Source organism: Campylobacter sp. BCW_6466 (genome assembly GCF_001762835.1).
Classification (GTDB): domain Bacteria; phylum Campylobacterota; class Campylobacteria; order Campylobacterales; family Campylobacteraceae; genus Campylobacter_D; species Campylobacter_D jejuni.
In genome coordinates this window covers 1-56,014 of record NZ_MJXO01000040.1, presented here as the reverse complement: position 1 = coordinate 56,014, position 56,014 = coordinate 1, and the positions used below count along the sequence as shown (strand labels likewise).

The following is a 56,014-nucleotide window of genomic DNA, read 5'->3' as shown; positions in this document are numbered from 1 at the left end:
GGACGCAATATAGATATGCGTGGACAAGGAGATAAATCCAATATAGCTGTAAAAGTTATGATCGATGGGCGTTCTATTAATGTTCTTGATAATTCCCACGGTGTAACCCCGCTAGATAGTATCAATTTAGATAATGTAGAACGCATAGAAATCATACCTGGGGGTGGGTCTGTGCTTTATGGAAGTGGTACTAGAGGGGGCGTGATTAATATCATTACAAAAAAACAAAAATCAGATGCTTTTGCTATAAATTTAAAAAGCAATGCTTATAATCATGGTGGACTAGGCGGAAATTTAGGTATCAATGGCGCCAAACAAATAAATGAAAATTTAGCTTTTAGCTTTGATATACAAAGTTTTAACCTTGATGGATATCAAGAAGGTTATAATGAAAAAGGTTATTTTATCAACACAAAAACCTATATTGATATCAATGATAATAGCGATTTAACTTTGGGTTATAATTATTTTAAAAGCAAAAACACCAGCAGTGGTTATCTAACAAAAGCACAAGCCCAAAGCGATCCAACTCAAAAAGGCAATAGTGACAATATCACACAAATCAATCGCCCTGAAATTTCTTTGGATTATCATTACTATTTTGATGATATGTGGGAATTTAACCTAGAAGCTTTTTGGCAAAATCAAAAAATCAATTATCTAAAAGATGTTTCTGAAATGAGCTCTATGGGGCTAAGCGTCCCTGTATATCAAAATGGAAGTGGTTTTGAAGACACGCTTACAGGGATAAGTTTAAAAAACAAACTAAATTATGCAAATAATTCTTATTTTATTTTTGGTTATGAATTTGCAAACCATGATGCAAAAAGAACAAGCATTATTCATTATGATGTAAATGCCGGCAAATTTCAAATGAGTCACACCATGACAACGCTTATGGATATGACTAAACAAAGCCATTCTATTTTCGCTCTTGATTCTCATGAATTTAATGATATTTTTAGTATTTCAGGTGGAGCAAGATATGAATATAGTCTTTATGACACAAATAGAAATTACACTAGCAATATGGTTATATCAAACATTCCTAAACCAAGCACTCCAGAACTTTTTTCAACCGATGATACAAGTCATAACTTCGCCTTTGAAATCACTCCAAATTTTAAATACTCAGACACAGGAAAGCTTTATATCAAATACGAAAGAGGTTTTGTCTCTCCAAGTCCAGCACAATTTGTCAACAAGGATAAAAATTCACAAAAGTATTATTCTGCAAATTTAAATCCTGAGATCTTTGATACCTTTGAACTAGGTATTGATGATTTTTGGTGGGATTTTTACGGCTTTAATCTAACTTTATTTTACACCCTAAGCAAAGATGAAATTTCTTATCTTGGAAACCCTCATTCTACTAGTGGATCTTGGTGGAAATATTATAATATAGATCAAACTCGCCGTTTAGGAGTAGAATTAAGCCTGAGTCAAAATTTTTTAGATGATGATTTAATCTTTAGAGAAAGTCTAACTTATCTTGATGCTAAAATTTCTAAAGGTGTTAATGACGGCATGAGAATTCCTTATGTTTCAAAAATCAAAGCCACAGCTGGGCTTGAATACGCTTGGAATAAAAATTTCTCAAATTTTATTGATTTAACCTATTTTTCTAGAGCAAAAGATGGTGGAACTATAGATGAAAATACAGGAAAAATGTCTAAAAATTCTTGGATAAGGGATTATTTTTTAACAGATATTGGCATGAAATATAATTATAAAAAATTACAAATTTTAGCAGGAATTCGCAATCTTTTCGATAAAAGATACTACACCTATCAAGACAGTATAAATGATCAATACCTAGTTGGAAATGGCAGAAACTACTATGTTGAATTTAAATACGCATTCTAAAATTTTAGTGATTATAGGGCTTTTGGTAGCTTATATAATCGCTTCTTTTACAGCACTTTGCTTAGGAGATGAGAATTTAAATCCAAAAGAGCTTTTTTCATATATCTTTAGCCAAGATGAAATTTTAAGACAAATCATCATAGATGGACGCTTACCACGCATTATAATGGCGATTTTAATCGGTATGCTTTTAGCTAGTAGTGGGGCTATCACTCAAAATGTATTTTCAAATCCTATAGCCGATCCTTATATCATAGGTATAGCTTCTGCGGCAACCTTTGGAGCGGTTTTGGCGTATTTGTTAAAATTGAATGATTATTATTATGGAATTTTAGGTTTTGTTTGCTCTGCCTTTTTTGCCCTAGGAGTTTTTAAAATTTCTTCTAGAACTTCTATAGCAACTTTACTCATTATCGGCATAGCAGCTTCATCTTTTTTAGGGGCTTTTACTTCTTTTTTCACTTATCTTATAGGCGAGGATTCTTTTAAAATAGTCGCTTGGCTTATGGGAAATATAGGCAATGCTTCTTGGTTTCGTGTGGGAATTTTAATCTTGCCTTTAATTTTTTGTTTGTTTTATTTTTACGCTCATAAAAACGAATTAAACATACTTTTAAGCGGAGATGATGAAGCTAGAAATCTAGGGGTAAATGCTCAAAAATTAAAGATAAATTTACTCATTGTCTCATCTTTGGCTGTATCTTTTGCGGTTGCTTTTAGCGGACTTATAGGCTTTGTTGGACTAATCATTCCTCATACCATAAGACTTTTGCTTAAAAATTATGATAATGCCTTAGTTATCCCTTTATGTACAGCATTTGGAGGATTATTTTTACTTATTTGTGATACTTTAGCAAGAACTCTTTTAGCTCCTGTGCAAATTCCGATTGGAATTTTAACTGCATTTTTTGGAGCTCCTATTTTTTTATACTTAGCTTTAAGCGCTAGGAGATTTTTATAATGCTAAAAATACATGATTTAAGCTTTGCTTATCACCAAAAAGATTTACTAAAAAACATTCATTTAGAACTTAAAAATCAGGCTTTTATAGGAATTTTAGGGCCAAATGGCTCAGGTAAAAGCACTCTTTTAAAACTTATACTTAAAAATTTAAGTCCAAATAAAGGAGAAATAAGTCTTTTTAATACAAATATCAAAGATTTCTCTCTTAAAGAATTTGCCAAAATTTGCGGCTTTGTGCCTCAAAAATCAGAATTAAACACCCCTTTAAAAGTCATCGATGTGCTTTTAATGAGCAAATATGCGAATTTAAAACACGCTTTTAGTTCTTATTCTAAAGAAGATATTTTAGAAATTAAAGAATTTGCTAAGGATTTAAGACTTGAAAAATTTCTAGAAAGAAGCATACTTTCTTTAAGTGGTGGTGAATTTCAAAGAATGCTTTTAGCAAGAGCTTTGCTTAAAAAGCCAAAAATTCTTTTTTTAGATGAACCTACTTCAGCCCTTGATTTAAACTATGCTATAGAGCTTTTAAGCCTTTGCGAAAAACTAGTTAAAGAAAAAAATATAGCCGTTGTTGCTATCTTGCATGATTTAAATTTAGCTTCTATGTTCTGCGATAAAATCCTTTTTTTAAAAGAAGGGGAAATAAAGTATTTTGGAACGAGTAAAGAGCTTTTTACTCAAGAAATTTTAAAAGAAATTTATGATTTAAACTGCGAGATTATTTATAAAAATTCTAAACCTTATATTTTAGCTTTAAAGGAGAAAAAATGAAAAAAATTTTAATTATTATGAGTTTGTTTTTAATCACACTAAATGCAAAAGAACGCCTTGTAGTGCTTGATCCTGCAAGCATAGAAACCCTTTTTATGCTTAAGGCTGAAGATCAAATCGTAGGCATTGCCACTTTACAACACTCAAATATCTATCCTAAAGATCAAACCTCAAAACTTACAAGTGTAGGCACTTTTTCAAATCCTTCACTTGAAAAAATAGTAGCACTAAAACCAAGTTTGGTGATTTTAAGCTCTTATTCTTTAAATTTAGAAGAAGGACTTAAAAATTTTGGTATCAAAAGTATCAATTTAAAAGCCGAGCGTTTAGAAGATATAACAAAAAATATCACAACCTTGGGCCAAATCACCAAAAAAGAAAAAGAAGCGGAGCTTTTAGAACAAGAATTTGCTCAAAATTTAAAAAAATTAAGCGATAAACCCTTAAATAAAAGTGCGATTTATCTTTATTCTAGCAACCCTTTAATGGCCTTTAATGATAATTCTTTAATAGCTGATATTTTAAGACTCATAGGGATTAAAAATTTAAGTCCGCAAAGTCAAATTTCAAGACCTGTTATATCAGCAGAATATATACTGAAACAAAATCCAGACATACTCATTCTTGGAATGAATGCCAAAAACAATCTTTTAGATACAAATGCTTTATTGAAAAATACCAAAGCAGTTAAAACAGGAAGTATTTATTTTAACAAAGATACACATATATTATTACGCCTTAGTCCTAAGATAATAGATAGAATTCAAGAATTTAAAACAAAACTTCAAAATAATAATTTTTAATCACCCAATCTTGCTTTAAAAAATTCGCAAGTTTGACAAAGTTTTTCTATGCGTTTATCTTCTTCAAAAGCTTTTTTCATCATCTTTATACGCGGTGATTTAAAAAGCTTATCAAAGTTATTTTCAAAAACATTTCCCAAGTTAATATCTGCTTTAGCATCCAAACAGCAAGGCACTAAACTTCCATCACTTAAAATCCCAATTTGCTCTTTTAAAGCATGACATTTTCCTTTTTTATAAAGGGGTTTATCTTTTAAATTTGGCCATTTAAAAAGTTTATTTTGATGAAGCAAAATATGTCTTTGCAAGCGATTTTTACTTAAGCTTGCATCGATCTTAACTTCAAATTCTTTGGCTAAAAACTCATAAATTTCTAAATTTGACTTAGGTGCTTTAAAATTAGCATCTAAATTCCAAAGTCTTAGATTGATAAAAGAAAGGCTTTTTTGCTCTAAATGCTTTTTGCAAAGTTCTAAAATAGGCTTAAAATACTGTTCTAAAGAAATTTTGCTTTGACTCAAAAAAGACATTAAAGAAATATTGATTTGATGGATATTCTCATACCCTAACAATAAAGCTTGATTTTTAGAATTTAGATAAAAGCCACTTGTAGTGACTTCAAGTTTCATAGCTTCACCTTTTGCAATTTTTATATAATTTTCCAAATTAGGTAAAAGCAAAGGATCACCCAAAAGATGAAAAGTAAAAAACTCAGCTTTGTTAGAAATTTCATAAGCTAAGTTTTGAAATTTTTCTTCACTCATTACCCCGCGAATTCCTTTTTGAGAAGGACAAAAATCACATTTTAAACCACAAATATCGCTTAATTCTATATATATTTTTTTAAATTTCATTATATTTCCTAGAGTAAACATTTTACCAAAATTTATGAAATTTATTAAAATATGTAACATTTTTATCGATATTTTTATCTTTTTTATTTCTCTTCTTTATTTTTAAATATATTAAACAAAAATCACACTATACTTAAATAAAAATCTAAAATTAAGGAAGGGTTTATGCAAGAGCTTACTCGCACGAAAAAAATTCGCTCTATTATTGCTGCAAGTAGCGGAAATTTAGTAGAGTGGTTTGATTTTTATATCTATGCTTTTACAGCAACTTATTTTGCTCATACTTTTTCAACTTCAGATAATCCTGTTATCCAGCAAATCAACGCCTTTGGGGTTTTTGCAGCAGGATTTTTTATGCGTCCTATAGGCTCTTGGCTTTTTGGCTCTTTAGCTGATAAAGTAGGTCGTAAGAAATCTATGGTTATATCAGTGGTTTTAATGGCTTTGGGCTCTTTTATGATAGCAGCCTTACCAAGCAAAGATACAGTGGGCGATCTTGCTATTATCTTACTTTTAGTAGCAAGACTCATTCAAGGCCTTAGTGTAGGTGGGGAATATGGCATAGCAGCTACTTATCTTTCAGAACTTGCTACAGAAGGAAAACGCGGTTTTTACTCATCTTTTCAGTATGTAACCCTAATAGGTGGTCAACTTTTGGCCGTTGCAAGCATTAGCATAATGTTTTTATTTTTTAGCATTGATGATATGAAAGATTATGCTTGGAGAATACTTTTTGTAATAGGCGGAATTTTAGCACTAGGCTCGCTTTTTGTAAGAAAAATGATGAATGAAAGTGCTACAAAACTTCACCAGCATGAAGATCGTGGTACTTTAAAAGCATTATGCAAATCTTGGAAACCTTTTTTAATGGTGCTTGGGGTTACTTCTGGAGGTTCTTTAGCTTTTTATACTATTACAACTTATACTAAAACTTTTATGGAAAATACGGGTATGGATAAAATGCTTGTTAATAATCTTTTCTTAGGTGCTTTATTTATACTAATGATCATTCAACCTCTTTTTGGATATATAGGAGATAAAATAGGTCACAAACGATCTTTAATTGTATTTTGTATTTTGGCATTGGTAGGAATTTATCCTATTTTTTCACTTATAGCCAATAACACACAAAATAATCCTTCTTTGACATTTATGTTGGTGGTATTATTGTTTGTTGTTTTAAGTTTTTATACTTCAGTTGCAGGGATTTTTAAAGCAAAACTTTTTCCTGAGCATGTAAGAGCTTTAGGGACAGGTTTAGGTTATGCTATTTCAAATGCTGTTTTTGGAGGATCTGCTCCTTGGGTTGCTTTACAATTTAAAAATGCAGGTATAGAAAATGGCTTTTTTATCTATATAGCTATTTTTACAATCATCATGCTTATAGCTACTTTATGTTTGCCTAAAAAATCAGAGCTTAATTAATTTTAATGCTTTTAAAGAAAGTGCCGAAAGTGCGGTACTTTCTAACTCTTTTAAGGTTTTAAATTCATAATTTTTATTTTCATTGTTTAAAATTTGATGATAAACCTTGATATTAAGTTTATACTTAGTATAGCCGTGCTTAAACTCCCCTATAAAACTCATATCTTTAGAAAGTTTATATTCTCCTTCTTTAAAAAAAGGAAAATTATACATACCCTTATAAAGCTTATCTTGGCTTTTCTGTATCGCAAATTTTTTATTAAATTCAAACAAAAAAAGATTTAAATTTACACTCTCATAAAGTATTTTTTTAACTCTTGGATAAAGCTCTGTATTAAATTTACCTTGACAAAAATCATACAAAGGACAAATTCCACACTTTGCATTTTTACCCACACAAACTAAAGCCCCTATATCAAGCAAAGCTTGGTTATGATCAAAGGCATGATTTAAATTTAAAAGCTCTTTAGCTCTTTTTTCAAGTTCTTTCATACTAGGATTTTCCAAAGTAAAAAGACGAGAAAGCACACGGCGTATATTACCATCAACAAAAGAAACCTTTTGATCATAACCAAAACAAGCTATAGCGCCTGCTGTATAAGCTCCTATACCGCTTAATTTTTTTAGATCCTCAACTTCTTTGGGTAATTTAGCCCCAAACTTATCCACACATTCTAAAGCTGCCTTTTTTAAATTTCTAGCACGAGTATAGTAACCAAGCCCTTGCCAAGCCTTTAAAAGCTCATCTTCATTAGCATTAGCCAAACTTTCTAAAGTAGGAAATTTTTGCAAAAAGGGGAAATAAAACCTTTCTAAAACTGATTTAACTTGAGTTTGCTGAAGCATAATTTCGCTGATATAAACCCCATAGGCTCTATCAATATGCTTTAAACTTTCATCACAATTTTGACTTTGTAAATTACGCCAAGGTAGAGTTTTGCGTCCATTTTTTTCATACCAAAGAAGTAAATTTTCTTGTAGTTTTTCAAGCTCTTTTTTTTGCATAAATGAGAGTATAACAAAAAATTTTAAAATTTTTTGCTAAAATTAGCTCAAATTAAATTATTAAGGATATCCATGTTAGCTTTTTTTAAAGGTTTAGGTATAGGTTTTTTATGTTTATTACTTTTTGTTGCAGGAGTAGTTTTTAATGTAGAATTTTTAGGCAAAAAAGACTCTAATCATGATTTATATTTTTCAAGAAATATAGAAGTAAGCAATACACTAAAACCCGATATTTTATATACAAATATTAATTTTTGGGCAAATGAAAATTTAAGTTCAAAAATTACATTAGACAATAGTGAAAAAGCTGAAATCACAAATACTTTCAATCAAATTTTAGAACGCTCAAAAAAAGAAAATTTTTGTAGCGGAGGAAGTTTTTCTTTAGAACCTAATTTTTCCTATAAAGATGGTATACAAACTCCAAAAGGTCAAAGATTTGATGCGAATTTAGAATGTGAATTTAAAGAAAACCAACTTGCAGATTTTAACAATCTTTTAAATGACATCAATTCTGTCATAGCTAAAAATAATTTCATCAGCGTTTCAACACCAGCCATACAAACAAAATTTTCAAAAGATACACTAAACAACAACAAAGAAAATCTCTACAAAGAGCTTTTAAAAACATCATACGAATATGAAAAAACTTACTCTTTAAATCTTAATAAAACTTGTGTATTGAAAAATTTACAAGTAAATGCCAATACCAATATCGCACCTAGAATGCTAAATGTAAAATCTGATAATATAGAACTTTCATCTCCAATTATCGGCGAAAAAGAACAAATTTTAAGTGCAAAAGCTTTATTTATTTGCAAATAACTTAAGGCAAAATAAACTCCTTTTAAGTTTATTTTGCTATACTTTTATCTTCAATTCTTTCAGAAATTTATGCGGGAATAGCTCAGGGGTAGAGCACAACCTTGCCAAGGTTGGGGTCGCGAGTTCGAATCTCGTTTCCCGCTCCATAATCACCCGCCCGGGTGGTGGAATTGGTAGACACAAGGGACTTAAAATCCCTCGGAATTTTTCTTCCGTGCCGGTTCAAGTCCGGCCTCGGGCACCACTTTTTCAACATTATCAGGGCGACATAGCCAAGCGGTAAGGCATGGGCCTGCAAAGCCTTGATCTCCGGTTCGAATCCGGATGTCGCCTCCAAAAAGGCAAAACTTTACTTTATCGGGAGATGGCTGAGTGGTCGAAAGCGGCGGTCTTGAAAACCGTTGAGGGTCACACCTCCAGGGGTTCGAATCCCTTTCTCCCGGCCACCAAAACTTTCTAGTTTATCAAGCTTATGTCATTCCTAAAATTATAAAGGATGCTACAGATGAAAAATAATTTCGGTCTTACTATTTTTATTATATCCTAAAAAACTTAGAAAAACTATGGTTAATATAACTAAAAATAAGAAATACAAATGGAAAATTTAGATTTTATTATCTTAAAACAAAAATATAAAATTTTAAAAATATGTCAAATTTTAAAATACAAGGTAGCCAAATGAAAGAATTTTATATGAATTTAGCTTTAAATGAGGCTTGGAAATATCAGTTTTTAACCTATCCAAATCCAGCCGTAGGCTGTGTAATCTTAGATAAAAATGAAAAAATTTTAGCCATAAAAGCTCATGAAAAAGCTGGATTGGCTCATGCAGAACTTAATGCCATAGCTCATGCTTTTAAAAGTTTAAGACCTGAAATTTCATTGCCTAAAGAAGCAAACGCTTTACATGAGTTTATTTGCAAAAACCATCAAGGTGTATTTAAAGATAGTATAGCTTTTGTAACACTTGAACCTTGCTTTCATCAAGGAAAAACGCCTCCTTGCGCAAAACTCTTTAGCGAGCTAGGTTTTAAAAAAATTTTCATCAGCGTTAAAGATGAAAATAAAATCGCAAGTGGTGGGGCTGAGTTTTTAAAAAAACAAGGTGTAGAGGTTGAATTTGACATACTTAAAGAAGAAGGAAAAAAACTTTTAAAACCTTTTTTAAAATGGCAAAAAGGGCAATTTAAACTTTTTAAATTAGCCCTTTCTATGAACGGCTCACCTTTTGGTAAAATCGTAAGCAATGAGCTAAGTCGTACTTATGCACATAAAATTAGAGCGGTGATTGATTTACTTGTAGTCGGTGGAGAAACCATAAGAAAAGATCACCCTATACTAGATGCTAGGCTTTGCAAAGCAAAAGCGCCCAATCTTTGTATCTTAAGCCGTCAAAATATAGATAATTTTGATAAAAATATCCCTTTATTTAAAGTTCCAAATCGCCAAATTTATACCCAAATTCCAAGTGAAACTAAATTTTTAATGTATGAGGGTGGAGAAAATTTTCTCAAAACCTTTAAAGATGAAATAGATATGTTTTTGATTTTTCAAAGTTCAAGTTTAAATGATGAAAAAAATGTTACAATACCTTTAAATTTCAAGCCACTTTATAGGAATTTTTTAGGGAGTGATACTTATGGCATTTATGAACTTTAGTGGATTTTTTTATGCAAGAAATGATTTAAGATTATTTAAAATAGAAAAGAAAAATGAATTAAAATCCTTTTTTTACAAAGACTACACCTTATCAAGCTATAAAGATGCTTTAAATTTAAACAATGAAATCTTTTTTTATCAAAGTTTAAAAGAAGGCTTATTTAAAGAAAATGATGAAATTTTAGTTTCAAATTTGGGTAAAAAGATCATACTTTTTAGAAATTTCACTCAAAATTGCGATAATTTTAATGAAGCAAAATTAAAACAAATATTGCTTTTATTTTTTTTATTATTAGCGAGTGTATTTTTTGCAAGTTTGGCTATGATTAATGAATTTGGAGCCATAGATCTTGTTTTTTTAATGATTTGCTTATTGCTTTTAGTGATGGGAGTAATTAATCTTGGCTTGCTTTTTAAGCAAATTCGTATTCTTAAAAGTTTTTCCAAAGAAGAAATGAAAGAATTTTTAAGTCAAAGAATGAAAAAATATGCTAAAGTGTAAAAAACACTTTAGCATACTGTTTTTAAATTTGTAGCAAGACCACCTAAAGAAGTTTCTTTGTATTTATAATTCATATCTTTTCCTGTTTCATACATGGTTTCTATAACCTCATCAAGGCTTACCATAGGAGTAGATTTACGTGTCATTGCCATTCTAGCAGCACTTATAGCCTTAATAGCTCCAAAGGCATTTCTTTCTATGCAAGGAATTTGCACAAGTCCTGCAACTGGATCGCAAGTTAAACCTAGATGATGTTCCATTGCCATTTCAGCAGCGTTGCATGCTTTAAAAGCATTAGCTCCCAAAACTGTTGCCATAGCCGCAGCTGCCATCGAACTAGCACTACCAATTTCTGCTTGACAACCTGCTTCTGCTCCGCTAATACTTGCATTTTTCTTATAAAAAGAACCTATAAGCATTGCTGTTAATAAAAACTCTATAGCCTTTTCATCGCTAAAACCTATAGTATGATTTTTAAGATAAAGCATAACAGCAGGGATAACAGCACATGCTCCATTTGTTGGCGCGGTTACAACTTTTGCTCCGCTAGCATTTTCTTCAGCAATCGCAATAGCATATAAAGAAATAAAATCGATAATGCCCATAGGATCAGCTGTCATCGCCACTCTTTCTTTAAGTCCTTTAGCTCTACGCTTTAAATGAAGTTTTCCAGGCAAATAATCTTCATTTGGATGTGTACCATTATAATACACTTCTTGCATTACTTCCCAAATTTCAAGACAATAAGCACGAATTTCCTCTTTAGTGTGAAATTGCAATTCATAACAATAAGAAAGCTCTGCTAAATCCCAATCTCTTTTATCGCAAAGCTCTAAAGCTTCTTTTGCATTGTTAAGCTCTATATCTAGTTTTTTCTTTTTATTTTGGTTGGAATTTTTACCTTTTTTTTCTAATTGTGCAGCTGTTAAAACAAAGCCTCCACCTACAGAATAATAAGTTTCTTCATCAACTAACCCGCCTTTACAATCATAAGCTTTAATCTTCATACCATTCTCATGTAAAGGTAAAAAATCTTTGGAAAATATCAAATCTTTTTCATAATTAAAACAAAGTTTTTTCTCACCACAAAAATCAATTTGAGCATTTTCAATAGCATTTTTATTTACTTCATCTTGTATTGCCGCACTTAAATTTTTAGCTTCTAGGCCATTTAACCCCCAAATTACAGCCTTATCACTCAAATGTCCTTTACCTGTTAATGACAAAGAACCATAAAGAATGACTTCAACTCTATCAATTTCATCAAGCTTTTTAGCAACTTTTTTACAAAATAAATTTCCAGCAAGCATAGGCCCTAAAGTATGAGAAGAAGAAGGACCGACACCTATTTTAAAAATGCTTAAATTACTCATTTTTTATCCTTAATTTATAAAAGATTGTGAATTGCAGCAGAAATCGCAACTATTCCCATTACCAAAATAAAAAGATCTAAAAATTTATTACGAAATCTTGCCAAAATATCAAAACGATAAATACAATAAAGCGGCATCAAGAAAAGCAAAATAGCCAAAACAGGACCACCAATAGCCTCAATAATTCCTATAACACTTGGATTTTTATACGCAACAAGCCAAGCGATAGCAAAGGTAATGATCGCTGTTAAAGTTTGAGCGAATTTACCTTGAATTTTACCATTACTTGCTTTATATAAAATACCGTTTAAGCCTTCTTGAGAACCAAGATAATGTCCTAAGAAACTTTTACTAATGGCCACAAGCGCAACAATAGGCCCAACATAAGTCAGCAAAGAAACTTCAGGAAATTTATTTGCTATAAAGGTAAGAATATTGATATTTTGTTCTTTTGCTGATGCAAAATCTTCTGGTGTAAAAGTTAAAGCACAAGAAAAAACAAAAAACATTACAACAAAAACCATAAGAATAATTGCCAAAGAAATAATTTTTCTAGCACGAGGTTCAGCATAATCACCATATTCTTTTTTACAATAACAAGCAAGCGAAGAAATAATAGGAGAGTGATTAAAACTAAACACCATCACAGGAATAACAAGCCATAAAGTAACCCAAAAATTACTTGTTGAGATTACAGAAAAATCAACATTTGTAAATAATGATGAATTCCATTGTGGAATTAAAAGCAATGAAAAAATAAATAAAAATATAATAAAAGGAAAAACAAGAAAACTCATTGCTTTTGTTACAACATTTTCACCAAGAATAGAAATCAAAACCAAAACCCCAACAATCAAAAAACTTACCCACCAACGAGCAGCATGAGTAAGATCTGCATTGAAATTAAACTGATTGATTAAGAACTCAAGCAAAGTTGTTGTAAGATTAGCACTATAAACCAGTAAAATGGGCAAAATAGCAAAAAAATACAAAAGCGTAATTAAAAATCCACCACCCTTGCCAAAATAACTTTCTGCAACAAAAGTAATATCATCTTTTGGGTTAGAACTTGAAAGCACAAAGCGACATAAATTTCTATGAGCTAAGTAAGTCATAGGAAAAGCTAAAACAAGTATAACTAACAAAGGTATCAATCCACCAAGCCCAGCACTAATAGGTAACAAAAGTACGCCGGCTCCAATAGCTGTTCCAAAAAGAGATAAAACCCACCTTGTATCGTGACTAGTCCATTTAGGAGTATTCATTATTCTTCCTTAAATTATAAGATTGTATCTCTTTTATTTTAGCAAAATATTTATAAATAATTATTTTTTTTAAAAAATATTTTAAATCTTATGTAACATTTTGTAAATTTAATTTTATAAAAAAACAATCACTTGTATCAATAAAGTATTATTTTAAAACTAAATATATTTTGGGTTTTGCAATCAAAAAATAAAAATTTGGAAGACTATGCTTCCAAATTTTTGCATCAAATTTTCTAAGGGAGTTAAATTTTCAAAAATTAATCTAATTTTTGACCTAGGATATTTCCTTGCATATCCGTATAAACTTTCATGTTATTATTAAACTTAAATTTATAACCATTAATTTCTTTATCTATTTCAAGAATTTGAGCATTTGGTTGAGTTGCACTCACTTTTTTCATAACACTAGGTAAAATAGTATGTGGTAAAGCCTTATATTTTCCATCAACTTCTTTCCAATCTCCATTGATCATAAAATCAATTTCAGTTCCATCATTTAAAATTACATCATAAGAATCTATATCTTTTTTCACCAAACCAATTTGAGCGGTTTTAAAATTTTTAGAAATAAATTCTTTGGCATTATTTGGAAGTTCGCTAGCAGGAACAACCATATCTTTAGCTAAAAGCACCGTAGCACCCAACAAAGCAAGTAAAGTTAATTTTGCTTTCATAATTTCTCCTTTTGTGTTTTGGTTGGCGAAAGTTTAACTCAAAACTGTGAAGTGAATGTGAAACTTAAAAAATAATTTTCAAGCTTTCGTTCTCAACACTTATACCTTGACTTTTTATAAATTTTATTTCTTTTCCATCTTCAAATTTTAAAATATCTTTATCTTTTAGATTAATATCATAAGTTAAAATATGTAAAACAATATCATAAATACAAAAGAAAAGTTCTTTTTCTTCTATGTTTAAATCACAAACTTCAAGTTCTAATTTATCAAAATTTCTAAGCCCATAAGTATAAGCATTGACTCCATTTTCACTAGGATAAACACTAACATATATCCAATTATATACCGGCAAGCGATTATCATCTAACATTTTTGCATTTTCTATATAAAAACTGGGCTCTAAAACAACTGCACCTGTATAAAAACCTAAAGCATGTTTATTATCCAAACATAAAGCTGCAATTTTCGTAAACATTTTAGCTTGTTCTAATTTGCTTTGATCTTGACTTAGCACCGCTATAAGAAGATGAGCTTTATGTTTTTTAGTTTGCTGTAAGGCATCTTTCCACATAAAATTAAAATTTGCATAGTATTCTGCTTCGTGATTAGGTATAGGATTTTTAATCAAATTTAGAGTAATCAACATATTTTCATGTGAAAAAATCACTCCCTCTTTGGTAAAATTTTCATCAGCTATTTTTATATTAAATTTATCTTCTAAAATGCTTTTTAATTCCGAAAAATTAAAATCAACTTCATCAAGAAGAACAAAAGAGGTAAAATTGTGATTTAAATCTATAGTCATGTTAAACCCTATTAAATTTTTATAAATTATAACCTAATAAAAATAAAAACTATAAACAAGAATTTCTTAAAAATTATGATAATTGATATTAATTATAAATTTATTTTTTATATAGTATAATCTTTTAAAATTTAGTAAGTATATTTTTGGAGAAAAATGTGGAATTTCTAAAAGATTACATCGATTTAATTATCTTTTTAATTCTAGGAATTATGGCATTTATAGCTTTTTGGTGTGTTGTAGAAAGAATGCTATTTTTTAGAAAAATTAACTTTAAAAATTATGAGAATCAAGAGCAATTTGATGATGCGATTAGTGAAAATTTAACCACTATATATATCATCTATTCCAATGCCCCTTATATAGGACTTTTAGGCACTGTAATAGGCATCATGGTTACATTTTACGAAATGGGCTTAACGGGCAATATAGATGTCAAATCTATAGTTGTGGGACTTTCTTTAGCTCTTAAAGCTACAGCCTTAGGACTTTTGGTTGCTATTCCTGCTTTAATGGCTTATAATGCCTTACTTAGAAAAGTTTCCCTCTTAAGTAATGCTTATAAGGCAAATAAAAATGCTTAAACTACCAAAAAATGAAGGTTTAAATATAGTTCCATTTATAGACATTATGCTTGTTTTGCTTGCTATAGTACTTAGTATTTCAACCTTTATTGCGCATGGAAAAATTCAAATCTCACTTCCTTCAAGTGAAAATGCTACCAATATAAGCAATAATGAAAAAAAACTTCTTATAACCATAGACGAAAAAAATACTTTTTATTTAAATGATAAATTAGCTGATTTAAATGAAGTTCAAAATGCTATTTTTTCACTTGATAAAAAAACCATAGTAGAACTAAAAAGCGATAAAAATGCTAAATTTGAAAGCTTTGTAAAAATTATAGATTTTTTAAAAGCCAAAGAACATGAAAATTTTCAAATTCTTACTGAGAAAAACAAATGAAAACTTTATTTTTAAATCATAAATACCAAGCTTCTTATATAACTTTTATAGTCTTTATACCTTTGCTTTTTGTCATTTTTCACTCGAATGACTTTTTTAAAATGGAAATTAAAAATGAAGATTCTTTTTCTTTAGCAATAAAACAGTTTACCCAAACTAATCCAACAAATGAGACTAAACCAACAGAATCCATTATAGAATCTATCAAACCAAAACCTCAGCCAAAAGTTATTAAAAAAACTCCTGAAAAAATGCAAAAAAAGATAAAAAAAACACTTTCACATCCAATACCAAATAAAACCCCAATAGCACCAACTCAAGAAGTTAAAACTTTTACAAAAACAACTGATACAAATGTCAAACCTAAAATCACCCAATTGACACAAGGAAAAGATAATCACCCTGTATTAAAAGAAATCCAAAAAGCTATACAACAAGCACAATTTTATCCAAGGCAAGCAAAAAAAATGCGTATGCAAGGAACTGTAAAAGTAGAATTTTTATGGAAAGAAAATAAAACTTTAGCAGATTTAAAAATCATAGAAAGCTCAGGATATGATTTGTTAGATAAAAGTGCTTTAGAAAGCATAAAAAAAGCTTCTTTAAATTTTCCACACTATAACGGGGATTTAAGAATTACACTACCTATTATATATGATTTTAAAATCTTAAGAGGGTAAAATTATAATTTACTACACTCTCTTATCTACAATTTGTGTTTCTTGATTTTCAATTTTATTTTGAAAATCTTTACTTAAATTCTGACTTAATTCTTGCAAAGATTTTTGCTTCAGTTTTTCAAATTCTTCAGGATTACTAGCCTCAAGCTTTGCCTGCTCATCAGCACTTAAAGCACTTAAACCTTTTTCTTGGGCTTTTTGAAGCAAATCTTCGTCTTCTTTTTCTTTGATATTATTTTCCTTATCATCTTTTTTATTGATTTTTTGCGGATCTATGGTTTTCATAGCACTAGCTCCACTACCTGATGCCTCTTTAATGTCACTTAAAATTTCTCTCATGCTAGGTTCTTTAACATCACTATCATCAACTTTACCATCTTTATTTACATCTTTATCAATAAAAAAATTTAATTTTTCTTCTATATTTGCATCATCAGATATTTTTTCATCGCTTATTTTAAAGCCTAAATTTTGCATACTTTGTTGAAGGGTGCTTGTATTAAAATTTAATTTTACACTTTGTTGTTTATTATTTAAATTTGAATTTAAAGAACCAAAATTATCTTTTACACTTTCAAACCAATTTGAAACAAATTGATTTGCTTCGCCATTAAGCCTTATGCTACCATCATTTCTAGCAACATAATTCGTATAAGAACTGAAATTTTTTTGTAAACTACTATAATTTTCATTGCTTAAATTTAAAGCTATAAGTTCACCTTGCTTATTTTCAAAAACAACCTTAACACCATCGTTATTTAAACTCGAAAGATCTTGCACGGGAATTTTATCTTGATCTTCTTTTTTTAATACGCTAAGCTCTTTTTTATCAACATTATTAGTTAAAGAATGAGTTAAACTAGTAGAAGTATCGATTTTCATTATTTATCCTTTTTTACATTTTGCAAATAAACCTAAACGACACATTTTTCTCTCATGTGAATTTTTTAAAGAATTACACTTTTTAAGTTCTTGCTCGTAGTTAGCACAAGATTTTGCAAAAGCAAAAGAACTCAAAATGCTTAAAACCAAAATTATTTTTAACATTTTCCAATCCTTATTTTAAAGATTTTTTAGTTAAAATTATACCTTTTATAATCGACAAAATCTTAAAAAATTTTATAATCTCAGAAAGGAATCAATGAAAGCATTAGCTCTTTTTAGCGGTGGGCTTGATAGTATGCTTGCAATGAAACTCATCACTGCACAAGGCATAGAAGTTAAAGCTCTAAATATCAACATAGGTTTTGGAAGCACAAGTGATAAAAGCGAAATCATGAAAAAGCGTGCGGCAATGGTAGGTGCAGATTTTGAAATGATAGATGTAAGAAATTCCTATCTTCAAGAAGTGCTTTTTAATCCACAATATGGCTATGGCAAACATTTTAATCCTTGTATAGATTGTCATGCTTTTATGTTTAAAACTGCTCTTGCTATGTTAAAAGAAGAAAATGCAAGTTTTATCATCACAGGAGAAGTTTTAGGACAACGCCCTATGAGTCAAAGAAGTGATGCGATGGCAAAGGTTAAAAAACTTGCTCTTGATGAAGAAGATTTAATCTTGCGTCCTATGTGTGCAAAAAACCTACCTCTAACCAAACCTGAAAGAGAAGGCTGGGTAGATAGAGAAAAACTCGAAGGTATTAGCGGAAGAAGTCGCAAAAGACAACTTGAACTTGCAGCTAAATTTGGCTTAGAAGACTTTGAAAGCCCAGGTGGAGGTTGTTTGCTAACTCTTGATAGTTTTGCTAAAAAAATTCGAGATTTCATAGAATTTAACAAAGATATGCAGGTTAATGACGCACAACTTTTAAAATATGGTCGTCATTTAAGATTACCCAATGGAGCTAAAATGATCATAGGTAGAAATGAACTTGAAAATACTCTTTTAAAAGGTTTAAAAACTTCTAAATATGAAGTAATAGAACTTGGGGATTTAATCGGAGCTTACTCTTTGGTAGATGAAAAAATTTCAGAAAAAGACTTAGAACTTGCCTTAAAAATAGCCCTTACCTATACTAAACACGAAGCAGGAAAAAGCTATGAACTTAAATTTAAAAATCAAGCTTATACAAGTATAGCTTTTGAAAATAAGGCTGATATTAATCAATTTTTTATTAGTTAAAGTGTAAAGTATTTAGCAAAACAAGCGATATAGTATTTGAATCTTTTCAAAATATTGCAATCAAGCCCATGAAAATGGGCTTTTTTATTTTAATCCATAAGCATTTTTTAAATTGTTTAAATTCGCACTCGCATTCAAAAGCAAACAATCAGCCAAAACCAAACGCACCATAGCACTAGCTACAACACTTCCTCTAACACCTACACAAGGATCATGCCTACCTTTGAGTTCAAATTTCAAATTATTACCAAATTTATCTATACTTTCTTGTTTGGCAAAAATAGAAGGAGTAGGTTTAAAATAAGTTTTTAAAATAAGATTTTCTCCATTTGAAATTCCTCCTAAAATTCCTCCGCTATGATTGCTTAAAAACTTGCCATCTTTTAAAGCATCATTATTACACGATCCGCGCATTTTGCTTGCATTAATACCTTCACCTATTTCAACTGCTTTAACAGCATTAACTCCCATTAAAGCATGAGCTAATTTAGAGTCTAACTTATCATAAAGAACTTCTCCAAGTCCCACAAGCATACCACTAACTTTTGTAAAAACGGCAGCGCCTACACTATCTTTTGAACTTCTAGCATTTAAAATTTCATTTTTAAAGTCACTTTCTAGTTTTGGATCAAGGCAAAAAATTTCACTTTTCTTAGCAAATTCAAAATCAAATTCTTCTTCTTTCAAATTTGATACAAAAGTTCCTACTCCAAAAACACCACTTTGAACACAAATACCAAATTCACGCAAAAGCATCGCTGCAACTGCACCACCAGCCACTCTAGCAACACTTTCTCTAGCGCTTGATCTACCTCCACCCCTATGATCTCTTATGCCATATTTATAAAAATAAGCAAAATCCGCATGAGCAGGACGAAATAGATCTTTTAAATTATCATAATCCTTAGAATGAGCATTTTCATTAAAAACTACTATAGCTATAGGATGACCCGTTGTATATCCTTCAAAAACTCCACTTAAAACCTGAGCTTTATCGCTTTCTTTTCTTGGTGTTGCAAATTTACTTCCGCCTTTGCGTTTATCAAGCTCATTTTGTAAAAATTCTTCATCAAATTTAACTCCAGCAGGCACTCCATCAATAATACATCCAACAGCCACACCATGAGACTCACCAAAACTTGTAAATTTCAATCTCGTACCAAAGGTATTCATTATAAAGCTCCTAATTTCTCAAGTGCAATTTTTGCTGCCATTTGTTGTGCTTCTTTTTTGCTTCCCGCAATAGCTCTTGCAAGTTCTTTACCATCAAGCATTAAAGCGATTTCAAATTGCTTTAAATGATCAGGACCAAAAGCACGCACTGTTTCATACTGCGGAGTTTGTCCGATTTTTCCTTGTGTAATCTCTTGTAATTTTGTTTTATAATCTTTTATAAGAATTTTTGCATCAATTTGAGGGAAATTTTTTTCTATAAGCCTTAAAGCAATAGTTTTTGCAAACTCAAACCCAGCTTCTAAATGTATAGCACCTATAATGGCTTCTAACGCATCTGAAAGTATAGAAGGCTTTTCTTTTCCTCCATTGTTTTCCTCAGCAACACTCATAAAAATAAAATCGCCCAAATTTAAACTATTTGCAATTTTTGCAAAAGACTTTTCATTCACTAAAGCCGCTCTAAGCTTAGATAAATCTCCTTCGGCATCTTTGGCGAATTTATGAAAAAGGTATTCACCCACAACTAAATCAAGCACGGCATCACCTAAAAATTCCAGGCGTTCGTTGTTGTAAGATTTTTTAAAACTTTTATGGGTTAAAGCATGTATAAGAAGATTTTTATCTTTAAATTCATAAGTTAAACTCTGCTCTAGTTTTTCAATGTTTTTCATCATTTTCCCTTGCAATTTTCAAAGCAGCTTCACGCGCCAATGTATCACATCTTTCATTTTCCAAATGTCCATTATGTGCTTTTACCCAAAAAGCCTTAATCTTATGAGATTTTGCCACTTTAATATATTCCTTCCATAAATCTATATTTTTTTTACCTTTAAAATCCTTTTTTATCCATCCTTCTAGCCATTCATTAATACTTTGAACCATTAGGTTAGAATCTGTAAAAAGCGAAATTTCACAAGGCTCTTTTAAAACCTTCAAAGATTCAATAATTGCCATTAGCTCCATTCTATTGTTAGTGGTATTAGCCTCAGCTCCAAAACCTTCCTTTTGATACTCCTTATAACGCAAAATATAAGCCCATCCGCCAAAACCTGGATTATTAAGACATGAACCGTCTGTATAAATTTCAATGTGTTTCATTGTTTTTCACTTCATAAATAATTTTACAAGTATTAAACTCATAACAAACAGGACAGTGATAAAAAAATAAAGGCATAACATTTTTACACTCAGAACAACGATATGAAAATTCTAACCCCGCATTAAAAGAATTATCTTTTAAAATTTTTAACATTTTAAAATTAGAATTTTTAAAAACAAACTGATGCGTATCATCATGCTTTGAAATTTTACCCAAAGCATAAAAGAATTCTAAAAAATCTTGATTTTCTAAATTAAACGCTTCATTTTCTCTATAAAGCAAATCACAAATATCAAAAAAATTTTGCCCTAAAAACATATGATATTTTTCAAAAACTAAACGCCCTAACATAGGATTATCTTCTATTTTAAATTCTAAAAGTTTTTTCTTTTTTTCTTCATCAGTGATATTAAAAGTACAAAGTTCTAAAGCTTTGATAAAATCATACTCTTTTTGTACATCTTCATTAAGCTCAAAAAGACATTCTAAAAGTTCTAAATTTTCTTTATAAGAACGAAGTTTTAAATAAACAATTTTTAAAAGTTTTAAGGCTTGTATATTTCTTGGACGCAGTTTTAAAACTTGTAATAAAACTTCTTTTGCACGCTCTAAAAATCCTGCTTTAAAATAAACTTTTGCCAAAGAAAGGAAAATAAATTCTCTTTCTTGTTTATCTTTACATTTTTCAAGAGCAATCAAATAAATTTGAGTTGCTTTTTCAAATTCCCCACTTTTGGTAAAAATTTCAGCCAAAAAACTTAAATTTCCAAAACTCAAGCTACTATTTCTTAACAACTCTTTATGAGCGTTATCCATTTCAAATTTTTTTATAAATTTTTCAAGCTTTTGTTCTTCATCTTTGTTAGCAAATATTTTCCAAATATAATTTGCAACAGCTACAACAAATACTAAAATGGTTAAAATTATAAGCCCTACTAAAGGGTCTCTGTATTCTACAAAGAAAAAATCCATAGTCTCGCTCTAAAAATTTTATGCCAAATTATAGCCAAATCTTTGTATAATTTTAACAAGGTTTGTAAAATGATAACTAAAGAAAGTATAGAAAATTTATCCCAAAGACTTAATATTGTTGATATTATAGAAAATTATATTGAAGTAAAAAAACAAGGCTCTAGTTTTGTGTGTATCTGTCCTTTCCATGCAGATAAAAACCCGTCTATGCATATCAATCCTACCAAAGGTTTTTATCATTGTTTTGCTTGCAAGGCTGGTGGAGATGCTTTTAAATTTGTAATGGATTATGAAAAATTAAGTTTTGCCGATGCAGTTGAAAAAGTTGCAAGCCTTAGTAATTTTACTTTGAGTTATACAAAAGAAAAACAAGAAAATAAAAAAGAGCTAAAATCTATATTACCAAACTTAAATGCGTATTTTAAAGATAATCTCAAACACCACAAAGAAGTTTTAACCTATCTTTACCAAAGAGCTTTAAATGACAAAGATATAGCCAAATTCGAATTAGGTTTTGCAGGAGCAAGTGAAGATAGTATAAGATTATTGCAAAATCAAAAAATTCCTTTAGAAGATGCTATGAGTGTTGGAGCTTTAAAAAAAGATGAAAATAATGAATTTTACGCAAGTTTTATATGGCGTATCACCTTTCCAATCTACGATCATAAAGACTTATTAGTAGGGTTTGGAGGGCGTACTTTAAATCCCAATGCACCGGCAAAGTATGTAAATTCACCCCAAAATATACTTTTTGATAAAAGTAGAATTTTTTATGCTTTTAACATCGCTAAAGAAAATATAGCCAAAAAAAAAGAAATAATAGTATGTGAAGGCTACATGGATGCAATAGCTTTTCACAAAGCAGGGTTTAACAATGCTGTAGCAGTTCTTGGAACAGCACTAACCGAACATCATCTACCTTTAATCCGCCGTTATGATGCAAAAGTGATTTTATGTTTTGACAATGATGAAGCAGGATTAAAAGCTGCGACACGATCTGCATTTTTATTAAGCACAAACAAAATAGACGGTAAAGTGGCAATTTTGCAAGGCGGAAAAGATCCTGCTGAGCTCGTAGCAAAAAATGAAAGCACAAAACTTCATAATATACTCGATGAAGGAATAGAGCTCGGTGAATTTTATATCAGACGCTTAATATCCACTCATTCCATAATTTCTGCTCTTGATAAACAAAAAGCTTTAGAAACTATACAAAAATTTACCTTTAATCTTGAACCTTTAGTGGCAAATTCTTACACTAGTCTAGTTTCAAATTTATTAAAAGTGGATGAAAAATTTATCGTCTTATCACAAAATTCAAAAAAAACCATACAAACCCCTTTAATTTCTCAAAATAAATACAATTTTCCTAAAGAAAAAATTCACATTGCAGAATTAGAACTTATAGCTTTTTTAAAACAGCATCCAGATATATGTAACGATTTTAAGCAAATTAGTGATAGTGTTTGTTTTAAGCATAAAATTTTATTGGATAAAATTTTAGAAAAAAAAGGTTATGAAGATAGTGATATTAGAGAATTTGAAAGTAAAAATATTCGAAAAAATTTAAACTATAGCGAATTCTTGTTAGGTATTTGCAAGGTTAATTTAGCTTTTTTAAACAATGTAAAAATTAAAAATTCTACACTCGCATTAAAAAAACAACTTTTTACGCTTATTGATAAAAATTTAAATCTTCTAATTAAAAATTTAAATACCGAAGAATTAAATAATTTTTTAAAAGAATATTTAAGCTTCTTAAAATATGAAAAAAACGAAGAAATTCTGCAACAATCATTTAGAAACTTAAATGGAATTTTTAGTAACAAAAACTTTACAGCTTATGATTTAGGATTTAGCGCACAAGATAATGACGAACCTTTTTAATTTATTTAAATTTCAAGCCTTAATTTACCTTTTTTTAAACACAATCACGCTAAAGTATATAAAAATTTTTAAGGATAAATTATGATGCCTTTTAGCGATGAAGAGCTTATAAATCCTGTTAAAGCAAGTTTAGAAAAGAGCTTGCCTATGCTTGAACGTGATGGCGGAGGGCTTGAATTTTTAGGGATTAAAAATGGGGTTGTTTATGTCCATTTAATAGGAGCTTGCAAAGGTTGTGCATCAAGTGGAATGACACTAAAATACGGTCTTGAAAGGCAACTTAAGATTGATATTCATCCAGAAATCACTATAATCAATTTAAACGGCGGAGCAGACGAATTTGCAAAATTATAAAAAACTTGGAATTGAACATTTTTACAAGAAAGATTTTAAAACTGCAAAAATATATTTTTCTATGGCTTATGAAAAACGCAAAAATAAACGCTTGCTAAATTTTATCTGCCTTTGTGATCTTGCTTTAAAATCTCCTAAAGAAGCTTCTTTACTTTTTGATTTTTATATAGAACATTACAAAATCTCTAGCATTGATAAAGACTTAGAAGAAATTTTAAGTACAATTGAATTTAAAAAACAAGAAAACAAACAGGAAAACGAATTTGAAGATGGGCATGCGTTAAATTATCAAGATTTTTTAAAAAGCGAAGAAGAACTTGGCTTTCAAAAAAGTTTTGAAAATATCATTAACAGCACTAAATTAGTTATTGATAATCGTGATGATTTTTTAGATTTTTTGGAAAAATTACTTGATAATGGCTATAAAGATATGACTTTAAATTACATAGAAAATGTTATGCCTCATTTTTGGGCAAATGATAGATTTATCAAACTCCAAGAAAAACTCATGGGATTTAAAAGTGAAATTAAAACTTGAAAATTCATTCATTACAGATAACACCTTAGAGTGTGAAAAAGAATGCTTTTTTTTGCAAACCACACAAAATGCTAAATTTCACGCTCAAGCCTTAGAAAAAGGTGCAAAAATCATTGATGTAAATGAGTGTAAAAAACTTTTAAAAATCGATGAAAAGATTCAAATCATAGGAATCACAGGAACCAATGGCAAAACCACAACCGCAGCAGCGATTTATTCTATCTTATTGGATTTAGGTTATAAGTGTGGGCTTTGTGGGACAAGAGGAGCTTTTATCAACGATGAACAAATTGATGAAAAATCCTTAACCACCTCCCCTATTCTTAAAACCTTAGAGTACCTACAAATAGCCACTCAAAAAAAATGTGATTTTTTCATCATGGAAGTAAGCTCACACGCACTCGTTCAAAACCGTATCGAAGGCTTAAATTTTGCTGCTAAAATTTTTACCAATATCACTCAAGATCATTTAGATTTTCACGGTACTTTTGAAAATTATAAAGAAGCAAAAGAACTTTTTTTTACAGATGAGAGTTTAAAATTTATCAACAAAGATGCTTTGGCTATTAAATTTAATGTGCGTAACGCTTTTACTTACGGCATAGAAAATCCTGCTTTATATCAAATCAAAGCCTATTCTTTAGAAGAAGGCATTAGTGCTATTGTAACAAATAAAAATCAAACTTTTCACATAGACTCGCCCTTACTAGGACTTTTTAATCTTTACAATCTTCTAGTTGCTAGTGCTTGTGTGAATGAACTTGTAAAGCCTGATTTAAAAGATTTGGAAAAAGCTATCAGTGGATTTGGCGGAGTTTGTGGCAGGGTAGAACAAGTAGCAAAAGGTGTGATTGTGGATTTTGCTCATACGCCTGATGGCATTGAAAAAGTGCTTGACACTCTTAAAAATAAAAAACTCATCGTTGTTTTTGGAGCAGGTGGAGATAGAGATAAAACCAAACGCCCTTTAATGGGAAAAATCGTCGAACATTTTGCAAAAATTGCTATCATTACAAGTGATAATCCACGCAGCGAAGAACCAAAAACCATCATGGAAGAAATTTTATCAGGCTTTGCTAAAAAAGAAAAAGTTTTAACGATAGAAGATAGAAAAGAAGCCATAAAAAAAGCTTTAGAACTAAAAGAAAATGACGATTTAGTCGTTATTTTAGGCAAAGGTGATGAAACTACTCAAGAAATTAAAGGGATAAAATATCCTTTTAGTGATAAAGTAGTTGTTAATGAAATTTTAAAAAATCAAGGATAATCAATGTTTGAAAATATGGATTTTTCTAAAATGGGTGAACTTTTAAATCAAGTTCAAGAAAAAGCAAAAAATATAGAACTAGAACTTGCAAATCGTGAATTTAGCGCCAAAAGTGGAGCAGGACTTGTTAAAGTAAGCGCTAATGGAAAAGGCGAGATTATCGATGTTAGCATTGATGATTCTTTACTTGAAGATAAAGAGTCCTTGCAAATTTTACTTATTTCTGCGATTAATGATGTTTTAGCCATGGTTGCGCAAAATCGCTCAAGTATGGCGAATGATGTTTTAGGCGGTTTTGGAGGTATGAAATTATGAAAAAAATTTTAATTATTTGCATGCTTTTTACTTTGTCTTTTGGTATAGAAAGACCTAAATTTGAAGATTTTTTAGCAGGTTATGAAAGAAATAAGGCAAGCATGCTCAACTATGAAGGAATGCCAGCTTTTGCACTCAGTGAAAATTTACTTGCTGTGTTAAAACAGCCTAATACTAAGCTTAACAAATATGTAAAATACGATCCATTTTTAAATTTATATCTTGTAAGAACTGACTTTAGCCTAATCCCTACTCCTATGGGTGATGAAGAAAAACTTACTCGTAATGATTGGGTTGGAATTTGGGATCCTAATAAACCTTATATAGGGCATATTAAGTATTTAGCTCAAAATATTGATGAAAAAGATCAACTTGATTTTAATTCTAAAATAGGACTTTTAGGGACTCCATGCTGTGAAATGATGGGGATTGCTTTAAATAATAGCTCTTTTATAGGCAATCGCTATTTAAAACATTTTATGAAATATAACGATGTTTATTGGGGGGATATTGGCGTTGATTTTGTTGTTCGAGAAAATAAAATTTATGTTAACAATGTAAGAAAAAATCCACAATTTTTAATCAACGATCAAGTTATAAGTGTTGATGGCTTACCCGCCAATGATTTAAGAAAACTCAATGAAAAAATTCTTTTTGCAGATCGCGGAAGCACTCTTTATTTTCAAGTATTGCGTGATAATATGGATTTAAATATTTCTACTGAAGTTTTTGCAAAAGATTTAAGCAAATTTAACCTTCCTGATTCTAAACCAAAACCAAAAATTACAAATTTCACAAGCAATCTTGGTTTAACGGTTAATACTAGTCTTGTTGTAACCAAAATAGATCCAAAATCAAAAGCATCAAATGCAGGATTTATGGTAGGAGATAAAATTTTACGCGTTAATAATATTATTTTAAATAATTTTAAAGAATTACAAAATATTTTAAGTGCTGGTAATGACTTTAGCATCTTAATTGAACGCAAAAGTACTAAATTACCTTTATCAAATTTCAACAATGAACTAGGCGGAAATGCCAACTCAGGTGGCGATGGTAAATTTCAATTTTTCATAAGGCTTACTAAGTGAATTTAAAAGAACTTTTTATCCATCACTTAGAAAAAAATCTACCTAAAGTTGAAAGCTTTCATCCTTTTTTTAATGAAGCTTTAGCCCTTATGCTAAAAGCGGGAGGAAAGCATTTTCGCGCACAATTGCTTTTAAGCGTAGTACAAAGCAATAAACCTGAACTTTTAAATCAAGCTTTAGATGTGGCTTTAGCTTTGGAATTTATCCATACTTATTCACTCATACACGATGATTTACCTGCTATGGATAATGCGGACTTTAGACGAGGAATTCCAACCTTACACAAAAGCTACGATGAACCTACAGCCATCTTAGTGGGTGATGCTTTAAATACTGAAGCTTTTTTAGTTCTAAGTCATGCTCATTTAAAAGATGAAATCAAAATCAAACTCATCAAAACTCTTGCCTTTAATGCAGGGCTTAATGGAATGGTCATAGGACAAGCTATTGATTGTTTTTTTGAAGACAAAAGACTGAGTTTAAATGAACTTGAGTTTTTGCACACACATAAAACCGCAAGATTAATCGCTGCAGCTTTAAAAATGGGTTGTGAAATTTGCGAACTTAACAACGAAGAAAACAATCAAATTTACAAACTTGGTTTAAAACTAGGACTGATTTTTCAAATCAATGATGATATTATCGATGTAACTACAAGCCAAGAACAAAGTGGAAAGCCAACTAACAACGATACTCATAAAAATTCTTTTGTCAATTTGCTTGGACTTGAACAAGCCATAAAAACAAAAGAAAATCTTCTTAATGAATGCGAACAAGACTTAGAAAAACTCAATGAAAAACTCGCGCAAATGATACAAAATTTAATAATTCAATACTTATAAAGGCAAAAAATGGACATTCAAATTTTACAAGAACAGGCAAATACTCTAAGATTTTTAAGTGCTGATATGGTGCAAAAAGCAAACTCAGGACACCCAGGTGCACCTTTGGGTTTGGCAGATATTTTAAGTGTTTTAAGTTATCATTTAAAACACAATCCTAAAAATCCCACTTGGCTAAACCGTGATAGACTTGTATTTTCAGGCGGACATGCAAGTACTTTGCTTTATAGTTTTTTACATTTAAGTGGCTATGATTTAAGCTTAGAAGATCTTAAAAATTTCCGCCAACTTCATTCTAAAACCCCTGGACACCCTGAAATTTCAACTCTTGGAGTAGAAATCGCTACAGGCCCTTTAGGACAAGGCGTTGCAAATGCTGTAGGCTTTGCTATGGCAGCAAAAAAAGCGCAAAATTTGCTAGGCAGTGATTTAATCGATCATAAAATTTATTGTCTTTGCGGAGATGGGGATTTACAAGAAGGCATTTCTTATGAAGCTTGTTCTTTAGCAGGACTTCACAAGCTTGATAATTTCATACTTATTTACGATAGCAACAATATCTCCATAGAAGGCGATGTAGGTTTAGCCTTTAACGAAAATGTAAAAATGCGTTTTGAAGCACAAGGATTTGAAGTTTTAAGTATAAATGGACACAATTACGAAGAAATCAATAAAGCCTTAGAACAAGCTAAAAAATCCACAAAACCTTGTCTTATCATCGCAAAAACAACTATAGCAAAGGGTGCAGGAGAGCTTGAAGGCAGTCATAAAAGCCATGGTGCACCTTTGGGCGAAGAAGTGATTAAAAAAGCCAAAGCACAAGCAGGTTTTGATCCAAATATCAGTTTTCATATCCCACAAGCAAGCAAAATCCGCTTTGAAAGTGCTGTAGAACTTGGGGATTTAGAAGAAGCAAAATGGAAAGATAAGCTTGAAAAAAGTGGTAAAAAAGAACTTTTAGAAAGGTTATTAAATCCTGATTTTAGCAAGATAGCTTATCCTGATTTTAAAGGAAAAGATCTTGCTACAAGAGATAGCAATGGTGAAATTTTAAATGTTTTAGCTAAAAATTTAGAAGGATTTTTAGGTGGAAGTGCGGATTTAGGCCCTTCAAATAAAACAGAACTTCACGGCATGGGAGACTTTGTAGAAGGTAAAAATATCCATTTTGGTATCAGAGAACATGCTATGGCAGCGATTAACAATGCTTTTGCAAGATATGGAATTTTCTTACCATTTTCAGCAACTTTTTTCATCTTTAGTGAGTACTTAAAACCTGCCGCAAGAATAGCAGCTCTAATGAAAATCAAACATTTTTTCATTTTCACACACGATAGCATAGGTGTGGGCGAAGATGGACCAACACACCAACCTATAGAACAACTTAGCACTTTTAGGGCTATGCCAAATTTTTTAACCTTTAGACCTGCTGATGGAGTGGAAAATGTCAAAGCCTGGCAAATAGCTCTAAATGCAGGTATTCCAAGTGCTTTTGTACTTTCACGCCAAAAACTCAAAGCTCTAAATGAACCCGTTTTTGGAGATGTAAAAAACGGAGCATATTTACTTAAAAAAAGCAAAGATGCTAAATTTACACTTTTAGCGAGCGGAAGTGAAGTTTGGCTTTGTCTAGAAAGTGCAAATGAACTTGAAAAACAAGGTTTTGCTTGTAATGTTGTTTCCATGCCTTGTTTTGAACTTTTTGAAAAACAAGATAAAGCTTATCAAGAAAGATTGTTAAAAGGTGAAGTTATAGGTGTTGAAGCAGCACATTCTAATGAACTTTATAAATTTTGCCATAAAGTGTATGGCATAGAAAGTTTTGGAGAAAGTGGCAAAGACAAAGATGTGTTTGAACACTTTGGCTTTAGCGTTTCAAAGCTTGTAAATTTTATCCTTAGCAAATAAAATGAATACAAATTTCAAATTTCAAAACAACACTCTTTTTATCTTTGGAATTTGGGATAAAACAAGTATTTATAAGTTAAAAATAAAAGATTTTTTAGCTTTGATTCAAAGCAAGGAAGTGATTTTTGATTTTAAAGATCTAAAAGCAATCGATACCGCTGGAGTGAGATTTTTCCTTGCTTTGGAAAATGACCTTAAAGATAAAAATATTAAAATCACCAAAGAAGGCTTAAATTCACGCTTTCAAACCCTTTTTGAACTTTGTGAAAAAAATTACCAAAGACTAAGCAAAACAAAAAAATCACATAAAAATTTCAGTGAATACTTTATCGATCTTGGAAAATTAAGTTTAGAACTTTTAAAAATTTTAAGAAAATTCATCAATTTCACAGGAGCTTTTTTCACAAGTCTTTTTTTATGCCTTAAAAATCCTAAAAATTTTCGCTTTATTGCTTTTTTATATCATATAGAAAATTCTGCTTTTAAAGCCTTGCCTATAGTTATTTTAACTGCTCTTTTAGTAGGAGTGGTTTTAGCCTATCAGGCCGCTTATCAACTCGCACAATTTGGAGCCAATATTTTCATAGTAGATTTGATGGGAATTTCAGCCACTAGAGAACTTGCACCTTTAATCGCTGCCATAGTGATCGCAGGAAGAAGTGCAAGCTCTTATACCGCACAAATTGGAGTGATGAAAATCACTGATGAAATTGCAGCTATGAATACTATGGGTTTTCGTTCTTTTGAATTTATTATTATTCCACGTGTTATGGCTTTGGTAGTGGCTATGCCTTTAATCGTTGCCATTAGCGATGCAATCAGTATTATAGGTGGAATGATGGTTGCAAAATTAAATCTTGATATTTCTTTTGCCGAATTTTTAAGACGCTTTAGAGAAGCTGTAGATATAAAACATATCTTTATAGGACTTGTAAAAGCACCTATTTTTGGATTTTTAATAGGGCTTATTGCTTGTTTTCGTGGTTTTGAGGTAAAAAACACTACACAAAGCATAGGAATTTATACCACAAAAAGCGTTGTAAATGCTATTTTTTGGGTGATAGCTTTTGATGCTTTATTCTCTGTTATTTTAACTTCTGCAGGAATTTAAATGGTTATTAAAGCGCAAAATATCATTACAAAATTTGGAGAAAAAATCGTCCATGATGGCGTAAGTTTTGAAATCAAAAAAAACGAAATTTTTGGTATTTTAGGAGGTAGCGGAAGTGGAAAATCCGTCCTTTTAAAACAAATGCTTATGCTTGAACATTTTGATGGTGGAGAATATGAAATTTTAGGCTATAAACTTAAAAATATCAACGAAGAAGATGCACTTGCTTTGCGTAAAAAATGGGGCGTGGTTTTTCAGTTTGCTGCACTTTTTAGCTTTTTTAATGTTTATGAAAATATCGCTATTCCTTTAAAAGAATACACTCATTTAGATGAAAATAGCATACAAGAACTGGTTTTAATGAAACTAAAAATGGTAGGCTTAAACGAAAGTGTTTTAAAACAATTTCCAAGTGAACTTAGTGGCGGTATGCAAAAAAGAGTGGCAATTGCTAGAGCTTTAGCACTTGATAGTAAATTGCTTTTTTTAGATGAACCTACTTCAGGACTTGACCCTCATAGTAGTCGCGAATTTGACGATTTGGTTTTAGAGTTAAAAAAAAGCTTTGATTTAAATATCATTTTGGTTACACATGATAAAGAAAGTATGAAAAATTTACTCGATCGCTTTATCATTTTAGAGAATAAAAAAGTTGGATTTTGCGGTACTTATGAAGAATTACGCTTGCAAAATGAACGACTTTTTAAAAGATTTATGGAGTAAAAGTGGAAAATAGAGCAAATTATTTTTTTGTAGGACTTTTTGTTTTTGGAGTATTTTTTGCAAGTCTTGGTTTCATACTTTGGCTTGGGGGATACTCTAAAGAAGAAAGTTTTAAGTATTATGAAATTCACACACAAGAATCTGTTGCAGGACTTGGCATAAAAGCACCCGTAAGGCTTTTGGGCGTGGAAGTAGGTAGCGTAGAAGAAATCAGCATTTACAATCAAGATGAGCTCGGCGTTAACATACGCATCAAGGTCAAAAACAATACCCCTATAAAAGAAGACACCTTTGCTACTTTGCAACTTCAAGGTATCACAGGACTTAAATTTGTCCAACTTCAAGGCGGAAGTAAAAATAGCAAAGATTTAGTATCTATACAGGGAAAACTTCCAGTCATTCCTTTTAAAGAAAGTTTTTTAGCAACCATAGATAGACAAAGTGAACATATTTTTTCTTTAGTTAAAACGGCCGATGATAAATCAAAAGAACTTTTAAGCGAAAAAAATCTTAAAAATCTAGAAATCCTTTTGCAAAATCTAGCAGAATTAAGTGCAAATTTAAACGCTAATTCTAAAAATTTAAGCCTTAATCTTTCAAACGCAAGTTTAAAAATAGGAAAAATGGCTGATAATATAAGCCTTAGTGCGCAAAATTTCAACTCCAGTCTTAAAGACATAAAAGAAAGTACGATGGTTTTAAAAAAATTCATAAAAAAAGCTGATGAAAAATTAAACACTTATGATGATATTAAAGCATCTTTGATGCAAAATTTAGAGCTTTTTAAACGAATTTTAATTGAAAGCAATATTCTAATAGAAAATTTACAAAACAGCCCTGCTGATTTGATTTTTAAAGAAACTAAACCTAAACTAGGACCAGGAGAAAAATAATGCTAAAGCAATTATTCTATATTTTGACTTTTATTTTTATATTATGCGGATGCTCTTTAAGACACGAAACCATCAACAAAAATGAAAATATCATATTAAAAGATGAAGGAATAGACTCAAATATTTTTTTTAAAAAAACCGGTAAAATTCTTAAAATTCGCAATGCAAATGCACCTTGGTATTTAAACTCGCGAGCTATTGTTTATATAGATAATGGTTTTAGCAACAAATACGCACATTATTTCTGGGGAGACTTACCAAGCAATCTTTATTCTTTTTTAATTTTATCAAAATTTGAACAAAGCAATATTTTTACAACCTTACTTTCTTCAACAAGCTCTTTAAATGCGGATTATGCCCTTGAAAGCAGGATTAACTCTTTTGAACAAATTCTTAACAACAATGAAAACTACGCTCAAATTTCTATAAGCGTAAATTTCATAAATCTTGAAAACAATCAAATAATAGCTCATAAAATTTTCAATACTAAAGAAAAAATAGAAAAAAAAGATATCCGCTCTACTTATAATGCTTTTCAAAAAGCCTTAAATAAAATTGGAAATGAGATTGTTTTTTGGGTAAATTCTAATTTATCCTAATTTAGGAACACTTTTTGCTTTTTAAATATTTAGCAATATTTTTGAAAGGTAAACAATGAAAAGTGATTTAGATATATTTAAAAAACACTTAGGTGAAATTCAAAGCGTGAATGAATTTAAAGCAAATCAAATTTGCTCTCAAATCAATGATGCAAATGATTTTATAGGAGCACTTCAAGTACTTGATATGTCTTTAAAAAAAATAGAAAAAAGCATTCTAGAAAGAATAGATGAAAATTCAGATGATATGCAAAAAAGAACTCTTGATGCCACAGCATCACAACTTATACAAAACTGCTCTTTCATGGGAACAGCCCTTTTTGGAAATATTTTCAATGTTTATGTTGGTAAAAAACTTTTTGAATTTGAAATTGCTAATCCACTTTTAATTCTTCAAACAAGTAATTACGAAGGTGTATTGGCCTATATACAAGATAAAAGAGATGAAATAAAAATCATTCTATCAGAGTTAGCAACCGCAATCACCATGGGCGAAACTATGGATAATGCTGGAATTTATAACTCTACAATGGATTTTAAAAATTTATTTAAATAAGAATAGTAATCATTTGTTCTCTTTAAGCAAATATAATATATTTTAGCTTAAAGAGATTTTCCAAACTCTAAAAGAGAGTTAGGCTACGAATAAAAAGGGGGAGGGAAATAGCCTAACCCAAACGAGATCTTAAAAGATCTCTTTAAACTAAAATAAATATTTAGATAATTTAATAAAAATTATTAAATTATCTAAACCATATTTATGTTTTAGTTTAATACGATGTGACACTTTATTCTAATAACACTTAATATATTATAAAAATATTATTTAGTAACTTAAATTATTAAAGAATATTACTACAATATTATTTAAAAAATTTTAAATTTTTAGGATTTTAAGAAAAAAATATTATTTTTATAATTTAATATCATATCATAGAAAGAATTTCAGCACGCCCATTAATCACAGCAACACAATGTTCATAATGAGCCGCATTAAGCCCATCAATACTTCCAGCATCCCATTTTCCATTATAATGTTTTGGTGTTCCATCTTTTTGGCATATCATAGGCTCTATACAAAACACCATTCCATTTTTAATTTTAGGGCCACTTTTTGCACTCGCACCTTTTTCTAAATAGTTTAAAATTTCAGGCTCTCCATGGGGCTTTCGTCCTATACCATGTCCACAATATCCACGAAGCGGGACAAAACCTCTTGCATGGATAAATTCGCCTAAAGCAGCTGAAAGTTCCTTAAAACGCATTCCATCATGAATAATATCTATAGCATGATATAACGCGTCTTTAGCACAAGAGATTAAAGCTTTATCAGTGGGTGAAACTTCTCCTATAGCAATGGTTCTTGCTGCATCCCCATAATACCCATCAATCAAACTTCCCACATCAAGACCTAAAATATCACCCTCTTTGATAATTTTATCATCTGGAATTCCATGGATACAAACTTGATTTAAAGATGTGCAAATAGCACCTGGAAAACCATAAAGTCCTTTAAATGATGGCTTGGCACCAAGGCTTAAAATATAATCTTCTGCCATTTTATCAATTTGTTTTAAACTCATTCCTATTTTAATTTCATTCTCTAAAAAATTTAAAGTTTTTGCTACAATTTGATTTGCTATTCTTAATTTTTCTATTTCATCTGGTTTTTTCAATTCTATCATTTTATTTCCTTATAAATTTAGCCAAATTTTAGCAGTATTTTTTAAAGATTCAACATCGCTTGAAGCATAAAAATGCAATCTTGCTTTATGATTTTTCAAATCTATATTTTCTCTTTCTTTAAGAAATTCAACTATAGCATCTCCTGAATGAATTAATTTTGTTTTATCGCCAAAATACTTACTTAAAGAACGACCTAGTAAAGGGAAATGAGTACAAGCAAGTATCAAAGCATCTGGAATTGTGATATTTTTAAAATAATACTCCATAGCACTTTGCAAAAAATCTCCTTCAAAAATACCTTCTTCAACCATAGGCACAAAAAGCCCTGTAGCTAAAGCATTTATATTTGTATATCCTTGAGATAATAAACGCTTTTGGTATTCTTCTGATTTAATGGTTGCTTTTGTTGCAATGACTAAAATTTCTTTATTTTTATCATGTAAAGCTTTTATCGTTGCTTCAACCCCTGCATCAATTACGCCATATACCGGAAAATGTGCTTTTGCTTTTAAAGCATCTAAAGCATAAGCACTAGCAGTATTACATGCAATGATAAGCATATCAATTTGGAATTGTTCAAAAAATTCCAATGCTTCAAGACAGAACTTTATAATAGTATCTTTATCTTTCACCCCATAAGGAACTCTTGCGGTATCTCCATAATAGATAATTTCATCAAACAGTCTAGCTTCATAAAGAGATTTTAAAACACTAAGCCCCCCTACTCCGCTATCAAATACACCTATTTTCACTTTAATACCTTCTTGCTCCTATATAACGAGCCTTCCAATAAGAACTATTTAACTCGACTTCTTTTACTCCACCTTTAGTAGATAAATGTATAAATTTTCCCTTGCTCGTATAAATACCAACATGCATACCATTTGGCCCTCTACCTGTCTTAAAAAATACCAAATCTCCTGTTTGCAATTTTGATTTAGAAACTTTTCTCCCAGAACCTAATTGAGTTTTTGTAGTGCGAGGTATGCGTATATTAAGCTGAGCTAATACACTCTGTGTAAATCCTGAACAATCAGCACCTTTTTTAGTAGTTCCACCTAAAACATAAGGAGTTTTTTTCCATTCATTTGCTATAGTCTTAAGTTTTGTTTCTTTATTTGTATTATAAATCGGACGAGTATAGTTTAAATTCTGATAAAAACTACATCCACTTATAAAGAATACAATCGTGATGATGAAAAAAATATGCCTCATCAGTCCCCTTAAGATCGAGTAGCAAAGAATTTAAGATAAATAAAACCCCAAATCCCAGAACAAAATGAAGCTATAAGAATAGCTAAATTATCTGCATAATTAAAAATATCACTGACTTCATACGCCAAGCCATCGATAAACAAACTCATTGTAAAACCAATACCTGTAAGTATACAAACCCCATAAAGTTGTTTCAAATTTGAACCTTGAGGCAAGGCTGCAAATTTAAAGCGGATTGCCAAATAAGAAAACAAAAATACACCCACTTGTTTACCCACAAAAAGCCCCAAGAAAATACCTATACTTACACCTGAAAAAATTGCTCCTATGTCGATATTGGATAAATTTACCCCAGCGTTAGCAAAAGCAAATAAAGGCAAAATAACAAAAGCGAGCCAAAATTTTAGACTTTCATAGATTTCTTCTAAAAATGCTTCTCCATTTTTAGTTTGCATCGGTATAAAAAATGCTGTTATGATTCCAGCCAAAGTTGCATGCACACCACTTTTTAAAACACTAATCCAAAGAATAACTGAGCAAATAAAATAAAAAGACTTTCTTGTTATTCCTAAAATATTTAAAACAAGCATTACCAAAATAGCAATTCCTGCAACGACAAAAGCAACTATTGATAATTTTGTCGTATAAAAAATAGCTATAATTAAAATAGCACCCACATCATCAAAAATAGCCAAAGAAAGTAAGAAAATTTTTAAACTTGATGGAATATGCTTACCACACATCATTAAAATCGCTAAAGCAAACGCTGTATCTGTAGCTGTAGGTATAGCCCAACCTTTTAAAGTATAAGCATCTCCTATATTTACCAAAGCAAACAACATCGCAGGTATAAGTATACCCCCTAAAGCAGCCATAAAAGGTAAAACAATATTTTTAGGATTTTTAAAATCCCCATGCAAAAATTCCTTCTTAAGCTCAAGCCCTATAGCAAAGAAAAATATAGATATAAGCCCATCATTTATCCAAAGCAAAAAAGGTTTATTAAGCTCAAATTCACCTACACTAAATCCGACTTTTAAATTTAGAAATTCTCGATAATGTTCGCTAAAAGATCCATTTTGCACAAGCAAAGCAAGCAAAGTACAAACTATAAGTAAAACACCACCAAAAGCCTCATTTAAAACTAAAGTTTTTAATTTATGTACTATATTATTCATTTAACAATCTTAAGATAAATAAAACCAACAATGGCACTTAAAAAACTAGCTATTAAAATAGCAAGTTTATCCGCATGTTCAAAAATATCACTATTTTTATAGGCCAAACCATCAATAAATAAGCTCATCGTAAAACCAATGCCTGTTAAAATACATATACCATAAAATTTTCCATATTTAATATTTTCAGGTAGTTTTGCAAGCTTAAGTTTGATAGCAATAAAACAAAAAGTAAAAACACCTAGTTGCTTTCCTAAAAATAATCCTAGAATAATTCCAAGGCTTACAGGTGAAAATACTGAACCAAGATACATATCTCTGATATCAATCCCAGCATTAGCAAAAGCAAATAAAGGCAAGATAAAATAAACCACCCAAGGATTTAAATCCTTAAGAACTTCATGCAAATAAGGTTTTTTATTTTTTGTATCAAGCGGTATAAATAAAGAAATAATCACACCAGCCAAAGTCGCATGTACTCCACTTTTAAGCATAGCTATCCACAATACAACACCTACTAACACATACAAAGAAAGATGGGTGATGTGATAATAATTTAACAAAAGCAGAGCAAATATACAAAACAAACAAATAATAATCGCCAAAGCTGAAAGCTGATCTGTATAAAATAAAGCAATAATAACAATAGCGCCCAAATCATCAAAAATAGCTAAAGAAAGTAAAAAAAGCTTTAAACTTGTAGGAATTTTATTTCCTAAAAGCATCAAAATGCCTACTGCAAAAGCTATATCAGTTGCTGTAGGTATTGCCCAACCTTTCATAGCAAAATCATGGGAATAATTAATAGTAGCAAAAATTAAAGCAGGAGTAATCATACCCCCAAAAGCTCCAAATATAGGTAAAGACACAGCTCTTATATTTTTAAGCTGTCCGCGTAAAATTTCATATTTTAACTCAAGTCCTATACATAGAAAAAATATAGCTATCAAACCATCATTTATCCATAAATCCAACGACTTTGAAATTTGAAAATGATCAAATCCTACTGTAAAATTAGCATGAAAAAAATCTGTATAAATAACACTTAAAGAAGAATTTTTACATAATAAGGCTAAAAATGTAAAAAATATAAGCAAAATACCAGGGAAAGTTTCACTTAAAACCATCTTCTTTATCATTTGCATCCTTGCTCCTAAATAAATATTATAAAAATTTAATACGATAAATAAAATGGCAAAATTATAACGAAAAAATACTAAAGAAATAATTATTTAAAAAAACAAGCTCAAGATACCAACAAGTTCTTAAGCTTGTTCTTAAGATATTTAAGCGTAAATATCCAAACCACTAGAGCTAGAAACTTGTGGAGCGGAGGCTTGAGAGACACCTTCCATACCTTCGATGAGTTTATTCATCAATGCCTCGTTTGTGTCCATAGATTTTTTCAAAACTGAAGTATTAACAGCAGTCATTAAATTAGCATTACCCATAGAAATATCTGAAACCATATCATCCTCCTTTTAGATTGAGTCTTAAGACTTTATTTAAATCGGATGATATTTTTAAAACTTAATATTTTTTACTAAACTTTTTAAAATTTTTCAAGGAAACCAATATCTGAAATTAAAAATCATAAATTTTTTAAGATAAAATCCTATTTTAAAAATTTTTACACTATGAAACAATAAGCAAAATATAAATGGTTGATACTTTTAGAAGCAAATGAAATAGATAAAAATTTTACTTCAATAAATTTAAGTTTTATCTTATTTATACGATTTATAATATAATCAAAAATTACAACTTAAAAAGCTATTGCAATTATATAGGAGTTTGCTAATGTTACTTAATACACCTTGTAGGGGAATAGTAGATACAAATTTTGAAAGTAAAAGAATTAATATAACTTCAACTTTAAAATTTCAAGAAAAAAAAGAAAAAGTAGAAGCTAAAGCTGAGAAAGAAGAAGCAAATAAAGACAATAGCAATTCTATAAACACAGATACCAACAAAAAAGATAAACTTTTGGATATATCTACTTAATCTAAAATATGCTATAACCATCTCCTTGAAGAATACACAATAAATGATTTTTTGATTTTTATTAAGCTTTTAAAACACTAAAAAAGGAAAAATTAAAAATACAAAAACAATATCCCAAAGTGGATAGTTTAGAAGAAAATCTTGCGATACTTAAAAACAACCCATATTAAATCACAAAAATAAGATATATTTAAAAATTTATTAAAATATATCTTAAATATAATTAATAAAAAATATTATCAACACAAAAGCTTATTTTTTAGTTCTATTTAAGATTTTTAATATTATACTAGCCATTATTTATTTTGATAATAAATATTATTTTTATCAAAAACCAAGGGTAATGATAATGAAAATTTTTAAAATTATATTTTTAATTATAAGTATTTTTTTATCAAGCTCAGCTTTTGCTAGAGTAGATGATTATATTAATGAAGCAAATCTTATCAAAGATATGCTAAAACAAAGCATAGAAACTTATAAAAAGGGGGATAATCTAGGTGCTAAAAAGCTTAGCGAAGATGCGTATTTTCAACATTTTGAAAATATGGAAGGCCCTATAGGAAGAAACATAGGAAGAAAAGCCATCACCATGGAGCGTAAATTTGTAAATTTGCGTCGCATGTATAAAGATGAAGCTCCTTTAACACAAATTAATGCTTTAATTGATAGTCTTTATTATGATCTTGATGAAGTAGCCCCAATCTTACAAAATGGATATCGTTTAAAAGCAGAAGCAAGCGATACAAACTATGATAAGGCTAAAGCTGAAAAATCAAGCCTAGAAGCCAATGCCAAACGCGAAGCTGATGCAGAAGCTTTAATCGCACAAATGATGGGCGTGGATAAAAAAGATTTAGCACAAAGTTCTTTAGGCACTCAAACTCCTAATACACCTACAAACAACGATGCGAGCAAACTTACAGATGATAATGCAAGCGCTGATTTACAAGCTGCTGCTGCAATGGACGTAAGATTGCAATTTATACTAGATAATATCTCTACCAAATTTTCACAGGCAGCTAATGCTTTTAAAGAAAAAAACTACCAAGCTAGTAAAGATTTTTTAAATGATGCCTTATTTAGTGATTATCGCAATACCAAAGTAGAAATTTTAGTAAATAAATTTACCAAAGCAGGAAACGATCAAAAAATTCAACAAGCCATACGCACCCTTATACGCCAAATCAACGATGCAAAAATAGATGAAAAAGACTTAAGAAATGGCTTAGATAACATAGAGGAACAAATTTTTGATGTTTTCTTACAAATTCCAAATTCAGAACTTTCAAGTTTGCAAATTTCAGGCTTTAATGATGAAACAAAAGGCAAAGATTATGCCAAAGTTTCTAATGATATCAAACTTGCCTTAGATGGAATTTTGAAAAATTATGATGGCTTTAGCGCTTCTATAGTAGATGATTTGCAAGGAATTTATCTAGATACTTTTGAAGCAAGCGGTATGGAAAATAAAATCGGTGCTGTAGATAGCGGCTTAAAACTTAAAATAGAAAGTTTATTTTCCAAAGGCGTAGCACTGATTAAAGCAAGTGCAGATAAAAAAGAGCTTGAAGCTACTTTTAATGACTTAGAACAACTCATAGCAAACAGTGTAGATAAAATTCAAGATTCCACCCCTTATTCGTTGTTTATATGGGCTTTAGGCATTATTTTGCGTGAAGGCTTGGAAGCTTTGATTATCGTTGTAGCCATTGTTTCTTATCTTGTGCAAAGTGGCAACAAAAATCGTCTAAATATCGCCTATAGTGCTCTTTTTACAGGAGTGATTTTAAGTTTTATTACCGCTTTTGGAGTTTCTTGGCTATTCAAAGAAAATGCAGGACAAAGTAGAGAGCTTATAGAGGGTATTACCATGCTTATAGCCGTATTACTACTCTTTTATGTGGGCTTTTGGCTACTTTCAAACGCACAAAATAAAAAATGGACAAGCTTTATCAAACAAGGTGCTATAGATGCTATATCAAACAATAGTGCAAAAACCCTTTGGATCACCGTATTTTTAGCTGTTTATAGAGAAGGTGCAGAAACTGTGCTTTTTTATCAAGCCTTGCTTTTTGATGCTAAAACAAGCACTGATTTTAGTGCTGTTTTTGGTGGGCTTGGACTTGGAATTTTAATACTTATTGTTTTATATTTTCTTTTAAAAGCAGGAGCCATTCGCATACCTGTAAAACAATTTTTCTATATCACTTCTTACATTATTTTTTACATGGTTTTTGTTTTTACAGGCAAAGGCATAGCCGAACTCATAGAAGGAAAAGTCATCATTCCTAGTCTTATACCTATGAATTTTGAACCGATTTTATGGCTTGGAATTTATCCTTACTATGAAACTTTAATCCCTCAATTTATAGTTTTGATCATGCTAATTATTGGCATTTTAATAACAAAACAAATTTCAAAAAAAGGAGTAAAATCATGATAAAAAAAGTTTTATCAGTAGTTGCTGCAGCTGCGGTTATTAGTACAAATTTATTTGCAGGCGAAGTGCCAATCGGTGATCCAAAAGAACTTAATGGTATGGAAATAGCCGCTGTTTATTTACAACCTATTGAAATGGAGCCAAGAGGTATTGATTTAGCTGCATCTTTAGCAGATATTCACCTAGAAGCTGACATTCACGCACTTAAAAACAATCCAAATGGTTTTCCAGAAGGTTTTTGGATGCCTTATTTAACTATAGCTTATGAACTTAAAAATACCGACACAGGTGCGATTAAACGCGGAACTTTGATGCCTATGGTGGCTGATGATGGTCCTCACTATGGCGCAAATATCGCTATGGAAAAAGATAAAAAAGGTGGCTTTGGCGTAGGAAATTATGAACTTACTTTTTATATCTCAAATCCAGAAAAACAAGGTTTTGGACGCCATGTTGATGAAGAAACAGGCGTGGGTAAGTGGTTTGAACCTTTTAAAGTAGATTATAAATTCAAATACACAGGCACGCCAAAATGATTTTACACTCGGATTTTCCGAGTGTTTAAATATTTTTATTTTTATTGAAAAATTAAAATAACAATGTTTAAAGAGTAAATTATGAGTATATATTTTGTGCATTTTCTTATCAGTGTTTTGCCACTAAGTATTTTAATAGCCTTTATCACTCCTGATAAAAAATATATTTTTAAAAGTTTTTTAGTAGTTTTTTTGGGCTTTTTATTTGGATATTTTGCTTTTTTTATCGCAGCACAATTTTTAAAAACCGAAAATTTAATCTTTAATTTTGATTTTGTTTTTATAGGTTTATTGCTAGTAAGCTTTATATTTTATTTTTGGAAAAAAATTGAAATTTTAAATTTTATTTTATTGGGAATTTTAAGTTTTTGCACCGCTTTGCATTATTATTTTTTAAGTCAAGATTTCCCTATTTTTACTAGCTCTTTAATCGATAGCGAAGGTATAAGTTCTTTAGGTTTTATTGCTTTAGCCTTGCTTGTTTGTATTTTGATTTTCTTCTTTTTAAAATGGCAAAAAAATTTTAATCAAAAAACAAGCTTTATGCTGTTTTTACTGCTTATCCTTATAGAAAGCGATAAAGCTCTAGCCAATATCTTGCTTACTTTAATGCGAAATTCCATCATAGAAACTCATACTTTTTTAGTGAGTTTTGTAGGAAAAAGTAATTATTTTGGTGTTTTTGGAATTTATGTTTATTTAATTTTCATCACTTTTTTAGCATTCTTAAGCTTAAAAATTCGCAAAAAAAATATAAGCAAAAAACAAATTTTAGATATAAATTATCGCAAAAACAAAGCTAAAACAAGTCTTATTAATCGCTATTTTTCCAGTGTTTTTATCTCTTGTGTTATAAGTTTTTGCATTATTTTATACTTTTTTATGGTAAGCTCTAAGCCTTTAACCATAGATGAGCCTAAAGAAATTTTACCCGATAAGAATGGCAAATTTATCTTTGATATAGCTCTTTTAAGGGACAACAAACTCCACCGCTTTGCTTATATCAGCGCTGAAGGCAAAGTGATAAGGTTTTTTCTTATCAACAAAAGAGAAGATAGGGATTCTCCTGTAGCTGTTTTTGATGCTTGTATGATTTGTGGAGATATGGGCTATATCAAAAAAGATGGACAACTCATTTGCATTTCTTGCAATGTGCGTATTTTCTTGCCTAGTGTAGGCAAAAGCGGGGGTTGCAATCCTATCCCACTCAAATACGAATACGATGGTAAAAAAATTACCATAGATGTTAAAGATGTAATAGCAGGATCTAATTATTTTAGTCAAATCAAAGAAATTGAAGTGCAAGATCCTGTATCAAAAACAAAGGTTATAAACACCCAAGCTCCTTTTTCTTATAGCTATAAAGGGATTACTTATTATTTTTCAAATCAAAACAACTATGAAGAATTTAAAAAAGATCCTACAAAATATGTAGAAGAAAACGAAGCGAAATTTTTAATCCAAAGGAGAAATGATGTTGGCTAAAATGATTTTTAACTCTATATTTAAAAACAAAATTCAAAAATTTTTAGCCTTTCTTACTTGTTTTTTAGCCACGCTTTTACTCTCTACTATGCTAAATATTACCCTAAGTATAGGCGATGAAGTAACCAAACAACTCAAAAGCTATGGCTCTAATATCCTTGTTTTACCCAAAGGCTCAAGTCTTAGTATAGAAATAGGTAATGAACTTTATGAACCCTTAAAAAACAAAAACTATCTAGAAGAAAAAAATTTATATATGATTAAAGACATTTATTGGCGTAACAACATCACCGCACTTGCTCCTTTTTTAGAAGGTAAAATCACAATTGAAAACTCCCAGCAAAAAGCACTTATTTATGGGACTTATTTTCAAAAAGCCATAAAAATTAAAGATGATGATGATTTTATCACAGGTATAAAAAGTCTTTATCCTTATTTAGCAGTGCAAGGAGAATGGGCAAAAGATGATAGCAATGAAATCATGCTAGGTGAAGACTTTGCTAAAAACAATAAATTAAAATTAGGAGATACTATCAAACTCATAGGAGAAAACAATCAAAGCAAAGAAGCAAAAATTGTAGGCATTTTACTTCATGCCAATCCTAAAATGTCAAATAAAATCATCACTCCTTTAAATTTAGCTCAAGATTTACTCAACAAACAAGGGCTTTACTCAAGTGCAGAAGTAAGAGCTTTTACCATACCTGAATCAGCCCTTTCTGAAAAAGTGCGTCGCATGGGCGAAGAAAAATTAGATCAGTTAGAATATGACAAATGGTATTGCTCAGCTTATGTAGGCTCAATCGCTAGTCAAATTAGTGATGGCTTACCAGGTGCTGATGCAAAAGCTCTAAATGCTATAAGCGATGCTCAAAGCTTGGTGGTTAAAAAGATCCAATCCTTAATGGGCATTACTTGCATTATTTGTCTTATTGTTGCAAGTATTGCGATTTCAAGCCTGATGAGTTCTGAAATTCATCGTAGAAAAAAAGAAATAGGACTTTTAAAAGTGCTTGGTGCTAATACTTTTCAAATTTATCTCATCTTTGCTAGTGAAAATTTAATCGTAGCTTTATTTGCTGCTTTATTTGGATTTATTTTTGGCACAGCACTTTCTCAAATCATCAGTCTTGGTATTTTTGGATATTTTATTGATATAGCCTTTGTAGCTTTACCTTTAAGCTTTATTTTTGCAGGACTTATTGCCTTACTAGGTTGCTTGCTTCCTATCAAAAATATCACACAACTTTCAGCTGCAGGAGTGCTTTATGGTAGATAAGTTTTTCCTTAATGAGCTTTTTAAAAGCATTAGCTTTTCTTATCAAAGACTTTTTATTATAGTTTTAAGTGTTTTTATAGGAGCACTTACTTGCTCAGCTTTTTTAAATATTTATTTTGATATTGATACCAAACTTTCTAAAGAATTAAAAGCTTATGGAGCAAATGTAATGATAAGCCCGAAGCAGGATGAAAATTTTATCTCCAATGCTGAGTATGAAAAAATAAAAGAAAATTTAAAGGCTAGAGCTTTAACTCCTTTTTTGTATGATTTTTTAAATTTAGGCAGTACAAGCGGAGTGGTTTTAGGCACTGATTTTAGGGCTTTAAAAATCACTAAACCTTTTTTAGAAGTTAAAGAAGGAAGCTTTTCTCTAAATGATTTTGATGAAAATTCAGCCTTTTTAGGGGTTAATTTAGCCAAGCAACTAGGCCTAAAAACAGGCAATGAACTTCAAATTTACAATCCAAACAACGGAAAAAGCATAAAACTTACCATAAAAGGCATACTTTCAAGCAATGATGAATTTGATAGCATTGTTTTAGCCCCTTTAAGCGTGGTGCAAAATTTAAGCGATAGAGCCGGTATTAACTATGCTAATGCTGTAGTTTATGGAAATTTTGATGAAGTTAAAGCCAAAACACAAGCAATCAACAATGAATTCATCGATGTAAAACCTATATCTTCAGTATCCTTAAGTGAAGGTTTAGTGCTTGGAAAAATCAAAGCTTTAATGTTTTTAATCATACTTGTAGTATTGATCATAGTTACTACTAGCGTTAATACAACTTTAAGTTCTATTATATTTTCTCGTAAAAAAGAAATCGCACTGCGTTTAGCCTTGGGTGCGAAAAAAAGTGAAATTTTTAAACTTTTTGCTAGTGAATGCTTTATAGTAAGTTTTTTTGCTAGTTTAATCGGAGCTTTTTGTGGGATATTTTTAGCCAATGTCTTTGGTTATTTGATTTTTAATTCTAGTATTGATTTTAGATTTATAGCTGTTTTTATAGCCTTAATCATTTCTTTGATTTTTGCCTTTTTGGCTGCATTTTTTCCTATAAAAAGAGCATTAAAAATCAATGTGTGTGAAAATTTGAAAGGTGAATGATGAAAAAAGAACTTATTAAAATAAACAATTTAAATAAAGAATTTGGCAAAGTTAAAGCCTTAAACAATATCAACTTAAGCGTCTATGAAGGAGAATGGCTTGCCATCATGGGTCCATCAGGAAGTGGAAAATCAACACTTTTAAACATACTATCGCTCATGGATACTCCAAGCTCTGGAGAGTATATCTTGGATAATGAAAACCTAGAGCAAATGGATGAAGAGCAAAAAATCACCTTGCGTCGTGAAAAAATAGGGCTTGTCTTTCAACAATTTCATCTTATCCCCTATCTTAACGCCCTAGAAAATGTTATGCTCTCTCAGTATTATCACTCAAGTGTAGATGAAGAAGATGCCAAAATGGTTCTTGAAAAAGTAGGACTTTCGCATAGACTCACTCATTTACCTAGTCAATTAAGTGGCGGAGAACAACAAAGAGTTTGTATAGCAAGAGCTTTAATCAACAACCCAGAGCTTTTACTCGCAGATGAACCCACAGGAAATTTAGATGAAGCCAATGAACAAATCGTTCTTCAAACCTTGCAAAAATTAAAAAATGAAGGCAAAACCATAGTTTTAATCACACACAATCCTGATTTAGCCAAATTCGCAGATCGAACCCTTATCTTACAACATGGGGTGTTAAAATGAAAAAAAGCCTTTTAATCTTAAGCATTTTGTTTTTACTCAATGCTTGTTCTTTTGAAAATTCAAAAGATACTGGAAAAGTTGGAGAAAAAAGCGCTGAAATTTCAGCTAAAGATACCTTAGGAAAAGCTGTAAAACTTGCTGATGATAATACAAGTTTAAAAGTCTTAGTCTTTTTTCAAAATGGTTGCCCTTCTTGCTTAAAAGAACTCCCTTCTTTAGATGAATTCATACAAAATCATCCCAATAAAATCAGTGTTTATGCTATAAATTCCATCGATAATGCCAATGTGGTTAAGGTTTTAGCCGAACAATTTGACTTTAAAAATGTAAAAGTTTTAAAAGACGATCTTAAAATCACCAATGATCGTTATGCTGTGTTTGCAACCCCTACTACCATCATCATTAAAGATGGGATGATAAAAGATAGAATTTTAGGAGAAAAACCATGGGAATTTTTCGAATCCAAGCTTATTTCTTTGCTTTAATCATAGCTTTATTTTTTGTAGCTTGTGATAGTGGAGAAAATTTTAAAGCTTTAAATAGTGATAAAACCTATAATTTTGCCTACAATGGTTTTGAAAAAAGCCTAAAACTAAATGATAAAGCACAAAATTTTGCTTTAGTATTTTTCACAAAAGATTGCGGAGTTTGCAAAGAACAAATTCCTATTTTGCAGAATTTGGCTAAAAATTATGATTTTAGTATCTTTGTGGTTTTAGGTGATGCAAATGATGCAAATGATGCAAAAGCTTGGGCTGATGAAAAAGGTTTATCTAATTTAGCAATGTTTTATGAAAAAAGAGCAGCTAAATACCTTTCAAGTGCCATTGGGGAAATATATGGAGTACCTGTGCTTAGTTTTTTCAAAGAAGGAAAAATGGATGAAAAATTCATAGGCTTAACTCCTTATAGCATACTTGAAAAAGAAATCAAAAAAGTAAAAAGCTAAAAATTTACTTTAAAGCTTTTTATCTCCTATAAAATATCCATAAAGCTCATAGCTTCCATCTTTTTTCATCAAAATTACAGGATATTTTTCACTATAACCTTGTTCCATTCCTGGGCTTCCTTGCGGCATGCCAGGAGCTGAAATTCCTATAACATCTTTAGGTTTGTTTTCAAGCAACCAGCTTACAGCACTTTCAGGAACATGCCCTTCAATAGCATAACCTTCAATCACACCTGTATGGCAACTTTGATACTCATCTTTTATACCCATTTTTTCTTTGATTTTAAGAAAATCATTGGTTTTATGAACACTAACCTCATAACCCTTAGCTTTCATATAATCAGCCCAAAAATCACAACAGCCACAAGTAGGACTTTCATAAACTTGTATTTCCTTAGCCTGCGTAAGAGTGAGTAAAAAAAGAATGGTTAAAATTGTTTTTTTCATAATCGCTATCCTAAGTAAAAAATATATAATAATACTTTTATAAAGTTAATATCATCACATTTTTAACACTAAAAAATAAAATTACAAAAATTTAATCAAAAAAAGATTTTTAATGAGTGCTGATTTTGTCTTTACAGCAAAGATATAAAAGATAAAACGATTTAAAAAACTAGAAATTTTTAACTTAAAAAGCTTAAAATTTAGATATATTTTATACTATGTTTTTTATAGTCAAAACCTTTATGGTGTGAAAGCTCTATTATTTTAGAGCTTTCAAATATTATTTGAAATTATAGCGCTTTGAAGAGATACCAGAACGACAATTAACGCCATTGCTTAATTTTATAGGTCTATCAAAATGATCACATTCAATATCCCATTCAGAAGCCCAATTTGTTTTTCTATCTACAACTAAGAATTCATTATAATAAACAGTCTTTCCTTTTGCTATTTCTTGTTTCATTACTTTTAAAGCCCTTTGAACACCTTCATATTCATGCGGATCATCTTTTTTGATACTTTCTATAGCATAAATTTCTAAGTTATCAGTATTGAATTCATCTTTCATTTCTTCTTTAGCGTTATCTAAAGCTATTTTTGCATAGGCATCATCTCCTCCTGATACTTTAACTAAATTAGAATCATGTATAGTAATAACACCTGCAAACGCTGACACATTTAAAGCAACTAAAGCTACTAAAGCTAAACCTAATTTTTTCATTTTATCTCCTTGAATTGAATTTTGTATATTTTAATTATTTTTCAAATCTTTTGCAAGATAATTTTTAAATTTATCTAAATTAAATTTGCATTTTATCTAACAATCATAAGAAATTTTAAAATGAAATAAAAATTTATGAGAAATCAACTCTTGTTTGAAAATGATAAAAGTAAGTGGTGCGGATGAAAGGACTTGAACCTTCACGCATTGCTGCACCAGATCCTAAGTCTGGCGTGTCTGCCAATTTCACCACATCCGCTAAAGTGGTACGCCCAAGAGGATTCGAACCTCTGACCTACGGCTTAGAAGGCCGTTGCTCTATCCAGCTGAGCTATGAACGCATATAAAATCTGGTGGTGCGCTCGATAGGAATCGAACCCATAACCTACAGATCCGAAGTCTGTCGCTCTATCCAGTTGAGCTACGAGCGCTTAGTGGGGTGAGTGATGGGAATTGAACCCACGACCCTCAGGACCACAATCTGATGCTCTAACCGACTGAGCTACACTCACCATTTTGTATAAATTTATAAAAAATGGTCGGGGTGAAAGGATTCGAACCTTCGGCCCCTTGGTCCCAAACCAAGTGCGCTAACCAGACTGCGCTACACCCCGAATAAATAAAAGGAAATATTTTATCACAAAATAATTTTAAAGTCAAGGATTTTCATCTCTTATTCTTAAAAAAACCGGAAAGCGAGGTAAGGAATTTTTGGTCAATCCATTAAATTTATAAGTCACAATACTACCAATTTTTGGAGGATTTTTTCTATCTTCATCTTTTAAACCACTGCCTATTTTAATGATTTGTCCATTAGGCATTTTACAAAGTAAGGCACCTACTTGATTTTCAAATTTACCCTTACCCTTGCGAAATCCTACCAACTCACATTCTGCATCATCATAGGGTTTTAATTTCATAGCATTTTTACTTCTGCCTTTTTCATAAGGACTTAAATTTTTGCGTATGACAATACCTTCACCTTGATTTTTTATAATGCTTTCGTAAAATTGATTTAAATTATTTTGATTTTCAACTGGAATTTGAGGAATAATTTTTATATAGGCACTAGGATATTTTTGCAAATACTCTTCTAAAACAGCCAAACGATTTTTAAGCGTGCAAGTAGAAATTTGAAATTCTTCGCAAGCATTTGGCACATCAAAAATATTATAAGTTACTTCTTTCCATAAGGTCAAATTGCTATCGCCACTACGAATTAAAGCTGAAATTTCATCAAATTTATTTCTTGCTATCCAAAGCTCACCATCAATAGCAAAAGGAGGGAAATTTTTTGTAAAAAAGTCAGGAGTTTTTATTTTATAATTTTGGCGAGTTTTTAGATATTTCCCATCCCAAATTCCACGCACTCCATCAAGTTTTTCGCTCATCAAATAAGCATTAAAATCTTTAGAGTTAAAATCTTGCTTATCGAATTTGCTAAGAAGTAAAATTTCATTAGCAAAAACTAAACAAGCACAACATATTAAAAAAACAAACCTCATCAAAGCAGATTAATCATATATCCAGTTGCATCTTTTTGAATATTATAATTATAAGTTCCATCAAGATATATTACAAGTCGATAATATCCTTTATGAGATCCAAAGTCTATGCGTTTAAAAATAGAATTGCTAAGGCGTATGTTTTTTGTAGGACTAATCAAATTAGACCTAAAATCTATAACGATTTTGCTTGGATTTCCTACTGAAAAATCTGTGATCATTTCATCACTAGTGTTAAGTTTTATTTTGTTTTTATAAACCGCGTAAGAAATAAAATCATAAATCTTTGCAACCTGTAAAGGTATTTCAACATTGGCTGTTGAGTTTGATTCTTGTTTAGAGCTATTTTTTTCAGGTATAGTAACTGAAACATCAAGTACTTTTGAAGGATCAGGGCTTTTAAATCTTGATATAGTATAAGTATCGTGCCAATCAATACTTTTATTAATATCTAAATCGATCTTATCTTCACTTCCGTCTAAATTGATATAATTAAAAGTGATGCTTTTTAAAATTCTTGCACTAGAATTAAATTTAACTTCCTCTTTTTGAAATTCAGGTGGAGCAACCAAAGTTATATTTTGATCTGTCTTGAAAGGATTTTCATCGGCATATAAAAGAGAGGTAAAAATAAAAAATATTGCTAGAATTCTAGTTTTCATTTGGGTATAATCCTTTTAATTCAAAATAATCTTTTTGTGCTTTAGCATTTTGTTCTTTAAGCAAAATAATCTTTTTATTAAGCTCTTCTTTGGTATTTTCTAAGCTTAATAAAGTATCTAAAGAATACTGCCCAAAAAACATATTGCCAAAATAAATCGCTCCAATTACAACAAGAAAAGCCCAAAAAATCATTTTTATAACATGGGTATAAAAACTTTTTTTTCTTGTGCTTTCGTCGTATTCTTTAAGTAAATCGCTCAGAGCTTTTCTCCTAAGTATTCATCGCTTTCAAGTTCAATTTCAAGCAAGCGATTGTATTTTGCAGTTCTTTCGCCTCTTGCTAGGGCTCCTGTTTTGATTTGTCCTGTATTTAAAGCTACAGCAAAATCTGCTATAAAAGCATCTTCACTTTCGCCACTTCTATGACTCATCACGCATTTATAGTTATTTCTTTGCGCTAAACGCACAGTTCTCATAGTTTGGGTAATAGTTCCGATTTGATTTGGTTTGATAAGTACAGCATTTGCCATTTTTTTGATGATGCCTTCTCTTAAAATATCTTCATTGGTTACAAATAAATCATCACCCACAAGTTGAATTTTATTGCCTAATTTTTCAGTCAGCTTGATCCAACCTTCAAAGTCGTTTTCAGCTAAACCATCTTCGATACTGCAAATTGGATATTTTGCACAAAGTTCTACATAGCGTTCGATCAAATCCTCGCTTGAAAAAGCCTTGCCTTCCATGTTGTATTTGCCATCTTTGAAAAATTCTGTACTTGCTACATCAAGAGCGATTTTTACACGATTTTCATAACCTGCTTTTTTGATACAAGTCATTAAAAGATCGATAGGTTCTGTGTTGTTAGCTAAATTTGGAGCAAAACCGCCTTCATCACCTAAAGCCGTAGAATGTCCAGAATTTGCGAGTTCTTTTTTTAATATCGCATAAATTTCACAAACCGAACGCAAAGCTTCTTTAAAGCTGGTAAAACCGAAAGGCATGATCATAAATTCTTGAAAATCTACATTGTTGTTTGCATGAGCACCGCCATTTATGATATTACACATTGGTACAGGCAAAATGCTTGCATTTGCACCACCTAAGTAGCGATACAAAGGCATTCCCAAAGCAGCCGCAGCTGCACGAGCTGTTGCCATAGATACGCCTAAAGTCGCATTTGCACCTAAATTTGAGTAATTATTTGTTCCATCAAGCTCACGCAAAGTATCATCAAGTTGAGTTTGATTAAAAGCATCTAGCCCTAAAATTTCATCTGCAATGGTTTCATTGACATTTGCAACAGCTTTTAAAACGCCTTTTCCACCAAATCTTTCATCATTATCACGCAATTCTAAGGCTTCTTTTGAACCTGTACTTGCACCACTTGGAACTATGGCTGCACCTACACTTCCATCGCTTAGCGTAACTTCAGCTTTTACGGTTGGATTTCCTCTGCTATCAAGAACTTCATAGGCTCTAACATCTTCAATTACTAACATTATTCTTCTCCTTCGTCATCTTCGCTACCGCTGAACATACCTTCTATTCCCATAGAATTTTGAATCGCTTTTGTGATTTCATCTGCAATTTCAGGGTTTTCTTTTAAGAAAGCTTTTGAGTTTTCTCTACCTTGTCCAAGTTTTTTATCTTTATAAGAGAACCACGCACCACTTTTATCTACGATATCAAGTTTTACACCGTAATCAATCAACTCACCTTCACGGCTTAAACCCTCTCCAAACATCACATCAAATTCAGCTTGTCTGAATGGAGGAGCAACTTTATTTTTAACTACTTTTACTTTTACACGATTTCCTATAGGTTCTTCGTTTTGTTTTAAGGTTGCTACTTTTCTAACATCTAAACGCACAGAAGCATAAAATTTTAACGCATTTCCACCTGTTGTGGTTTCAGGAGTACCATAACCCATAGCACCGATTTTCATACGAATTTGGTTGATGAAAATTACTGTGGTATTCATTTTATGAACTATACCTGTAAGTTTTCTTAGAGCTTGAGACATAAGTCTTGCTTGAAGTCCTACATGTTGATCACCCATATCGCCTTCAATTTCTGCTTTTGGGGTAAGTGCTGCAACGCTATCTACTACGATAAGATCTACTGCACCACTTCTTGCTATAGTTTCTACAATTTCTAAGGCTTGCTCTCCAAAATCAGGCTGAGAAACATACAAATCATCTGTATTTACACCTAAATTTTTAGCATATTTTACATCAAGCGCATGTTCTGCATCGATAAAAGCACAAACTCCACCTGCTTTTTGGCATTCTGCGATAATGTGTAAAGTTAGAGTGGTTTTACCTGAACTTTCAGGCCCATAAATTTCTATAATTCTTCCTTTTGGAACACCGCCTATACCTAAAGCAAGATCAAGTCCAACTGAACCTGTGCCTATGCTATCGATTTGCTCAACTTCTTTATCCCCTAGTCTTAAGATAGTGCCTTTTCCAAAGGTTTTATCTAAACTTTTTAGGGCAGCGTCTAGAGATTTTCTTTTATTATCATCCATAACTTTCCTTAAAAATTCTAAATTTTTAGTTAGAATTCTAACAAAATAAAATTAAATAATGATTTATTTTGCTAGAATTAAAGCAAAGATTTAAAGGAAGTATAGATGAAAAAAATTACTATTGCGCATTCTCCTGATGCTGATGATATTTTTATGTATATGGCTATTAAATTTGGGTGGATAGGGAATGATTTTGCTTATGAAAATACAGCTTTAGATATACAAACTTTAAATGAATTTGCTTTGAAAAATGAATTTGATGCTACGGCTATTTCTTTTGGGCTTTATCCTTTAATTGCTTCTGAGTATGCGCTTTTACGCACAGCAGTGAGTTTTGGTGAAGGTTATGGGCCAAAACTCATCAAGAAAAAAGACACGCATTTAAAAAGAAATTTTAAAGTCGCTTTGAGTGGAGCAAATACCACCAATGCTTTGATTTTTCGTATGAAATACCCTGAAGCTAGAATTATTTATAAGAATTTTTTAGACATTGAAAATGCAGTTTTAAATGGTGAAGTAGATGCAGGAGTTTTGATCCATGAAAGCATTTTAGAATTTGATCAAAGTCTTTGCGTGGAAGCAGAACTTTGGGATATATGGCTTGAATTTACTAAAGAAAATTTACCTTTGCCTTTAGGTGGAATGGCTTTGCGTCGCTCTTTGCCTTTAAGCGATGCGATTAAGATCGAAAAGGATTTAACCAATGCTGTAAAAATCGCCGATGCAAATCGTAAAATTTTAGCCCCTATGCTTATGGAAAGAAAACTTATCCGTGTTGATGAAGAAAAACTGGATACTTATCTTAATCTATATGCCAATAAAAACTCCATTAGCATGAATCAAACTCAACTTTTAGCTGTAGATACGCTTTTTAAACTAGGATATGATTATAAATTTTATGATAAAATCATACATGTAAATGATTATCTTATCCCTAGCGAATACGAAGAAGCTAGAAATTCTTAAAAAGGATAAAAATGGATGAAAGTACCTTGGTTGCTCTTGGAGTGCAAACCTTTAAAATCACACTTTTACTTTCCTTGCCTATGCTTTTAGCAGGGCTTATTGCAGGGCTTATAATCAGTATTTTTCAAGCAACTACACAGATTAACGAAATGACACTTTCTTTTGTTCCTAAAATCATCTTGGTTGTAGTTATTTTAATCTTTTTAATGCCTTGGATGACTACAACTATGATTGACTTTACCGAAAACATACTAAATCAAATTCCAACTTTTATCAAATGATCATTGATTTTAAAAAATACTCTTCTGTGTGTATAGGAAATGAATTTGAAGTTTTGGTTTTGGATCAAATTTGTGATTTTGATGGTTTTTTAATAGGCGGTGCAAATAACCTTTTAGTTAGCCCAAAACCTAAAAATATAGGAATTTTAGGAGATAGTTTTGATTTTATACAAATTTTAGATCAAAATAAAGATTTTATACATCTTCGCATAGGCTGCAAAACAAAATCAAGCAAAATGTATCGTTTTGCCAAAGAAAATAATCTTAAGGGTTTTGAGTATTTAAGCAAAATTCCTGGTACACTTGGCGGGCTTTTGAAGATGAATGCAGGACTTAAAGGAGAGTGTATTAGTCAAAATTTAATCAAAATTGCTACTTCTCAAGGCGAAATTTTAAGAGAAAAAATAAATTTTGATTATCGTTTTTGTCCTTTAAATATGCCTTTTTTTTGGGCTGAATTTAAACTAAACTTTGGCTTTGATACCCTTAAAGATGAAGCTTTAAAAAATGCAAGGAGCAACCAACCTGGCGGAGCAAGCTTTGGCTCTATCTTTAAAAATCCAAAAAACGACTTTGCAGGACGTTTAATCGAAGCTGTAGGATTGAAAGGATTTAGCAAGGGAGATGCTATGTTAAGCGATAAACACGCAAATTTTTTAATCAATAAAAAAAATGCAAGTTTTGAAGATGCGTTTTTTCTTATCAAATTAGCCAGAAAAAAAGTCTTTGAAGAATTTGGCATAAACTTAGAAAATGAAGTGCTTATTATCTAACATACAAAACAATAAAAATTCTGTCTAAAAATTTTACTCTCATTAAATCAATTTTTTATATAAAATAAAAATTAAATTGAAATTTTATAATTATATAATAATCAGTATTTAATTATACTTTAAGTTTAAATATTTTATTATTCCACTATTTTATTTTTATATTTTATATTATTATTAAAAAATAAATAATATGAAATTAATTTCAAAATAAATCATTTTAAATAAGGAAGGAGAAAAATATTTGAGT

Annotated in this window: 62 protein-coding genes and 9 tRNA genes (1 of these 71 cut by a window edge); 41 read left to right on the top strand and 30 right to left on the bottom strand. The window is 30.6% G+C overall.

All coding sequences use genetic code 11. The features are described from left to right. The 4 genes in view from AJ887_RS04440 to AJ887_RS04425 are tightly spaced (each overlapping or abutting the next) and all read left to right on the top strand, a layout consistent with a single transcriptional unit that may run on beyond the window. Positions 1-1,866: the 3' portion of a TonB-dependent receptor gene (locus AJ887_RS04440; RefSeq protein WP_070284873.1), read on the top strand. 258 nt of this gene lie to the left of the window's left edge; the window shows 1,866 of its 2,124 coding nt (coding positions 259-2,124); the start codon falls outside the window, past its left edge; its stop codon occupies positions 1,864-1,866. After that, entirely contained in the window at positions 1,841-2,827 is a 987-nt protein-coding gene (locus tag AJ887_RS04435; protein WP_070284871.1) for a FecCD family ABC transporter permease, read from the top strand. The genes AJ887_RS04440 and AJ887_RS04435 overlap by 26 nt, the downstream gene beginning before the upstream one ends. Continuing rightward, entirely contained in the window at positions 2,827-3,603 is a 777-nt protein-coding gene (locus tag AJ887_RS04430) for an ABC transporter ATP-binding protein (RefSeq protein WP_070284869.1), read from the top strand. The genes AJ887_RS04435 and AJ887_RS04430 overlap by 1 nt, the downstream gene beginning before the upstream one ends. Continuing rightward, positions 3,600-4,406: an ABC transporter substrate-binding protein gene (locus AJ887_RS04425; protein ID WP_070284867.1), complete on the top strand. Its 807-nt coding sequence runs from the start codon at positions 3,600-3,602 to the stop codon at positions 4,404-4,406. Before AJ887_RS04430 ends, AJ887_RS04425 begins: the two co-directional genes overlap by 4 nt. Here the strand turns inward: AJ887_RS04425 and AJ887_RS04420 are convergent. After that, the gene (locus tag AJ887_RS04420) at positions 4,403-5,260 is read right to left on the bottom strand and encodes a radical SAM/SPASM domain-containing protein (RefSeq protein ID WP_070284865.1); all 858 of its coding nucleotides are present in this window, start codon (positions 5,258-5,260) and stop codon (positions 4,403-4,405) included. The genes AJ887_RS04425 and AJ887_RS04420 overlap by 4 nt on opposite strands. Positions 5,261-5,425: 165 nt before the next feature. On the opposite strand from AJ887_RS04420, the gene AJ887_RS04415 reads away from it, so the two are divergent. Next, entirely contained in the window at positions 5,426-6,685 is a 1,260-nt protein-coding gene (locus AJ887_RS04415; protein ID WP_070275265.1) for an MFS transporter, read from the top strand. Here AJ887_RS04415 and mutY read toward each other — a convergent pair. Further along, a complete protein-coding gene (gene mutY, locus AJ887_RS04410) occupies positions 6,671-7,690 on the bottom strand; it encodes an A/G-specific adenine glycosylase (RefSeq protein ID WP_070239855.1) in 1,020 nt (339 codons plus the stop codon). The two genes, AJ887_RS04415 and mutY, sit on opposite strands and share 15 nt — an antisense overlap. A gap of 72 nt (positions 7,691-7,762) precedes the next feature. Here mutY and AJ887_RS04405 point away from each other — a divergent pair, with 72 nt between their 5' ends. The 7 genes from AJ887_RS04405 to AJ887_RS04375 all read left to right on the top strand — a co-directional run bounded on the left by AJ887_RS04405 (position 7,763) and on the right by AJ887_RS04375 (position 10,676). After that, a complete protein-coding gene (locus tag AJ887_RS04405; RefSeq protein WP_070284863.1) occupies positions 7,763-8,515 on the top strand; it encodes a hypothetical protein in 753 nt (250 codons plus the stop codon). Positions 8,516-8,586: 71 nt separating this feature from the next. Beyond that, positions 8,587-8,661, top strand: a tRNA-Gly gene (locus AJ887_RS04400). Positions 8,662-8,670: 9 nt separating this feature from the next. Beyond that, positions 8,671-8,759 (top strand) — tRNA-Leu (locus AJ887_RS04395). 18 nt (positions 8,760-8,777) lie between these two features. Then, positions 8,778-8,851: transfer RNA gene (locus AJ887_RS04390), tRNA-Cys, on the top strand. 22 nt (positions 8,852-8,873) lie between these two features. Further along, a tRNA-Ser gene (locus tag AJ887_RS04385) sits at positions 8,874-8,961 on the top strand. A 202-nt stretch (positions 8,962-9,163) separates the two neighbouring features. Further along, a complete protein-coding gene (gene ribD / locus AJ887_RS04380) occupies positions 9,164-10,174 on the top strand; it encodes a bifunctional diaminohydroxyphosphoribosylaminopyrimidine deaminase/5-amino-6-(5-phosphoribosylamino)uracil reductase RibD (RefSeq protein ID WP_079860874.1) in 1,011 nt (336 codons plus the stop codon). Beyond that, positions 10,155-10,676 carry a hypothetical protein gene (locus AJ887_RS04375; protein WP_070239860.1) on the top strand — a complete coding sequence of 174 codons (522 nt, stop codon included), beginning with the start codon at positions 10,155-10,157 and terminating at the stop codon, positions 10,674-10,676. Before ribD ends, AJ887_RS04375 begins: the two co-directional genes overlap by 20 nt. 8 nt (positions 10,677-10,684) lie before the next feature. On the opposite strand, the gene AJ887_RS04370 is transcribed toward AJ887_RS04375, so the two are convergent. The 4 genes from AJ887_RS04370 to AJ887_RS04355 form a co-directional block, all read right to left on the bottom strand. After that, a complete protein-coding gene (locus AJ887_RS04370) occupies positions 10,685-12,049 on the bottom strand; it encodes an L-serine ammonia-lyase (RefSeq protein WP_070239861.1) in 1,365 nt (454 codons plus the stop codon). Positions 12,050-12,063: 14 nt separating this feature from the next. Then, the gene (locus AJ887_RS04365) at positions 12,064-13,314 is read right to left on the bottom strand and encodes a serine/threonine protein kinase (RefSeq protein ID WP_070275268.1); all 1,251 of its coding nucleotides are present in this window, start codon (positions 13,312-13,314) and stop codon (positions 12,064-12,066) included. 260 nt (positions 13,315-13,574) lie between these two features. Further along, the gene (locus tag AJ887_RS04360) at positions 13,575-13,991 is read right to left on the bottom strand and encodes a PepSY-like domain-containing protein (RefSeq protein ID WP_070239865.1); all 417 of its coding nucleotides are present in this window, start codon (positions 13,989-13,991) and stop codon (positions 13,575-13,577) included. Between the two features lie 64 nt (positions 13,992-14,055). Continuing rightward, positions 14,056-14,799, bottom strand: a complete 744-nt coding sequence (locus AJ887_RS04355) for a DUF4261 domain-containing protein (protein WP_070239867.1) — start codon at positions 14,797-14,799, stop codon at positions 14,056-14,058. Positions 14,800-14,957: 158 nt separating this feature from the next. On the opposite strand from AJ887_RS04355, the gene exbB reads away from it, so the two are divergent. From exbB to AJ887_RS04340, 3 genes are read left to right on the top strand one after another with little or no spacing between them, the layout of a single operon-like run. Further along, entirely contained in the window at positions 14,958-15,383 is a 426-nt protein-coding gene (exbB, locus tag AJ887_RS04350) for a TonB-system energizer ExbB (RefSeq protein WP_044778643.1), read from the top strand. Next, a complete protein-coding gene (gene exbD / locus AJ887_RS04345; RefSeq protein ID WP_002851470.1) occupies positions 15,376-15,765 on the top strand; it encodes a TonB system transport protein ExbD in 390 nt (129 codons plus the stop codon). The genes exbB and exbD overlap by 8 nt, the downstream gene beginning before the upstream one ends. Continuing rightward, a complete protein-coding gene (locus AJ887_RS04340) occupies positions 15,762-16,445 on the top strand; it encodes an energy transducer TonB (RefSeq protein WP_070239869.1) in 684 nt (227 codons plus the stop codon). The genes exbD and AJ887_RS04340 overlap by 4 nt, the downstream gene beginning before the upstream one ends. Positions 16,446-16,457: 12 nt before the next feature. Here AJ887_RS04340 and AJ887_RS04335 read toward each other — a convergent pair whose 3' ends face one another. Both AJ887_RS04335 and AJ887_RS04330 read right to left on the bottom strand, forming a co-directional pair. Beyond that, positions 16,458-17,327: a hypothetical protein gene (locus tag AJ887_RS04335; RefSeq protein WP_070275270.1), complete on the bottom strand. Its 870-nt coding sequence runs from the start codon at positions 17,325-17,327 to the stop codon at positions 16,458-16,460. Between the two features lie 3 nt (positions 17,328-17,330). Then, entirely contained in the window at positions 17,331-17,492 is a 162-nt protein-coding gene (locus AJ887_RS04330; RefSeq protein WP_070239873.1) for a hypothetical protein, read from the bottom strand. Positions 17,493-17,586: 94 nt separating this feature from the next. Here AJ887_RS04330 and AJ887_RS04325 point away from each other — a divergent pair, with 94 nt between their 5' ends. Beyond that, a complete protein-coding gene (locus tag AJ887_RS04325; protein WP_070239875.1) occupies positions 17,587-18,570 on the top strand; it encodes an MnmA/TRMU family protein in 984 nt (327 codons plus the stop codon). A gap of 84 nt (positions 18,571-18,654) precedes the next feature. Here AJ887_RS04325 and aroC read toward each other — a convergent pair whose 3' ends face one another. The 4 genes from aroC to AJ887_RS04305 are packed head-to-tail and all read right to left on the bottom strand — an operon-like array spanning position 18,655 to position 21,817. Next, complete coding sequence (aroC, locus tag AJ887_RS04320; RefSeq protein ID WP_070239877.1) at positions 18,655-19,743, bottom strand: chorismate synthase; 1,089 nt, start codon at positions 19,741-19,743, stop codon at positions 18,655-18,657. Next, on the bottom strand, positions 19,743-20,417 hold the full coding sequence (rnc, locus tag AJ887_RS04315) for a ribonuclease III (RefSeq protein ID WP_002862275.1): 675 nt from the start codon (positions 20,415-20,417) through the stop codon (positions 19,743-19,745). The genes aroC and rnc overlap by 1 nt, the downstream gene beginning before the upstream one ends. Next, entirely contained in the window at positions 20,404-20,844 is a 441-nt protein-coding gene (gene rnhA, locus AJ887_RS04310) for a ribonuclease HI (protein ID WP_070239879.1), read from the bottom strand. Before rnhA ends, rnc begins: the two co-directional genes overlap by 14 nt. After that, positions 20,831-21,817, bottom strand: coding sequence for a hypothetical protein (locus AJ887_RS04305; RefSeq protein ID WP_070239881.1), 987 nt, complete (start codon positions 21,815-21,817; stop codon positions 20,831-20,833). Before AJ887_RS04305 ends, rnhA begins: the two co-directional genes overlap by 14 nt. A 69-nt stretch (positions 21,818-21,886) precedes the next feature. Between AJ887_RS04305 and dnaG the strand changes: the two genes are divergently transcribed. The 13 genes from dnaG (at position 21,887) to AJ887_RS04240 (ending at position 33,901) form a co-directional block, all read left to right on the top strand. Beyond that, on the top strand, positions 21,887-23,704 hold the full coding sequence (gene dnaG / locus AJ887_RS04300) for a DNA primase (protein WP_070239883.1): 1,818 nt from the start codon (positions 21,887-21,889) through the stop codon (positions 23,702-23,704). A gap of 81 nt (positions 23,705-23,785) precedes the next feature. After that, positions 23,786-24,058, top strand: coding sequence for a NifU family protein (locus tag AJ887_RS04295; RefSeq protein ID WP_070239885.1), 273 nt, complete (start codon positions 23,786-23,788; stop codon positions 24,056-24,058). Further along, the gene (locus AJ887_RS04290; protein ID WP_070239887.1) at positions 24,045-24,596 is read left to right on the top strand and encodes a histidine kinase; all 552 of its coding nucleotides are present in this window, start codon (positions 24,045-24,047) and stop codon (positions 24,594-24,596) included. The genes AJ887_RS04295 and AJ887_RS04290 overlap by 14 nt, the downstream gene beginning before the upstream one ends. After that, positions 24,580-25,863: a UDP-N-acetylmuramoyl-L-alanyl-D-glutamate--2,6-diaminopimelate ligase gene (locus AJ887_RS04285; protein ID WP_002862278.1), complete on the top strand. Its 1,284-nt coding sequence runs from the start codon at positions 24,580-24,582 to the stop codon at positions 25,861-25,863. Before AJ887_RS04290 ends, AJ887_RS04285 begins: the two co-directional genes overlap by 17 nt. A gap of 3 nt (positions 25,864-25,866) precedes the next feature. Then, complete coding sequence (locus tag AJ887_RS04280; RefSeq protein ID WP_002851172.1) at positions 25,867-26,178, top strand: YbaB/EbfC family nucleoid-associated protein; 312 nt, start codon at positions 25,867-25,869, stop codon at positions 26,176-26,178. Beyond that, positions 26,175-27,269: a PDZ domain-containing protein gene (locus AJ887_RS04275; RefSeq protein ID WP_002862279.1), complete on the top strand. Its 1,095-nt coding sequence runs from the start codon at positions 26,175-26,177 to the stop codon at positions 27,267-27,269. Before AJ887_RS04280 ends, AJ887_RS04275 begins: the two co-directional genes overlap by 4 nt. After that, a complete protein-coding gene (locus AJ887_RS04270) occupies positions 27,266-28,111 on the top strand; it encodes a polyprenyl synthetase family protein (protein WP_070239889.1) in 846 nt (281 codons plus the stop codon). Before AJ887_RS04275 ends, AJ887_RS04270 begins: the two co-directional genes overlap by 4 nt. 9 nt (positions 28,112-28,120) lie before the next feature. Then, the gene (tkt, locus tag AJ887_RS04265; protein ID WP_070239890.1) at positions 28,121-30,019 is read left to right on the top strand and encodes a transketolase; all 1,899 of its coding nucleotides are present in this window, start codon (positions 28,121-28,123) and stop codon (positions 30,017-30,019) included. A gap of 1 nt (position 30,020) precedes the next feature. After that, entirely contained in the window at positions 30,021-31,130 is a 1,110-nt protein-coding gene (locus tag AJ887_RS04260) for an ABC transporter permease (protein WP_002862282.1), read from the top strand. Further along, positions 31,131-31,853, top strand: a complete 723-nt coding sequence (locus AJ887_RS04255) for an ABC transporter ATP-binding protein (protein ID WP_002862283.1) — start codon at positions 31,131-31,133, stop codon at positions 31,851-31,853. A gap of 2 nt (positions 31,854-31,855) precedes the next feature. After that, positions 31,856-32,746 carry an MlaD family protein gene (locus AJ887_RS04250; RefSeq protein ID WP_070284862.1) on the top strand — a complete coding sequence of 297 codons (891 nt, stop codon included), beginning with the start codon at positions 31,856-31,858 and terminating at the stop codon, positions 32,744-32,746. Beyond that, the gene (locus AJ887_RS04245) at positions 32,746-33,345 is read left to right on the top strand and encodes an ABC-type transport auxiliary lipoprotein family protein (RefSeq protein WP_002862285.1); all 600 of its coding nucleotides are present in this window, start codon (positions 32,746-32,748) and stop codon (positions 33,343-33,345) included. Before AJ887_RS04250 ends, AJ887_RS04245 begins: the two co-directional genes overlap by 1 nt. Before the next feature lie 55 nt (positions 33,346-33,400). After that, positions 33,401-33,901 carry a flagellar FLiS export co-chaperone gene (locus AJ887_RS04240; protein ID WP_002871263.1) on the top strand — a complete coding sequence of 167 codons (501 nt, stop codon included), beginning with the start codon at positions 33,401-33,403 and terminating at the stop codon, positions 33,899-33,901. A 370-nt stretch (positions 33,902-34,271) separates the two neighbouring features. Here the strand turns inward: AJ887_RS04240 and map are convergent, their stop codons facing one another. The 6 genes from map to AJ887_RS04210 all read right to left on the bottom strand — a co-directional run bounded on the left by map (position 34,272) and on the right by AJ887_RS04210 (position 38,893). Continuing rightward, positions 34,272-35,030: a type I methionyl aminopeptidase gene (map, locus tag AJ887_RS04235; protein ID WP_002856112.1), complete on the bottom strand. Its 759-nt coding sequence runs from the start codon at positions 35,028-35,030 to the stop codon at positions 34,272-34,274. A 9-nt stretch (positions 35,031-35,039) separates the two neighbouring features. Beyond that, positions 35,040-35,783, bottom strand: coding sequence for a glutamate racemase (gene murI, locus AJ887_RS04230; protein ID WP_070239894.1), 744 nt, complete (start codon positions 35,781-35,783; stop codon positions 35,040-35,042). A 1-nt stretch (position 35,784) separates the two neighbouring features. Further along, a complete protein-coding gene (locus AJ887_RS04225) occupies positions 35,785-36,246 on the bottom strand; it encodes a C40 family peptidase (RefSeq protein ID WP_053872195.1) in 462 nt (153 codons plus the stop codon). 8 nt (positions 36,247-36,254) lie between these two features. Beyond that, on the bottom strand, positions 36,255-37,424 hold the full coding sequence (nhaA, locus tag AJ887_RS04220) for a Na+/H+ antiporter NhaA (protein ID WP_070239897.1): 1,170 nt from the start codon (positions 37,422-37,424) through the stop codon (positions 36,255-36,257). Continuing rightward, positions 37,421-38,569, bottom strand: a complete 1,149-nt coding sequence (nhaA, locus tag AJ887_RS04215; RefSeq protein ID WP_070239899.1) for a Na+/H+ antiporter NhaA — start codon at positions 38,567-38,569, stop codon at positions 37,421-37,423. The genes nhaA (AJ887_RS04220) and nhaA (AJ887_RS04215) overlap by 4 nt, the downstream gene beginning before the upstream one ends. A gap of 141 nt (positions 38,570-38,710) precedes the next feature. Continuing rightward, on the bottom strand, positions 38,711-38,893 hold the full coding sequence (locus AJ887_RS04210; RefSeq protein WP_070284860.1) for a YjfB family protein: 183 nt from the start codon (positions 38,891-38,893) through the stop codon (positions 38,711-38,713). A gap of 331 nt (positions 38,894-39,224) precedes the next feature. Here AJ887_RS04210 and AJ887_RS04205 point away from each other — a divergent pair, with 331 nt between their 5' ends. From AJ887_RS04205 to AJ887_RS04165, 9 genes are all read left to right on the top strand, one after another. Next, a complete protein-coding gene (locus AJ887_RS04205; RefSeq protein ID WP_070239903.1) occupies positions 39,225-39,428 on the top strand; it encodes a hypothetical protein in 204 nt (67 codons plus the stop codon). Between the two features lie 349 nt (positions 39,429-39,777). Beyond that, complete coding sequence (locus tag AJ887_RS04200; protein WP_070239906.1) at positions 39,778-41,871, top strand: FTR1 family protein; 2,094 nt, start codon at positions 39,778-39,780, stop codon at positions 41,869-41,871. Beyond that, entirely contained in the window at positions 41,868-42,407 is a 540-nt protein-coding gene (locus AJ887_RS04195; protein WP_002778842.1) for an iron transporter, read from the top strand. The genes AJ887_RS04200 and AJ887_RS04195 overlap by 4 nt, the downstream gene beginning before the upstream one ends. An 81-nt stretch (positions 42,408-42,488) precedes the next feature. After that, the gene (locus AJ887_RS04190) at positions 42,489-43,892 is read left to right on the top strand and encodes a Fe-S-containing protein (RefSeq protein WP_070275914.1); all 1,404 of its coding nucleotides are present in this window, start codon (positions 42,489-42,491) and stop codon (positions 43,890-43,892) included. Further along, a complete protein-coding gene (locus AJ887_RS04185; protein WP_079860488.1) occupies positions 43,879-45,171 on the top strand; it encodes an ABC transporter permease in 1,293 nt (430 codons plus the stop codon). Before AJ887_RS04190 ends, AJ887_RS04185 begins: the two co-directional genes overlap by 14 nt. Then, positions 45,161-46,279 (top strand): ABC transporter permease, encoded by a 1,119-nt coding sequence (locus AJ887_RS04180; RefSeq protein ID WP_053872189.1) that lies wholly within the window; start codon positions 45,161-45,163, stop codon positions 46,277-46,279. The genes AJ887_RS04185 and AJ887_RS04180 overlap by 11 nt, the downstream gene beginning before the upstream one ends. Beyond that, positions 46,276-46,929 carry an ABC transporter ATP-binding protein gene (locus AJ887_RS04175; protein ID WP_002860103.1) on the top strand — a complete coding sequence of 218 codons (654 nt, stop codon included), beginning with the start codon at positions 46,276-46,278 and terminating at the stop codon, positions 46,927-46,929. The genes AJ887_RS04180 and AJ887_RS04175 overlap by 4 nt, the downstream gene beginning before the upstream one ends. After that, positions 46,926-47,414 (top strand): TlpA family protein disulfide reductase, encoded by a 489-nt coding sequence (locus AJ887_RS04170; protein WP_002851267.1) that lies wholly within the window; start codon positions 46,926-46,928, stop codon positions 47,412-47,414. The genes AJ887_RS04175 and AJ887_RS04170 overlap by 4 nt, the downstream gene beginning before the upstream one ends. Continuing rightward, the gene (locus AJ887_RS04165; protein WP_038814768.1) at positions 47,375-47,878 is read left to right on the top strand and encodes a TlpA family protein disulfide reductase; all 504 of its coding nucleotides are present in this window, start codon (positions 47,375-47,377) and stop codon (positions 47,876-47,878) included. The genes AJ887_RS04170 and AJ887_RS04165 overlap by 40 nt, the downstream gene beginning before the upstream one ends. 9 nt (positions 47,879-47,887) lie before the next feature. On the opposite strand, the gene AJ887_RS04160 is transcribed toward AJ887_RS04165, so the two are convergent. The 12 genes from AJ887_RS04160 to recA all read right to left on the bottom strand — a co-directional run bounded on the left by AJ887_RS04160 (position 47,888) and on the right by recA (position 53,747). Beyond that, positions 47,888-48,325 carry a DUF411 domain-containing protein gene (locus AJ887_RS04160; protein ID WP_070275912.1) on the bottom strand — a complete coding sequence of 146 codons (438 nt, stop codon included), beginning with the start codon at positions 48,323-48,325 and terminating at the stop codon, positions 47,888-47,890. A gap of 280 nt (positions 48,326-48,605) precedes the next feature. Beyond that, entirely contained in the window at positions 48,606-49,046 is a 441-nt protein-coding gene (locus AJ887_RS04150; RefSeq protein WP_070239916.1) for a hypothetical protein, read from the bottom strand. Between the two features lie 174 nt (positions 49,047-49,220). Next, positions 49,221-49,305 (bottom strand) — tRNA-Leu (locus AJ887_RS04145). Positions 49,306-49,310: 5 nt separating this feature from the next. Further along, positions 49,311-49,387, bottom strand: a tRNA-Arg gene (locus AJ887_RS04140). Positions 49,388-49,400: 13 nt separating this feature from the next. Further along, positions 49,401-49,477, bottom strand: a tRNA-Arg gene (locus tag AJ887_RS04135). 4 nt (positions 49,478-49,481) lie between these two features. Beyond that, positions 49,482-49,558 (bottom strand) — tRNA-His (locus AJ887_RS04130). Positions 49,559-49,582: 24 nt separating this feature from the next. Further along, positions 49,583-49,660: transfer RNA gene (locus tag AJ887_RS04125), tRNA-Pro, on the bottom strand. 42 nt (positions 49,661-49,702) lie between these two features. Then, positions 49,703-50,551, bottom strand: a complete 849-nt coding sequence (locus AJ887_RS04120; protein ID WP_002869692.1) for a DNA ligase — start codon at positions 50,549-50,551, stop codon at positions 49,703-49,705. Beyond that, positions 50,551-51,213, bottom strand: a complete 663-nt coding sequence (cgpA, locus tag AJ887_RS04115) for a glycoprotein CgpA (protein WP_044778615.1) — start codon at positions 51,211-51,213, stop codon at positions 50,551-50,553. Before cgpA ends, AJ887_RS04120 begins: the two co-directional genes overlap by 1 nt. Further along, complete coding sequence (locus tag AJ887_RS04110) at positions 51,203-51,406, bottom strand: hypothetical protein (protein WP_002839177.1); 204 nt, start codon at positions 51,404-51,406, stop codon at positions 51,203-51,205. Before AJ887_RS04110 ends, cgpA begins: the two co-directional genes overlap by 11 nt. 65 nt (positions 51,407-51,471) lie before the next feature. Beyond that, complete coding sequence (eno, locus tag AJ887_RS04105; protein WP_044779909.1) at positions 51,472-52,716, bottom strand: phosphopyruvate hydratase; 1,245 nt, start codon at positions 52,714-52,716, stop codon at positions 51,472-51,474. After that, complete coding sequence (gene recA / locus AJ887_RS04100) at positions 52,716-53,747, bottom strand: recombinase RecA (protein ID WP_002862302.1); 1,032 nt, start codon at positions 53,745-53,747, stop codon at positions 52,716-52,718. Before recA ends, eno begins: the two co-directional genes overlap by 1 nt. 105 nt (positions 53,748-53,852) lie before the next feature. Here recA and AJ887_RS04095 point away from each other — a divergent pair, with 105 nt between their 5' ends. From AJ887_RS04095 to AJ887_RS04085, 3 genes are read left to right on the top strand one after another with little or no spacing between them, the layout of a single operon-like run. Continuing rightward, entirely contained in the window at positions 53,853-54,713 is an 861-nt protein-coding gene (locus tag AJ887_RS04095) for a menaquinone biosynthesis family protein (protein WP_070239936.1), read from the top strand. A gap of 11 nt (positions 54,714-54,724) precedes the next feature. Beyond that, positions 54,725-54,994: a flagellar biosynthesis protein FliQ gene (fliQ, locus tag AJ887_RS04090; RefSeq protein ID WP_052802172.1), complete on the top strand. Its 270-nt coding sequence runs from the start codon at positions 54,725-54,727 to the stop codon at positions 54,992-54,994. Continuing rightward, the gene (locus tag AJ887_RS04085) at positions 54,991-55,767 is read left to right on the top strand and encodes a UDP-N-acetylmuramate dehydrogenase (RefSeq protein ID WP_070284858.1); all 777 of its coding nucleotides are present in this window, start codon (positions 54,991-54,993) and stop codon (positions 55,765-55,767) included. The genes fliQ and AJ887_RS04085 overlap by 4 nt, the downstream gene beginning before the upstream one ends. Positions 55,768-56,014: the final 247 nt, after the last annotated feature.

What these genes read in the sequence shown, in the direction of transcription:
- AJ887_RS04435 (WP_070284871.1), top strand. Translation starts at nt 1,841, where the DNA reads ATGTTGAATTTAAATACGCATTCTAAAATTTTAGTGATTATAGGGCTT.
- AJ887_RS04205 (WP_070239903.1), top strand. Translation starts at nt 39,225, where the DNA reads ATGTTACTTAATACACCTTGTAGGGGAATAGTAGATACAAATTTTGAA.
- AJ887_RS04355 (WP_070239867.1), bottom strand. Translation starts at nt 14,799, where the DNA reads ATGACTATAGATTTAAATCACAATTTTACCTCTTTTGTTCTTCTTGAT.
- cgpA (WP_044778615.1), bottom strand. Translation starts at nt 51,213, where the DNA reads ATGAAAACTAGAATTCTAGCAATATTTTTTATTTTTACCTCTCTTTTA.
- exbD (WP_002851470.1), top strand. Translation starts at nt 15,376, where the DNA reads ATGCTTAAACTACCAAAAAATGAAGGTTTAAATATAGTTCCATTTATA.
- AJ887_RS04255 (WP_002862283.1), top strand. Translation starts at nt 31,131, where the DNA reads ATGGTTATTAAAGCGCAAAATATCATTACAAAATTTGGAGAAAAAATC.
- AJ887_RS04305 (WP_070239881.1), bottom strand. Translation starts at nt 21,817, where the DNA reads ATGGATTTTTTCTTTGTAGAATACAGAGACCCTTTAGTAGGGCTTATA.
- AJ887_RS04195 (WP_002778842.1), top strand. Translation starts at nt 41,868, where the DNA reads ATGATAAAAAAAGTTTTATCAGTAGTTGCTGCAGCTGCGGTTATTAGT.
- AJ887_RS04210 (WP_070284860.1), bottom strand. Translation starts at nt 38,893, where the DNA reads ATGGTTTCAGATATTTCTATGGGTAATGCTAATTTAATGACTGCTGTT.
- AJ887_RS04200 (WP_070239906.1), top strand. Translation starts at nt 39,778, where the DNA reads ATGAAAATTTTTAAAATTATATTTTTAATTATAAGTATTTTTTTATCA.
- AJ887_RS04175 (WP_002860103.1), top strand. Translation starts at nt 46,276, where the DNA reads ATGATGAAAAAAGAACTTATTAAAATAAACAATTTAAATAAAGAATTT.
- AJ887_RS04360 (WP_070239865.1), bottom strand. Translation starts at nt 13,991, where the DNA reads ATGAAAGCAAAATTAACTTTACTTGCTTTGTTGGGTGCTACGGTGCTT.
- AJ887_RS04430 (WP_070284869.1), top strand. Translation starts at nt 2,827, where the DNA reads ATGCTAAAAATACATGATTTAAGCTTTGCTTATCACCAAAAAGATTTA.
- AJ887_RS04240 (WP_002871263.1), top strand. Translation starts at nt 33,401, where the DNA reads ATGAAAAGTGATTTAGATATATTTAAAAAACACTTAGGTGAAATTCAA.
- AJ887_RS04330 (WP_070239873.1), bottom strand. Translation starts at nt 17,492, where the DNA reads ATGTTAAAAATAATTTTGGTTTTAAGCATTTTGAGTTCTTTTGCTTTT.
- AJ887_RS04085 (WP_070284858.1), top strand. Translation starts at nt 54,991, where the DNA reads ATGATCATTGATTTTAAAAAATACTCTTCTGTGTGTATAGGAAATGAA.
- AJ887_RS04340 (WP_070239869.1), top strand. Translation starts at nt 15,762, where the DNA reads ATGAAAACTTTATTTTTAAATCATAAATACCAAGCTTCTTATATAACT.
- AJ887_RS04425 (WP_070284867.1), top strand. Translation starts at nt 3,600, where the DNA reads ATGAAAAAAATTTTAATTATTATGAGTTTGTTTTTAATCACACTAAAT.
- AJ887_RS04325 (WP_070239875.1), top strand. Translation starts at nt 17,587, where the DNA reads ATGAAAGCATTAGCTCTTTTTAGCGGTGGGCTTGATAGTATGCTTGCA.
- AJ887_RS04295 (WP_070239885.1), top strand. Translation starts at nt 23,786, where the DNA reads ATGATGCCTTTTAGCGATGAAGAGCTTATAAATCCTGTTAAAGCAAGT.
- eno (WP_044779909.1), bottom strand. Translation starts at nt 52,716, where the DNA reads ATGTTAGTAATTGAAGATGTTAGAGCCTATGAAGTTCTTGATAGCAGA.
- AJ887_RS04365 (WP_070275268.1), bottom strand. Translation starts at nt 13,314, where the DNA reads ATGAATACTCCTAAATGGACTAGTCACGATACAAGGTGGGTTTTATCT.
- AJ887_RS04405 (WP_070284863.1), top strand. Translation starts at nt 7,763, where the DNA reads ATGTTAGCTTTTTTTAAAGGTTTAGGTATAGGTTTTTTATGTTTATTA.
- AJ887_RS04150 (WP_070239916.1), bottom strand. Translation starts at nt 49,046, where the DNA reads ATGAAAAAATTAGGTTTAGCTTTAGTAGCTTTAGTTGCTTTAAATGTG.
- AJ887_RS04185 (WP_079860488.1), top strand. Translation starts at nt 43,879, where the DNA reads ATGATGTTGGCTAAAATGATTTTTAACTCTATATTTAAAAACAAAATT.
- AJ887_RS04110 (WP_002839177.1), bottom strand. Translation starts at nt 51,406, where the DNA reads ATGATTTTTTGGGCTTTTCTTGTTGTAATTGGAGCGATTTATTTTGGC.
- fliQ (WP_052802172.1), top strand. Translation starts at nt 54,725, where the DNA reads ATGGATGAAAGTACCTTGGTTGCTCTTGGAGTGCAAACCTTTAAAATC.
- AJ887_RS04415 (WP_070275265.1), top strand. Translation starts at nt 5,426, where the DNA reads ATGCAAGAGCTTACTCGCACGAAAAAAATTCGCTCTATTATTGCTGCA.
- tkt (WP_070239890.1), top strand. Translation starts at nt 28,121, where the DNA reads ATGGACATTCAAATTTTACAAGAACAGGCAAATACTCTAAGATTTTTA.
- AJ887_RS04335 (WP_070275270.1), bottom strand. Translation starts at nt 17,327, where the DNA reads ATGAAAATCGATACTTCTACTAGTTTAACTCATTCTTTAACTAATAAT.
- rnhA (WP_070239879.1), bottom strand. Translation starts at nt 20,844, where the DNA reads ATGAAACACATTGAAATTTATACAGACGGTTCATGTCTTAATAATCCA.
- AJ887_RS04165 (WP_038814768.1), top strand. Translation starts at nt 47,375, where the DNA reads ATGGGAATTTTTCGAATCCAAGCTTATTTCTTTGCTTTAATCATAGCT.
- AJ887_RS04095 (WP_070239936.1), top strand. Translation starts at nt 53,853, where the DNA reads ATGAAAAAAATTACTATTGCGCATTCTCCTGATGCTGATGATATTTTT.
- AJ887_RS04120 (WP_002869692.1), bottom strand. Translation starts at nt 50,551, where the DNA reads ATGAGGTTTGTTTTTTTAATATGTTGTGCTTGTTTAGTTTTTGCTAAT.
- dnaG (WP_070239883.1), top strand. Translation starts at nt 21,887, where the DNA reads ATGATAACTAAAGAAAGTATAGAAAATTTATCCCAAAGACTTAATATT.
- AJ887_RS04190 (WP_070275914.1), top strand. Translation starts at nt 42,489, where the DNA reads ATGAGTATATATTTTGTGCATTTTCTTATCAGTGTTTTGCCACTAAGT.
- nhaA (WP_070239897.1), bottom strand. Translation starts at nt 37,424, where the DNA reads ATGAATAATATAGTACATAAATTAAAAACTTTAGTTTTAAATGAGGCT.
- aroC (WP_070239877.1), bottom strand. Translation starts at nt 19,743, where the DNA reads ATGAATACCTTTGGTACGAGATTGAAATTTACAAGTTTTGGTGAGTCT.
- AJ887_RS04420 (WP_070284865.1), bottom strand. Translation starts at nt 5,260, where the DNA reads ATGAAATTTAAAAAAATATATATAGAATTAAGCGATATTTGTGGTTTA.
- AJ887_RS04180 (WP_053872189.1), top strand. Translation starts at nt 45,161, where the DNA reads ATGGTAGATAAGTTTTTCCTTAATGAGCTTTTTAAAAGCATTAGCTTT.
- rnc (WP_002862275.1), bottom strand. Translation starts at nt 20,417, where the DNA reads ATGAAAAACATTGAAAAACTAGAGCAGAGTTTAACTTATGAATTTAAA.
- nhaA (WP_070239899.1), bottom strand. Translation starts at nt 38,569, where the DNA reads ATGCAAATGATAAAGAAGATGGTTTTAAGTGAAACTTTCCCTGGTATT.
- AJ887_RS04370 (WP_070239861.1), bottom strand. Translation starts at nt 12,049, where the DNA reads ATGAGTAATTTAAGCATTTTTAAAATAGGTGTCGGTCCTTCTTCTTCT.
- AJ887_RS04245 (WP_002862285.1), top strand. Translation starts at nt 32,746, where the DNA reads ATGCTAAAGCAATTATTCTATATTTTGACTTTTATTTTTATATTATGC.
- AJ887_RS04375 (WP_070239860.1), top strand. Translation starts at nt 10,155, where the DNA reads ATGGCATTTATGAACTTTAGTGGATTTTTTTATGCAAGAAATGATTTA.
- mutY (WP_070239855.1), bottom strand. Translation starts at nt 7,690, where the DNA reads ATGCAAAAAAAAGAGCTTGAAAAACTACAAGAAAATTTACTTCTTTGG.
- map (WP_002856112.1), bottom strand. Translation starts at nt 35,030, where the DNA reads ATGATAGAATTGAAAAAACCAGATGAAATAGAAAAATTAAGAATAGCA.
- AJ887_RS04280 (WP_002851172.1), top strand. Translation starts at nt 25,867, where the DNA reads ATGTTTGAAAATATGGATTTTTCTAAAATGGGTGAACTTTTAAATCAA.
- AJ887_RS04260 (WP_002862282.1), top strand. Translation starts at nt 30,021, where the DNA reads ATGAATACAAATTTCAAATTTCAAAACAACACTCTTTTTATCTTTGGA.
- AJ887_RS04275 (WP_002862279.1), top strand. Translation starts at nt 26,175, where the DNA reads ATGAAAAAAATTTTAATTATTTGCATGCTTTTTACTTTGTCTTTTGGT.
- recA (WP_002862302.1), bottom strand. Translation starts at nt 53,747, where the DNA reads ATGGATGATAATAAAAGAAAATCTCTAGACGCTGCCCTAAAAAGTTTA.
- AJ887_RS04160 (WP_070275912.1), bottom strand. Translation starts at nt 48,325, where the DNA reads ATGAAAAAAACAATTTTAACCATTCTTTTTTTACTCACTCTTACGCAG.
- AJ887_RS04225 (WP_053872195.1), bottom strand. Translation starts at nt 36,246, where the DNA reads ATGAGGCATATTTTTTTCATCATCACGATTGTATTCTTTATAAGTGGA.
- AJ887_RS04170 (WP_002851267.1), top strand. Translation starts at nt 46,926, where the DNA reads ATGAAAAAAAGCCTTTTAATCTTAAGCATTTTGTTTTTACTCAATGCT.
- ribD (WP_079860874.1), top strand. Translation starts at nt 9,164, where the DNA reads ATGTCAAATTTTAAAATACAAGGTAGCCAAATGAAAGAATTTTATATG.